This window comes from Streptomyces sp. NPDC085524 (genome assembly GCF_044541755.1).
Lineage (GTDB): Bacteria > Actinomycetota > Actinomycetes > Streptomycetales > Streptomycetaceae > Streptomyces.
The window spans coordinates 285,282-333,969 of record NZ_JBITTH010000009.1; the positions used below are offsets into that span (position 1 = coordinate 285,282).

Sequence of the window (48,688 nt, forward strand, 5' to 3'; positions counted from 1 at the left end):
CCTCGAGCAGCTCGTCCTCCCGCTCGCCGAACGCCTGCAGCTCGGCGCCGGGTTCATGCCCGGGCAGCCCGGAGCACAGCAGCATCATGGCGGAGACCCGTTCCGGACGCCGTGCGGCGATCTCCACGGCGACGCGTCCGCCGTACGAGGAGCCGACCAGCACCGCCTGCTCGACGCCGAGGGAGTCCAGCAGGTCCAGTACGTCCTCTGCGTCGTTGTGGCGCCGGTCCTGCAGGGGGGACTCGCCGAAGCCGCGGAAGTCGGGGCGCACCACGCGGTATCCGGCCCCGGCGAGCGCGGACCACTGCGGATCCCACATCCTGCGGTCGCAGGCGGCGGAGTGCAGCAGTACCAGGGTGGGGCCGTCACCGGTCGTGTCATAAGCGAGAGTCATGCAGCCGACTCTAGGCGGCGGGTGATCACCGGACACTACCGGGGAGTACGGGAGACGGTCCGGCCCGACCTGACCATCCCTCACCTGACACGCAACTCCTACCATTGGGTAACCGCCCGACCGATCAGGCACCGCAGCACTCCCACGAACGGCACCACACCCCAAAGGGAGCGATCAGTACATGACCAACGACCACGACGTCGTCATCAGCGGAGCCAGCCTCGCCGGCTGCACCGCCGCCATCCTGCTCGCCCGGCGCGGTGTCCGCGTCGCGCTGCTGGAGCGCCGCTCGGACCCCGGCGCGTACAAGGTGCTGTGCACCCACTCGATCACGGCCAACGCCCACCCGGTGCTCGACGAACTCGGCCTGATACCCGCCCTGGAGAAGGCCGGAGCCCTCCACAACGACGCCCGCTGGTACACCCGCTGGGGATGGATCGAGCCGAGGTCCGCCCCGGAGGGCCCCGAGCTGCCGTACGGGTACAACGTCCGGCGCAGCACCCTCGACCCCCTGATCAGGGCCCGCGCGGCGGAAACCCCCGGCGTCGACCTGCTCCTCGGCCACCGGGTGACGGGGCTGGTCCGGGAAGCCGGGCGGGCCGTCGGGGTGCATGCCTCGACGCCGCAGGGGGACCGTGAGATCCGGGCCCGCCTGGTGGTCGGCGCCGACGGCAAGGACTCGGCGGTGGCCAAGTTCGCCGAGGTGCCCACCACGCTGCACGAGAACACGCGCTTCGGCTACCTCGCGCACTTCCGCAACCTGCCGCTGCAGGGCGGGATCGGTCAGACCTGGTTCCTCGAGCCCGACATGGCGTACGCCTTCCCGAACGACGACGGGGTGACGGTCCTCGCAGTGCTCCCGGACAAGAAGCGGCTGCCGGCCTTCAAGGAGGACCTGGAGGGCAGCTTCCTGGAGTTCGTCCGCGCCCTGCCCGAGGCGCCGCCCATCGACTCCGCCGAGCGCATCAGCAAGATCATCGGCACCGTCGACTACCCCCTCGTCACGCGCGAACCGACCGCGCCGGGCCTCGCGCTCATCGGCGACGCCGCCCTGACCGGCGACCCCCTGTGGGGCGTGGGATGCGGATGGGCGCTGCAGTCCGCGCACTGGCTCGCGGAAGCGGCGGCCACGGCCGCGGCCGGCCGGGGCGACCTCGACCGCTCGCTCGCGGTGTACGCGCGCACGCACCGGCGCAGGCTGCGCGGCCACCAGTCCGTGGCGGTCGACTTCGCCAAGGCCCGTCCGTTCAACCCCGGGGAGCGGCTGGTGTTTTCGGCGGCCGCGCGGGACGAGTCGATGGCGCGGCACATGTACATGTTCGCGGCCCGGCTGATCGGTCCGCTGCGCTTCCTGAACCCCGCAGCCCTGGCCAAGGCCGCGGCCGTCAACATCAGGCACCGCAGTGCGGGGGTGTCACCGGCCCGCTGAGCCGCTGAGCCGCAACGTGGTCTTCGGGGACCGGTCGCTCGCGCCGAGCGGGGTTGCGCACGCAGGGCCGGCAGCCGGGCACATTCCCCGGCCTCGGCCAGGCCTTCGCCGAGGGCGAGGAGCGACAGGAGCTGCACAGGCCGGCCGGCCGTGGCCGCGGCCTCCAGCTTGTGGTGGCCGTCGAGGAGGAAGTGGGTCGGACCCCAGTGCCGGTAGTGGTCGGCCGGCTCGCCGGAGGCGGGCTCGCACACGTCCAGCGTCGACACCGCCACGGCCGTGGGAACCGCGCCCCGGCCCATGAGTCCGGCGTACTTCTCGGCGCGCTCCCTCGCGAGCCACGTCGGGGGAACCATGGGCACGATGAACTCTTGAAGTGCTCTCCCGCCTGAAGCTGGGAGATTCCTGCTTACCTTGCGGTAGCGGGCTTGACGCGCTTGGCGCGCCTGACGACTGCCCTTCCGGCAGCCGGGATGAGCGCGAGGCCCATCCGGTACAGGTGCAAGACGTTGCGGGCCGCGTTGTGGTCGGCGTTGCCCGACCAGCCGCAGTCCGGGTTCTTGCACACGAACACGGCCTGGGACTCCCGGCTGCCGGGCATGGTGTGGCCGCAGGCGGAACAGCGTCGGGAGGTGCCGGGGGCGGGGACCTTGACCAGGATGCCGCCGTGCCGGGCGGTCTTGTACGCCAGCATGGTTACCGTCCGACCCCACGCCTGTCCGCTGATGGAGCGGTTCAGCCCGGATTTCTGGGCGACGTTCTTCCCTGGCTCCTCGATGGTTCCCCTGGCGGACTTGACCATGTTCGTGATGGTGAGTGCTTCGACCACGACGGTGCCGTAGGTGCGGGCGATGGTGGTGGTCGTCTTGTGCTGCCAGTCCAGGGCCCGGCGCTTGGCTTTCGCGCGCAGTCCTGCGATCCGGTCGTAGGTGTGGTGCAGCCGGCGACTGGTCGGCTCGCCGGGTTGGCGTTGGCGCTTACGCTGCGCGGCGCGCTGCTCCAAGCGCCGGAGCCTGGCCTTCTCCTTGGCGGTCAGCCACTCGCCGTGCTCGTACGTCTGCCCGTCCGACAGTGCGATGGGGACGGTGACGCCCACGTCGATTCCGACTTCCAGTCCCTGGTGGGCCTCGGGCCCGGCCTCCAGGGTCTGGACACGGAAGGCGATGTGCCAGCCCAGCGTGTCCTTGACCAGCCGGGCCCCGGTGATCCGGCTCTCCGCACCGGCAAGCTTGCCCACGGGCAGGTCCTTGGTCCACCGGAAACGGACCCGGCCCACCTTGGGGATATTGACCATGCCCCAGCGGCGGTGCACCCGGAGGATGTTCAGGTCCCGGCCCTGCGGGATGTCCACGGACATCACCGTGCGCAGCCGGCCCTTGAAGGTGGGGGCGTCGGCGCGGCCGTCCCAGCAGTTCTTCCACGCCTGGAAGTACGTCTTGAGGACCGCTTGCGCGGCCTGCGCGGGCAGGGCGGCGAGAAAGCCGATGTCCTCGCGGGCCTGCCGGATCGCGGCGTCCGCGTTCGCCAGGGTTCGCTTGTCTTTCGGCATCATCTGCCACCAGGCGTGCAGCAGGTTCCACATGGTGCGAGCCGCGTGCGCCTGGGCATCACTCTTCAACACCTCGTCGTGCGACAGCGCAAGCCGGGCACGATGCCCGAACTGCCGTTTGAACACGGTGTCTTGACTCACAGTCGAGAACCTAGCATTGGTTCATGTCACCGCGCTGGAACCCTAACCCCGATGTCAGAACGGGTCGCCATGTTGTCCACAACCTGCACGTTCACTTGGTCTTCGTCACCAAGTACCGGCGAAAAGCGTTCACCAACGCCATGCTGACCCGCACCGAAGAGATCATGCGGGAGGTCTGCGCCGACTTCGAGGCCGAGCTGAAGCAGTTCAACGGCGAACAGGACCACGTGCACCTGCTCGTGCACTACCCGCCGAAAGTCCAGCTCTCCAAGCTGGTCAACTCCCTCAAGGGCGTCAGCTCCCGCCTCCTGCGCCAGGAGTACGACAGTCATGTCCGGCGGTACCTGTGGGGCGGACACTTCTGGTCCGGCTCCTACTTCGCCGGATCCTGCGGCGGGGCACCCCTGACCATCGTCAAGCAGTACATCGAGAACCAACAGCGCCCCCTCTGACCGTCACCACGGAGGCGCAGAGCCCTCCGGCGCTCCGCGCCTCCGGCCCGAGGGTGGCCTTCACCCCCGCCCTGAAGGGCGGAGCACTGGCCAAGGGGGTGTGCGGGTACGGGGGCAGGCCCCAGAACGCGTCGAGCCCCCAGGTGGCCACCTGCTCACCGCTGAAGTGGTCGCCCTCCCCGCCGGGGTGATCAGCCGGGGCTCCACGCGGAGCAGCACTCGCCCTCTGGCAGCAGCGCACCGAACGCGTCGATCACGCCGCCGTGGCCGTGGCCGTGGCCAGGGGGCCGGCCGTCGCGGCGGGAAAACCACGTGCTCCGGAGGCCGGGCCCGCGCTACCCTCACCGGTATGAACGTCAACGGCCCCAGCACCACCGCGACCGCGCGAGCGACCAGCTCGCCGGTTGCCGCCGCCTGACTTCCCCTCTCCCCGGCGACCGGAAACGGTCCGTCGGTTGTGCCGTGGCGCTCCAGCCCCCGGCCGGAGACTGAACGGTCCCGTTCTCCGGTGCCTCCCCCGCAGTGACGCGAAGGAGTCATCCCATGCACACGGACCAGCTGGCCAAGACGTTCGTCGAGTACTTCGAAGAGCGCGGCCACCGCCGGATCACCGGCTCCACCCTGATGCCGCCACCCGGCGACCCCGTGCTCTTCACCACCTCCGGCATGCACCCGCTCACCCCGTACCTGGAGGGCCGCCCCCATCCGCTGGGCAGGCGGCTGGTCAACGTACAGCGGTGCCTGCGCACCACGGACCTGGAAGAAGTCGGTGACGCCACTCACCTGACGGTCTTCGAGATGCTCGGCACCTGGTCGCTGGGCGACTACGAAGGCCCGCTCAGCCTCGACTGGGGGTACGGGCTGCTCACCGAGGGACTGGGCATCGACCCCGCCCTCCTCCACACCACCGTCTACGCCGGGGACGGCCGGACGGAGCCGGACACCGAATCCCTCCGGCTGTGGCAGGAGCGGGGCGTCCCCGTCGAACTCACCGTGGAGGACAACTGGTGGTCGAACGGACCCGTCGGACCGTGCGGTCCCGACTCCGAGATCTTCCTGTGGAGCGGTGACGGCCCGCCGCAGTCGACACCCACCCGGGACGACCGCTGGGTGGAGGTGTGGAACCACGTGACGATGAGCCACCGCCGGCTCGCCGACGGCTCGCTCGTACCGCTTCCCCAGCGCAACGTCGACACCGGGCTCGGCCTGGAGCGGCTGTCCTCCCTGCTGCAGGGCAAGCCGTCCGTGTTCGAGTGCGACGTCTTCGACCCCTGGCGCCGTCTCGTTCCGCCCCTGTGGTCCCTGGACGAACGCTCGCTGCGCCTGGTCTGCGACCACCTGCGCTCGGCCGTCGTCGTACTAGGCGACGGCGTGCGCCCGGCCAACACGGGACAGGGCTACGTCCTGCGCCGCCTGCTGCGACGGGTGCTCACGGTCCTGTGGCGGGACGACCCGTCGCGCGGTCTCGAGGCCCTCCCGGAGGAACTGGTCCGGCACACCCTGGACCGCTTCCGGCAGGACGTGCACCCGGGCGACGTCCTGCGCGTGCTGCGCGAGGAGGAGCACCGGTTCCGCGGACTCCTGCAACGCGGCCGCCAGGTGCTCACCCGGCCCCGGTTCCAGGGACGCCTGACCGAGGAGGACCTCCACTACCTCCACGACACCCACGGCCTCCCCCGCGACCTGGTCACGAGCCTGCGGGAGGAGTGAAGCCGCACCCCGGCCGCACGCGTCCCCCGCGCTTCTATCTCCAATCCATGTTGTTCCTAGAATGGGCGGATGAAGGACATCGATGTGATCGCGGTGTTGCAGGATCCGGTACGGCGCCGTCTGTACGAGTACGTGGCCGCCCAGGGGCGTGAAGTGGGCCGGAACGAGGCTGCCGAGGCGGCCGGGGTGGCGCGCACGCTCGCCGCGCACCATCTGGACAAGCTGACCGAGGCCGGGCTGCTGGAGAGCGGCAGTCGCCGCCTGACGGGCCGCACGGGGCCGGGAGCGGGCCGTCCCGCCAAGGTGTACACGCGGGCGCGGACCGAGCGGGCGGTGTCGCTGCCGGCCCGCGACTACCGCACCGCCGCCGAGCTGCTCGCCGAGGCCGCCGAGCAGGCCGGACTGGACGCCGGGCTCAGTACCGCAGCGCGTCGGCGGGGTGAAGCCCTGCGCGGCTCGGCGACGCCCTGCTCCGGCCTCGAAGAGGCCATGGGGGTGCTGGCGGCGCGCGGCTACGAGCCGTACCTGGAAGGTGCGGAGGGGGCCGAGGGGGCCGAGGGGGAGGTGGAGGGGTCCGCGCCCGTCGTGCGCATGCGCAACTGCCCTTTCCACGCCGTCGCCGAACGCTTTCCTCCGCTCGTCTGCGGCATGAACCTCGCACTGCTGGAGGGGCTGCTCGGCTCCGACGGTCCCGTTCGAGCCCGGATGGACCCCAGGCCGGGGGAGTGCTGCGTCGTGGTGGAGGAGTCTAAAAACAACGCACATTGACATAGAAACTGGGGTCGTGGTGGGATGAGGCCATGACCCCATCCGCGCATGCCGCCGCCCACCTCGCCCAGCTCAACGTCGCCGCTCTCCGCCACCCCCTCGACGACCCGCGCATCGCGCCGTTCGTCGACATGCTCGACCCGGTCAACGCCGCCGCGGACGGCGCGCCCGGCTTCGTGTGGCGGCTCGTGGAGGAGGGGGCGGCCGACGCCACCGGCATGCGCCCGGCGGGCGAGAACGTGATCGTCAACCTGTCGGTGTGGGAGAACCAGGAGGCGCTCTGGGACTTCGCCTACCGCAGCGGGCACCTGGAAGTGATGCGGCGACGCCGCGAATGGTTCGAACGGCACGTCGAGGCGCACCTGGTGCTCTGGTGGGTCCCCGCCGGTCACCTCCCGACCGTCGGCGAAGCCCTCGAGCGGCTGGCGGACCTGCGGGCGCACGGACCGTCCCCGCGCGCGTTCACCTTCGTGTCCTCGTACACGGCCGACGAGGCCGCGGCCCACCTCGAGGCCCTGCCGCCGGTGCAGCCCGAGGGCTCCCCGGCGGTGTGACCGCCGCCTGCGGTGGCCGCATCAGGAGCGGCACCGGATCGCACGCACGCCCGCGCCCCTTCACGGGGCGAGTTCCCGCAGCCCTCCCGCCCCGCCCCCGGTGCCCAGACGGGTGAAGTACTCCGTCGCGGTGATCGACTCCCGTACTCGGGCAGGCAGCCGGGCGAGGATGCCGGGCAGGGGCCGCTCCCGCGCCGCCTCGCTGCGGTGGGCCGGGATCGCGGCCCACTTCTGCTCCAGCCGGTCGGTCGCATCGACCGTCGCGGTGACGTGCCCGTCCGTGGAACGGACGGCGGTAGGACGACCCGCGCTATGAGCCCGGGCGACGCATCTCAGGCGGTACCGCCCAGGAGCCTGCTGCCGACGGAGTTGTCGGTGGTGTCGAGGAGGTAGTCCATCCAGCCCGTCCGGAACTCCTCGCGGGTGATGTGTCCGTCGCCGTCGATGTCCATGTCCGCGCACACCGCCTCGGCCTCGCCCGCAGGGACGCCGAGGACCTCCAGGTAGCGGACCATGTGTGCGGCCGGGACCTGGTCGTCGTCGTCCGTGTCGATGACGGAGAACGAGGCGTCCATGGCGGGAAGGTAGTGCTTCTCCAGCAGCCCGCGCTCGCTGAAGCGGGCCTGCAGGGCCTGGTGGAACTCTTCGCGGGTGACCTGGCCGTCACCGTCGTCGAAGGCCGACACCGCCGTCCAGCAGTCGTGGAAGGTCCGGCGCAGGTCATTCCCCTTGGGGCTGTCGGCTTCAACGCCACCCACCCGCAGGACGGCCTCCGCCAGCAGGGCGAAGTCCTTCTCCTCGATGACGCCGTTGCCGTCTACGTCGAAGAGGCGGAACGTTCGGTCGTACTTGCGGGTGATGGTGGAGGTGCTGCTCACATCGACTCCCTGTCGGTATTCGTGATGGTGATGGTGATCGTTATCGGGCGGCCAGACTGGCCAAGATCGCTGCCGTGGTGTGAGCTGAGGGACCGCGGTTCACCCGTTGGGCGCAGTGCTGTCACCGCGTGGGGTGAGGCCCGTCCGCGTGATGACGGCACGGGGCGGAGGGGTCAGCCCTGGAGTTCGTAGAGGTGGAAGTCCATGTTCGCGCCGTGGGGAAGGCAGGGGGCCGGCGTGATGGTGGCCAGGTGGCGGGCGCCTGAGAAGGAGCGGGCCAGGGAGTCGTGGGCGATCTGGTCGTTGGCCTTGATCGCGACGTGACAGGGCAGGCCGCCTCGGGAGCGGCGGATGTCGGCGAGGATCTCCGGCACGGGCGGTGAGGTGCGGGTCAGGTCGAGGCCGGCGGCGCTGAAGGCGGGGCCCCACGGCGGCTCGACGACGTAGGTGTCGTGGGTGCTGCGCGCGGGGAGTTCGCGCAGCAGGTCGCGGTAGTCCGTCAGGGTCAGGGTGATCGTGGAGCCGATGCGGTCGAGGTTGTTGCGGGCCGTGCCGAAGACGGCGGGGTCGAGTTCGGCTGCGTGGACGGGGCGGGTCAGGCGTCGGCCGAGGTGGTACCCGAAGTTCCCTGAGCCGCAGAAGAGGTCAGCGATCAGTGGGTTGTCGGCGTCGGGCCCCTGCGGCGGGGTCGCGGCCTGGAGTTCGGCGAGCGCGTCGGCGACCGGGGCGGTGTATGCGTCGATCGAGCACTCGATGACGGTGCGCCCGAGCAGGGCGATGCCCTTCGCCACCATGTCGGTGGCGGGGATGCCATAGAGGGACAGGCCGTCGGCGTGGCCGTAGATCAGCCGGCCGGCTTCACACAGCTGCTGGGACGACAGGACGGTGGTGCGCAACGGGCCGAGGAGCTGGTCGCGGAAGGTGAAGTAGGCGGTGTGGTCACGCGGTTGGGTGTTCACGGGGAATCGGGTCTCCGAGACGGTACGGGGGGCGCACGCTGGCGCACACATGGAGTGAAAGAGTGTGTACGGAGTGTAATCTCTAGAGTGATCAATTCCGCAAATCGTGAAGGGGCCCTGAAACCATGGCCGTTGAGACCGTCTCCACGCCCTTGCCCGCCGATCCCGCCGGCTCGACGCGGGCGCACGGGTCACCGGAGGCCGCGGCCCGCCCGTTCGACGTCCTCGGCAAGACCTACGAGGACACGTACGCGCACCTGCCCGAGCAGCAGCAGGCGATCGACTGGCTGCTGGCCCGCCTCCCCGCCGCGGCCAGGGTCATGGACATCGGCTCCGGCACGGGCCGGCCGACCGCCGACCGCCTGGCCGCCGCCGGCCACGACGTGACCGGTTTCGACGTGTCCACCACCATGGTGGAACTGGCGCGGACCCAAGTTCCCGCCGCCCGCTTCGAACTGGCAGACGTGCGGACCTTGCCCCACGCTCCCGGCTCCTGGGACGCCATCACGGCGTTCTTCCCCCTTCTGCAGATGCCGCGCGCGGACCTCGGCGCCACCCTCACCCGGATCGCCGACTGGCTCGCCTCCGGCGGGCTGTTCGTCTTCGCCACGGTCCCGTTCGACGCGGAGGACGAGGAGATCCAGTGGATGGGCCAGACCATCCGAGCCACCAGCTACCCGGCGGAGGTGTACCCCCGCCTGCTCCGGGAGGCCGGACTGGAGGTCGTCCACGAGGAACTCAGCGTCTTCCACCCCGATTTCCCCGGTATGGGGCCCGAGGAGCACCTTTTCCTGTACGCGGTCAAGCCCGGCGGCCCCGCCGTACCGGCCCACGCGCTGGCCGGCCCTTACCCGCTGCCTGCGACCTACCGGGGTCCGCACGAGCTGAGCGAGCAGGGGTGGCTCGGCATGGAGGCCCGCTTCGAGCGCCACGACATCGCCCCGGTCCTCGACGCCCTCGCCGGCAACACCCGGATCCTGGACGTCGGCGGTGGCAGCGGCGCTGTCGTACGTGCTCTTGCGGCCCGGCCGTGCCATGTGACCACTGTGGAGCCCCACGCCGCCCGCGAGGAGAGCATGCGTCCTCTGGCCGCCGACGGAGTCACGGTCCTGTCCGGCTGCGCCGAGCAGCTTCCGGTCCGGGACGGCGCCTTCGACGCGGCCGTCGCGACTTGGGTGCTGCACTACACCGACGACCCGGACGCGGCCGTCACCGAGATGGCCCGGGCAGTGGACCGCACCCACCCCGAGGCCCGGATCGTCCTGGTCCAGGGTGCCCCCGACAACCAGTTGATCGCGCTCTGGAACCGGACCTGCGCCGAGCTGACCGGTGAACCCCACGACCACCAGGGCCTGCTCCTCACCCGCGCCGCCCACGTCCTCGCCGCACACGGCTTCACGGACATCGCCTTCACACGCGCCCGCGTCGACGTTGTCTTCCCCGAGGAGGGTGCGGAGGCGAAGGCCGAGGCCGCCGCCGACGTGCTCGCCGAGTTCTGGAACACCGGACACCCCCGCCTCGCCGAGCTGCACCAGGCGCTGCTGCCCGCCCTGCGCGCCCACTTCGCCACCGGCATCGACCGCTTCAACGACGACGCCGTCCTCCTCACCGCCCGCCCCCGCCGCACGCGCTGACCCCAGCTCCCCTGCGCACGCACCGGAAGGATCCGCCGCCGTGGCCCTGACCGAGCCGATGACCTCCCGCACCTGCACCGGGCTGCCGCGCTGCCCGGCCACCACCCCCGGCGCGATCGCCGCGCACGGGGCCGGCGAGCCGGGCAGCCTGTACGCGCATCTGCGCCGTGAGCACCCCGTCTTCCACGATCCGGAACTCGACGTGTGGGTCGTCGCCCGGCACCGTGACATCGACACGGTCCTGCGGGACGCAAGCGGCACCTTCTCCACCGCCCTGGGGTACGTCCCCCTCCAGCGGCTCTGCCCGCAGGCGCGGGCGATCCTGGAGGCCGGCGGCGCGCTGCCGGTCCTGTCCTCCCTGGACCCTCCGCACCACGCCCGCTTCCGCCGTCAGATGACCGCCGTCTTCCCCACCACTGACCGCCGCGTGGGCCACCTGGACGGCCTGCTACGAGAGGAAACGGCCCGAGCGGCCCGCGAACTGGCCGGGCGCCCCGACTGCACCGCCGACCTCGTCGAGGACTGGGCCCGCCCCCTCGCCACCGCCGTCCTCGGCCGTCTCGCCGGCATCCCGGCACCGGACCAGCCCGCCGTCCGGGACTGGGCCGCCGGCCTCTCCGACCTCGTCTGGGGACACGTCGACGCCGCCGCGCAGGTCGCCGCCGCGCAGGCCCTGGACGACCTCTACGCCTACTGCCTCGCCCTCATCGAGCAACGCTCCCGTACCCCCGGGAACGACTTCGTCTCCGGCTGGCTCACCCACCAGGACCCCGGCGGGCAACCCTTCAGCACCCGCGAGGTCGCCTCGACCCTGATGGAAGTGCTCATCACCAACGCGGAGATCGTCCCCCGCCTGCTGATCAACACCCTCTACCGCCTCCTGACCACCCACACCTTCGAGGAAGCCCACCGGGCCGGCCGCTTGCCCGAAGCCGTCGAGGAGACCCTGCGTCACGACCCGCCGCTCGCCGGGTGGCTGCGCAACACCACGCGCGAGGTCCACCTGTCCGGCACACCGATCCCGGCAGGAGCGCGCCTGCTGCTCCTGCTCGCCTCCGCCGGCCGCGACGAGCACCACCAGCTGACCAACCCCGACACGTACGACGCCTGGCGCAGCCCGCAGCCGCCGTCGGTCGCCTTCGGCGCGGGAATCCACTACTGCCCAGGCGCCTCCTACACCCGCCGTCTCGCCCACCACGCCTTGGCCACTCTGGCCGAAGCCTGCCCCCGCCTCACCCTCACCCACCCGGACCGCTGCCACCCCGACACCTGGCCGCCCAACACGGCCCTAAGGGCCCCTACCCCCCTTCTCGCCGACTGGTAGGACGCGGCACAAAGGGTCCCTGGGGACGAGTGTCACGATCCTGGCCGTCTGGCCATGAGGTGGCCGGCCGTCATGAGGTCTGGCCGTGAACGCTGACCGCGTCGTGAGAGAACCTGCGCCTGGGCCCAGGCGCGTGATCAATCTCAGCGTCAACGGCATTCTCGCCCGTACGCGTCTTGGGGACCACGATCCGGGGCCGAACGGCGCGGTGGGGTCATGGAGGCACGCACCTTCCTGTCGGACGCGACACCGGCGTTGACCACGACAGGTGAACTCACGCCCACCGCAACGCTGCACATTCCCACCGCGGACGGCCCCGGCGTCCTCCGGCCCTGGTCCGCCGAGGGCCCGGCCCCGACCGGTTTCCGTAGCAGAACGTCCGGATTTCGATCCTTCCGATGGGAACGAAAGGCGTCTTCCCATCAGTTCACCGAAAGGAATCGCGGCGGCCTCCGGCCGCCTCGTCCTTGACCGGAAGACCTTTGGCAAGGAGACACCGTGCGCATACTCTTCACCGGACCGGCCGCGGCCGGTCACCTCTTCCCGATGATCCCGACCGCGCAGGCCCTGCGCGCCGCCGGCCACGAGGTGCTGTTCGCGAGCGCCCAGCCGCTGGACCGGCTCCGCGAGGCCGGTTTCCCGATCGTCGAGATAGGCGACGGCCGCACCATCCGGGAGGTGTTCGAGCAGTCCAGCGGTGATGGGGTCCGCTATGTGAACCCCGACATGACCACGGACCAGATCCTCGACATGGCCGCCCGCGTCTTCGCGCGCGTCTCCCGCTCCACGGTGGACGGCCTGCTGGAGGCGGCCGGCGGCTGGGGCGCGGACTTACTGGTCTACGACTCGTTCCAGGCGTCGGCCCCGCTGGTCGCGGCCAAGCTCAAGATCCCGTCGGTGCTCCAGAACTTCGGCGTCACCTCCGGCCTCGAGATGGTGCGCCGGTTCGCCGCCAACTTCACCGAAGCGTACGAGACGTACGGCGTGGCGGGCCCCGCCGAGCCCACCGCACTCAACATAGTCCCCGCCTCGCTCGGCGGTGACCCGGGCGGGCTGCGCATGCGCTACCTCCCCTACAACGGCGGCGGCATCGTCCCCGCCGAACTGCTCCACCGCGGCACCCGCCCCCGCGTCGTCGTCACGCTGGGCACGGTGCTCACCGAGCTGGACGGCGTCCGGGCCATCGGCCGCCTGATCGAGGCCGCGGCCTCGGCGGACGCCGAGTTCCTGCTCGCGGTCGGCGATGCGGACCTCGCCCCGCTCGGCACCCTGCCGGACAACGTCCGCCCGCTGCCCTGGGTCCCGCTGGCCGAGCTGCTGACCGTCTCCGACGCACTGGTCCACCACGGCGGCTCCGGCACGATGCTCACCGCCCTGCAGGCAGGCCTGCCCCAGCTCCTGCTTCCCCAGGGCGCCGACCACTTCGCCAACGCCGACGCCCTCACCGCGACCGGCGCCGCCCTGCGCTCCGCCTCCGACGACGTGGACTCCGCGCTCCTCACCCGCCTCGTCACCGACCCGGAGCTGAGCCGGGCCGCCACCACCCTGCGGGCTGAGAACGAGGCCCTGCCGACCCCGGCTGAAACCGTCCCCGCCCTGGAGGCCCTGGTCGCTTCCCCGGCGATGGCGTAGGAGGCAGAACCCCGGGGTGCGGGATGTGAGGGGGCGGGCACCGCGGCGAGCCTGAGCTCGAGCCGCGTGGAGGTCGCGGCCGCCGTCTCCCGCCGCCTCGCCCGGGCCGGTCACCCCCGGTCGGCCCCGGTCGGCCCCGCGGCGCGGTGGCCGTCACGGGAGGGCAGCCGCAGGCCCGGGAGACCGACCGGATCCTGGCTGCCCACGGGGCGGGCCGGGAGCTCCGACTGCCGCTCACCGACGCGCGGGCGGTCCGGGGCGAGCTGCGGCACGTGATGGCGCGCGGCACGCAGGCCGTGGCCGCGTGGGCGTCCGACGCCCTCTTCCTCGCCCTCTCGCTGACCGCCCGCTCCGGAGCCCGGAGCGATCCCCCGACCCCGCTGGTCTGCATGCCCCCGGCGGTCTGCGGCAGGTGGTTCACCCCCCAGGCCGAGCCCCTCGACGCGGACGGCGCCGGAGATGCGGCCACCGTCCTCCAGGGGGCGGCGGGGGACCTCGTCATGCCGTCGTTCTGCGCCTGGTACGGGCTCACTCCCCGGGAACGCGCCGTCGTCGGTCCGACCGCGCCCCGGGAATACATCAGGGGCACCCTCGGTTCCGGGGTATAGTTGAATTCTAAACAACCTCGGGAAGGGGAGCCATGCAGTTCGGGATCTTCACCGTCGGAGACGTCACGCCCGATCCGACGACCGGACGCGCGCCGAGCGAGCACGAGCGGATCAAGGCGATGCTCGCCATCGCGCAGAAGGCCGAGGAGGTCGGCCTCGACGTCTTCGCCACCGGCGAGCACCACAACCCGCCGTTCGTCCCCTCCTCGCCGACGACGATGCTCGGCTACATCGCCGCGCGCACCGAGAAGCTGATCCTGTCCACGTCGACGACGCTGATCACCACGAACGACCCCGTGAAGATCGCCGAGGACTTCGCGATGCTCCAGCACGTCGCGGACGGCCGCGTCGACGTGATGATGGGCCGCGGCAACACCGGCCCGGTCTACCCCTGGTTCGGCAAGGACATCCGCGACGGCATAGACCTCGCCATCGAGAACTACGCCCTGCTGCGCCGCCTCTGGGACGAGGACGTCGTCACCTGGAAGGGCAAGTTCCGCACCCCGCTGCAGTCCTTCACCTCGACCCCCCGCCCGCTGGACGGCGTCGCCCCCTTCGTGTGGCACGGCTCCATCCGTTCTCCGGAGATCGCCGAGCAGGCCGCTTACTACGGCGACGGCTTCTTCCACAACAACATCTTCTGGCCCGCCTCCCACACCAAGCAGATGGTGAACCTCTACCGGGAGCGCTACGCCCACTACGGCCACGGCACCCCCGAGCAGGCCGTCGTCGGCCTCGGCGGCCAGGTGTTCATGCGCAGGAACTCCCAGGACGCCGTCCGCGAGTTCCGTCCGTACTTCGACAACGCGCCCGTGTACGGCCACGGCCCCTCCCTGGAGGAGTTCACCTCCCAGACCCCGCTCACCGTCGGCTCGCCGCAGCAGGTCATCGAGCGGACCCTGTCCTTCCGCGACTACGCCGGCGACTACCAGCGCCAGCTGTTCCTGATGGACCACGCGGGCCTGCCCCTCAAGACGGTCCTGGAACAGCTCGACCTCCTCGGCGAAGAGGTCGTACCGGTCCTGCGCAAGGAGTTCGCGGCCCTCCGCCCGGCGGGCGTACCGGACGCGCCGACCCACGCGGCCCGCGTGGCGCAGGCGGCCGAGCAGGCGTCCCAGGCCCAGGAGACCCCGAAGGAGGAGACGCGCGCATGAAGCTCGTCGTCGTATCGGCCGGACTCGGCTCGCCGTCCTCGACGCGCCTGCTCGCCGACCGCCTCGCGGCCGAGACGCTGCGCCACGCGGAAGCCGAACCCCAGGTGATCGAACTGCGGGACCTGGCAACGGAGATCGCCCAGCACTTCGTGACCGGGTTCCCGCCCGCCCGGCTGGCCGCCGCGCTCGACGCGGTGGCGGCCGCGGACGGCCTGATCGCCGTGACGCCGGTGTTCGCCGGCTCGTACAGCGGCCTGTTCAAGTCCTTCTTCGACCTCATCGACAAGGACGCCCTCACCGGCAAGCCCGTACTCATCGGCGCGACGGGCGGAACCGCCCGCCACTCACTGGTCACCGAGCACGCACTGCGACCGTTGTTCACCTACCTGCGCGCCCTCGTCCTGCCGACCGCCGTGTACGCGGCCTCGGAGGACTGGGGCGACGAGGGGCTGGCGCAGCGGATCGCCCGTGCGGGCGGGGAGCTGGCGCGCTTCATGGCGCCCGCCGCGCGGGACGCCGGGGCGGACACCGCCCCGGACGTCGACACCGCCGCCGCCATCGCACCGCGTTCCCTGACGGGCGCGATCACGTCGGTGAACGCGACCCACGGCTTCCAGGTGGTGCCGTTCGAACAGCGGCTGGCCGCGCTGGCGGCCGAGTAGCCGCAGAGCCCGCACGCATGCCCCGGGGCCTGACGCCCCGGGGCACCCCCGGGTGCCCGCGAGGCCCTCTGGTGGGGGTGCGCAGGGCTGGGGCACCATCTTCCTGCTCGACCCGTCCCGGTCATCAGCAGGAGGAAATCCCCCGATGAAGATCCGCTCGGTCCTCAGCGCTCTCGTCCTCTTACTGGGTGTGCTCTTCACCCCCGGCATCGGCATCCTCGGCGGGGCCACGGAGGCCCACGCCGCCACCAAGATCAGCCACGCGACGGCGACGTCGATGTTCCGCGGCTCCGGCATCACCTGGTCCTCGTCCGGTGGCTGTTCCGACCGCTACAACTCCACCTGCACCTCCTTCGAGCAGCTCAACCTCGCCACCGCGCAGGGCGCCCAGACCCTCAAGAGCGCCAGCGGCTGCGCGCTGAACATCACCGGGGGCACCGAGACGGGGCACGCCGGCGGCACGTACTCGCACTGGAACGGCTACAAGCTCGACTTCGCCAAGTACGCCTGTCTCGGCACCTACATCAAGAACACCTTCACCTACATCGGGCTGCGCGGCGACGGCGCTCCGCAGTGGAAGTCCGGCGCCGGCAACGTCTACGCCGACGAGGGCAACCACTGGGACGTGACCTACTACAACTGCGGCGGCTGCTGATCCGGCGGGACCTCCCGGCCGGCTAGCCGGCGGCGCGGAGGCGGTTGGCGGCCGCCTCCGCCTCCCGTACGACGCGGTCCGTGTCGACGTCGACCAGACGGCCGCCGAGCTTCAGCGCCCGCCCGTCGACGAACACCGCATCGATGTTCTCGGGGCGCCCGTTGAAGACGATCTGCCCGACCCAGTCGAAGCGCGGTGCGAAGTTCAGGGCGGCCGGGTCGATGACCACGAGGTCGGCCCGCTTGCCGGGCGTCAGGGAGCCCACCCGGTCGGCGATGCCGAGCACTTCGGCGCCGCCCAGCGTGGCCATCCGCAGGACGTCGTCGACCTGTGGGAAGACCCCGGCCTCGGTCGTACGGGCGCGCTGCAGGCCGATGGCCGTCTTCATCAGGGCGTGGAAGTCGGAGCTGTCGTTCGTCCCGCCGTCGAGGCCGAGCCCGACCTTCACGCCCCGCCGCCCGAGCTCGGACAGCCGCATGATGCCGGAGGCCAGCCGCATGTTGCTGAGCGGGCAGTGCGCCGCGCGTACGTCGTGCTCGGCGACGGCGGCGATCTCGGCGTCCGTCAGGTGGATCGCGTGGTTGACCAGGAGCCGCGGACCCAGCGCCCCGATGTCGGTGAGGACCCCGATGGGGTCGTCGGCACGCTGCTCGGGGCGTTCCAGGACATGGGAGTTGAGCATGACCCCCAGCTCCTGGGCCACCTCCCAGTGGGCGCGGTTGTGGTCCTGGACCGAGCGCGCCGCATGGGTCGCGACCTGGAAGGAACCGAGCGGCACCGGGTCGACGAACTGCTTCTTCACCTTGCCGACCAGCACCCCGTCGGGCGCGGGCGGGTACATCGCGTAGGTGAACCGCACCCCGGTGTCGGCGAGAGCCCGTACGTAGCTCTCGATGAGGTCGTAGGAGAAGATGTCCACCCAGTCCACCAGCGTCGTCACGCCGGACTGGACCGCGTCGAGGGCGGCGAGCCGTACGAAGCTGTGCAGGGCAGCGGGCGTCAGGCGCGCGCGCTGCGGGTCGGTACATCGCTGGAACCAGCCGAACAGGTCCCGGTCGGTGCACCCGCCGCGGATCACCGCCTGCCAGAGGTGGTTGTGGGTGTCGACGAACCCCGGCATGACCACCTTGCCCGAGGCGTCCACCACCCGGGCGCCGGGCGGCGTGCCCAGTGCCGTGCCGACGGCGGCGATGGCGCCGTTCCGCATCAGGACGTCGGCGTTCCCGACGGCGCCGAGGGGGCCGGTGCCGATGGCGGGGTCCATGGTGAGCACCAGCGAGGCCCCGCGTAACAGGACCGTGCCGCCGCCCGGGGCGGGCCGGCGGGAGGAGCGGTCGCGGAGTGCGGGACCGGAGGTGGCACCGAGGACGAGGGGGGCGGCGGCGGCCAGGCCGAGGCCGGCGAGGAGGTTCCGGCGGCTGGGCGCCGAAGGCGGAGTGGGGAGTTCGTACATGGCGTGTTACCTCCCGAAGGCTGAGAACGGAAGGCCCGCCCGGGCGGAACGCTGGGACGGAGCGTGGCGCGGGGCGGGGGACTACACGCAGCATTCCCAGCGAACGGCCGGTCGATAGACGGTTGCGGAAAACTCTTTCCATTCCCGTGGCGATCCGGTCACGTCGAGGTCGGCCGACCGTCGTTCCGCGGACACCCGTCCCCGGCCGGAGCCCGGACACCGCCGGCTCCCTCTCCTGCCCGGGGGCCGGGAGGCCATCGGGCTCCGCCGGTGGCATTAGAATCGCTGGTCATGGCGGATACGCAGTATGAAGACCTGTTGAAGATGGTGCTCACCTCCGGGACGGCGAAGGCCGACCGCACGGGCACCGGCACCCGGAGCGTCTTCGGACACCAGCTCCGCTACGACCTGTCGCAGGGCTTCCCGCTGATCACCACCAAGAAGGTGCACCTCAAGTCCGTCGTGTACGAACTGCTGTGGTTCCTGCGCGGCGACTCCAACGTCGGCTGGCTCCAGGAGCACGGGGTCAGCATCTGGGACGAATGGGCGGACGAGAAGGGCGACCTCGGCCCGGTCTACGGCGTGCAGTGGCGCTCCTGGCCCACGCCGGACGGCAGCCACGTCGACCAGATCAGCCAGATCCTCGACACCCTGCGCCGCGACCCCGATTCCCGCCGCATGATCGTCTCGGCCTGGAACGTCGCGGAGCTGGACCGGATGGCCCTCGCACCCTGCCACGCGCTCTTCCAGTTCTACGTCGCCGACGGACGGCTGTCCTGCCAGCTGTACCAGCGCAGCGCCGACCTGTTCCTCGGCGTCCCCTTCAACATCGCCAGCTACGCCCTGCTCACCCACATGGTGGCGCAGCAGGCCGGGCTCGAGCCGGGCGACTTCATCTGGACCGGCGGCGACTGCCACATCTACGACAACCACGTCTCGCAGGTGACGGAGCAGCTCTCGCGCACACCGTTCTCGTTCCCCGAGCTGCGCCTGCACAAGGCCGACTCGCTGTTCGAGTACGCCTACGACGACATCGAGATCGTGGACTACCGTCACCACCCCGCGATCAAGGCCCCGGTGGCGGTATGAGCACAGGACTCACCGGACCGACCGGACTGATCTGGGCGCAGACCCTCGACGGTGTGATCGGCGCGGACAACACGATTCCGTGGCGGCTGCCCGAGGACATGGCGCACTTCAAGGCGGCCACCCTCGGCCATCCCGTGATCATGGGGCGCAAGACCTGGGACTCGCTGCCCGCGCGGTTCCGTCCGCTGCCCGGCAGGCGCAACATCGTGGTGACCCGCGATCCGCAGTGGAGCGCCGAAGGCGCCGACCGCGCCGGGTCCATCGCCGAGGCCCTCGACATCGCAGGCACGGCACCGTCCCCGACCGGCCCTGCGCGGGCCTGGGTGATGGGGGGCGGCGAGATCTACCGCGCCGCTCTGCCGTACGCCACGGAGCTCTCGGTGACCGAGGTCGACACCGAGGTCAAGGGCGACACCTACGCGCCGGAGGTGGATCAGGCGTGGAAGACCGTCGAGGACACCGGCTGGCAGACCTCCACCGCCGGTCCGCGCTACCGCATCCGCCGGTACGTCCGGCCCTGACGCCCTGACGCCCTGACGCCCTGACGCCCTGACGCCCCCGGAGCCCGAAGCCGCCCGGGCCGCCAGGGCGCCTGCGGTGCCCAATGACGGGCCGACGGGCTCCGCCGTGGCAGCATGGGCCTCGGCGCGGAGTGCCTGGTCAGGGGATGGACGGGGGACCCCGTGCCCGCACGGCTCACGTCCTCCACACCCCGGGGTGCCCATGCCGGAAGCTGCCAGGGCCGGCAGGGCGGCCCGGGCCGGCCTGACGCCGACCGACGTCACCTTCATGGTGGTCGGCATCGTCCTCGGCATCGGCATCTTCAAGACGCCTTCGCTGGTGGCCAGGCACGCGAGCGACGACACCGCGTACGTACTGCTCTGGCTGCTGGGCGGGCTGATCACGCTGATCGGTGCGCTCTGCTACGCCGAGCTGGGCAGCGCCCGTCCCGGCGCAGGCGGCGAGTACGCCTTCCTCCGCGAGGCCTACGGCCGGCACGTGGCGCTGATGTTCGCCTGGGCACGGTGCGCGGTGATCCAGCCCGGGGCCATCGCCGCCGCGGCCTTCGTGATGGGCGACTACGCGAACGTGGCCGTGCCGCTCGGACCGTACGGCCCGGGGATCCACGCCCTCGCCGCGCTCACCCTGTTCACCGCCGTCAACCACGCGGGCACCACGCCGGGCAAGGTCACGCAGAACGTCGTCGAGACCGTCACCGTGCTCTGCATCCTCGGGTTCGTCGTCGCCGCGTTCGCCACGACGGCGCCCGGGCCCCGTGCCGGAACCCCGCAGGCCCTCTCCTGGGACGGCACCGGCCTCGCGATGATGTTCATCCTGCTGACCTACGGCGGCTGGAACGAGGCCGCGTACCTCTCCGGCGAGCTCAAGGACGCCCGGCGGACCATGGCCCGGGCGCTCGTCGCCGGAGTCCTGGTCGTCGTCGGGGTGTCCCTGGCCGTCAACTTCGCCTACCTGCGCGTGCTGGGGCTCGACGGCATCCGCGGGAGCAGCGCCGTCGGCGCCGACATGATGCGCGCCGTCGCGGGGGAGACCGGGGCGAGGGTCACGGGCGTCGTGGTCGTGCTCTCCACCCTGACGACGCTCAACGGCCTGATCGTCACCGGGTCCCGCTCGTACTACGCGCTCGGCCGCGACGTGGCCGTGCTCCGCTCCATCGGCACGTGGAAGGAGCGCGGTTCGACCCCCGGCAACGCGCTCCTCCTGCAAGGCGCGGTGACGGCCGCTCTGGTCGTCTTCGGAACCGTCACGAGGGTCGGGTTCCGGACGATGGTCGCCTACACCTCGCCCGTGTTCTGGTTCTTCATGCTCCTGGTCACCCTCTCGCTCTTCGTCTTCCGCCGCCGGGAGGCCGCTGACGCGCCGCGTGTGCACTACCGCACGCCCCTCTATCCGGTGACCCCGGCCGTTTTCGCCCTCAGCTGCCTGTGGGTGCTCTGGTCCAGCCTGCTCTACGCCGGGCCGGGGGCGGTGATCGGCGTCGTGGTGCTGCTCGCCGGCACACCGCTGCTGTTCCTCAGGCCCGCCCGCCCGTGAAGTGCCGGACGGCCCCGCCGGTGTGGCGGAAGGCAGCCCGGTAGGCGCTCGGGCGGTGGCCGGTGTGGCGGGCGAAGAGGGCGGCGAAGGTGCCGGGGTCCCGGTATCCGACGGCCGCGGCGACGGCGGCGACGGTGCGGTCGGTGGTCTCCAGGAGGTGGCGGGCGCGGCGGACCCGCGAAGCCTGCAGATGGGCCAGCGGACTGCTTCCGGTCTCCTCGGCGAAGCGGCGCAGCAGCGTACGGGTGCTGACCCGGAACGCGTTCGCGAGCGCGGCGAGGTCGTACCGCTCGGCGAGGTTCTGGTCGAGCCGCCGCATGACCCGCTGGGAGAACGCCCGGCCGGGCTGCGGGAGGAGGCGCGGGTCGACGTACGGGGTCTGGGAGGCCCGCGCGTCGTCCACGAGCGCCACCCGGGCGGTGGTGCGGGCCACCCGGGCGCCGTCGTGCCGGCGGATCAGGTCCAGTGCGAAGTCGTACATGGCGCTGAAGGCGGCCGTGGTCGTCACTCCGGAGTCGGTGACGACCAGGTGCTCGGGCCGTACGTCGGCATCCGGGCAGCGCCTGGCCAGTTCCCCGGCGTGCAGCCAGGAGGTGGTGGCCCGGCGCCCGTCGAGGAGCCCGGCCTCGGCGAGCAGGAACGCGCCGACGCAGAGGGAGACGACGGCGGTGCCGGCGGCGGCCTGCGCGCGGACCGCAGCGATCTCGGGGGAGAGGTGGGCCAGCCGGGCGTCGAGGTCGGTGCCCGGGACCAGTTCGAAGCCGGGGACCACGAGGACGTCCACCTCGTGCAGCGGGCGTACGTCCAGGCTCGCGCCGCCCGAAGCGGTGACCCGCCGGCGGGGCGAGACCACCGACACCCGGTAGCCGGGCGCCTCCGGGCCGGCCACGTGCCCGGCGATCGTCAACAGGTCCGGGACGCCGAACACTTCGGACGCGAAGCAGCCCGGATACGCCAGGACCCCGATCCGCAGCGCCCCCGGCCCGCCGCCCGCACCCCGGCCGTCCTGCGTCTGCCGGGCCGCCGCCTCCGCCATTGCCCTTGCCCCCCGTGTCCCCGGCCGCGTACCGGCCGCCGCCGCCCTCGCGCGTGGCGAGATTACCCCCGTCTCCGGCGATCCCGCCCCTCCTCCGGCAGCCGGTCCCGGGACCAGGCTGGCCCCATGAGCGAAGACGATCCGATCACCGACTTCACCCGCCGCAGCGTGGCCGTGGAGGGGGTGGAGAAGACGGTGTACGTGGCTGGCACCGGGCCCGCGGTCGTGGTGCTGCCCGAGATGCCGGGCATCAGCCCCGACGTCCTGCGGCTCGCCCGCCGGGTGCGCGACGCGGGCTTCACCGTCCACGTGCCCTCCCTCTTCGGGACCGACGGCGCGTTCCCCACGGCGGAGGGCGGCCGGGAAGTGGTCCGACGGGCCTGTGTCAGCGCCGAGTTCCGCGCCTTCGCCGGGGGCGGCACCAGCCCCGTCACGGTCTGGCTGCGCGGGCTGGCCCGCCAGGCCCACGCCGAGTGCGGAGGGCCGGGGGTGGGGGCGATCGGCCTGTGCTTCACCGGCAACTTCGCCCTCACCATGGCCCTGGAGCCGGCGGTGATCGCCCCGGTGGTCAACCACCCGTCGCTGCCGCTCGACGACCCCGGCGGCCTCGAACTCGACGAGGCGGACGCGCACGCCGTGCGCGACCGGCTCCACCGCGACGGACTCACCGTCCTCGCCTACCGCTTCGAGGGCGACCGCTGGTGCACGGGGCGGCGTTTCGCCGCCTATCGCGCACTGCTCGGCGACGCCTTCGACGGGCGCGTCCTCCCGGACGCCGCCGCCAACCCCGCGCCGCCGCCCTTCTTCGCCGACCTGGTCGGCACCCCGCACAGCGTCGTCACCGCCCACCTCGTCGACGAGGCGGGCCACCCCACCGTCCGGGCCCGCGAGGAGATCCTGGCCTTCCTCACGGCCCGCTTGCACGGGTGATCCCGTTCCCGTGCTGACCGCGGTCGTCGTCGCGGGCGGGCGGCCCCGCACCGCATGGGCAGGGCCGAGCCGGCCGAGTGGCGGGCCGGGCCCGGGCGGGCGGGGCGCCCGTTCCGTACCCTGGGCGGCATGCGCGTGCGCCCCACTCTGACCTGGACCCCGCCCGAGGGCCTGCCGCCGGGCACCACGGACCTGGAGCCGGTGGTCGACGCCCTCGGCGGCGGCGGTGTGCTGGTGCTCAGCGGGGCCGGCCTCTCCACGGAGTCGGGGATCCCCGACTACCGGGGAGAGGGCGGGAGCCTGAGCCGGCACACCCCGATGACGTACCAGGACTTCACCGCCAGCGCCCAGGCCCGGCGCCGGTACTGGGCGCGCAGCCACCTGGGCTGGCGCACGTTCGGCCGTGCCCGGCCCAATGCGGGACACCGGGCCGTGGCGGCGTTCGGACGGCACGGCCTGCTGGCGGGGGTGATCACCCAGAACGTCGACGGCCTGCACCAGGCGGCGGGCAGCGAGGGCGTGGTGGAACTCCACGGAGGGCTGGACCGGGTCGTCTGCCTCTCCTGCGGGGCAGCCAGCCCGCGCCGCGACCTCGCCCGGCGGCTGGAGGAGGCCAATGCGGGGTTCGAGCCGACGGCCGCCGCACTCAACCCGGACGGCGACGCCGACCTCACCGACGAACAGGTCGGGGACTTCCGTGTGGTGCCGTGTTCGCGGTGCGGCGGCATCCTCAAACCGGACGTGGTGTTCTTCGGCGAGAACGTTCCGCAGGCGAGGGTCGACCACTGCCGCGAGCTGGTCGCCGGAGCGGCCTCGCTGCTGATCCTGGGCTCCTCGCTGACGGTGATGTCCGGCCTGCGGTTCGTCCGCCTTGCCGCCGAGGCCGGGAAGCCGGTGCTGATCGTCAACCGCGACGCGACCCGGGGTGACCGGCACGCCGTCGCCCGGGTCGAGCTGCCGCTGGGGAGCGCCCTCACCACGGTGGCCGACCGCCTGGGGATCCCCCTCGACCGCCCCGAGACGGCCTGACCGTGTCGTAGGGCCGCCTTCCCGTTGCGACGCGCGACGGAGGCTCCCGCGGCGGCGGCCGGTGGCGCACGGCGGGGCCGCACGGGTGCGACCCGCTCCTACGCCCCCGCCGGCCGGATCACGCGTCGTACGGACTCGACCACGGCCTCGCGGTGCCGGGCCAGCCGCTCCTCGGGCCACGCGGCCTCCGGGACGCCCGCGGCCGGGCCGCCGACGGCGCCGGTCCAGGCCTGGGCCAGGCCCATGACCAGGGTGAGGAGGTCGGCCGGATCGAGCGCCGGGTCGATCAGTCCGGCCCGCTGGGCACGCTCCACCGCGGCGATCTTGCCCCGGTAGGACTCCGCCTCGGCCTCGGCGCTGCCGGGCCGCTCCAGCTGCTTCCACTGCACCAGCCGCATGAGGTCGGGCCGGGCCACGAGGTGGTCGAAGACGGCGCCCACGTACCGGGGGAGGTCCTCCGCGTCGAACGGCACCGACTCCGAGCCGGTCTCCAGTGCACGCTGCAGCACGGCGTCGAAGAGCTGCTCCTTGTTACCGTAATAGACGTAGATGAGCCGCTTGTTCGCCTGGGCGGCCACCGCGATGCGGTCGACGCGAGCCCCGGCGATGCCGTACGCGGCGAACTCGGCGAACGCCGCGTCGAGCAGCCTCGCCTTCGTTGCGCTGGAATCCCGTGCCATGCCGGCCAGCCTAGCAAGTAACTATCTGGTTATTGACATGCCGGCGCTCCGTGCCCCATCCTCAAACTATCCAGTTAGTTACTTTCACCCTTCCGGGAGAACACCATGGAGATCCGCGCACTCGGCACGCAGGGCCTGGAGGTCGGCGCCGAAGGCCTCGGCCTGATGGGCATGAGCGCCCACTACGGAGCCACCGACGAGACCGAGTCCCTCGCCACCATCGACCGCGCCCTGGAGCTGGGCGTGACCCTGCTCGACACCGCCGAGGCCTACGGCCCCTTCATCAACGAACAGCTCCTCGGCAAGGCCCTCGCCGGCCGCCGCGACGCCGCGGTCGTCGCCACCAAGACCGGCGTCGAATTCACCGACGACGGCACCCTCCGGGGGTTCAACGGCACCCCCGAGTACATCCGCCGCGCCGCGGACCGCTCCCTGCGCCACCTCGGCACCGATCGCATCGACCTGTACTACCTCCACCGGGTCGACCCGAACGTGCCGATCGAGGAGAGCGTCGGCGCCATGGCCGAGCTGGTCGCGGCCGGCAAGGTCGGCCACATCGGCATCAGCGAGGCGTCCGCGGCCACGATCGCCCGCGCCCACGCGGTCCACCCGCTGGCGGCCGTGCAGACCGAGTACAGCCTCTTCGAACGCGGGATCGAGCACGACGGCGTCCTGGACACCCTCCGCGAGCTCGGGATCGGGCTCGTGGCCTACTCGCCGCTCGGCCGGGGATTCCTCTCCGGTGCCATCACCAGCCCGGACGACTTCGCCGCCGACGACTTCCGGCGTACCGACCCCCGCTTCCAGGGGGAGAACTTCGCCCGCAACCTGGCCGTCGTGGAACGCGTCCGCCACCTCGCCGAGGAGAAGGGCGTCACCCCCTCGCAGCTCGCGCTGGCCTGGACCCTGCGCATGGGCGCCGTCCCGATTCCGGGCACCAAGCGCCGCCGCTACCTGGAGGAGAACGTCGCCGCGACCGCCGTCACCCTCACCGACGCCGACCTGGCCTCCATCGAGGCCGTCGCTCCGCACGGCGTGGTCACGGGCGACCGCTACGCCCCCGAGCTCATGAAGTCGCTGAACGGCTGACCCGCCGACCTGACCCGCCGACCTGACCGGTGGCGGGCACCCGCCCCTGATCAGTCAGAGCGCTATGCCCTCTGTATGTCGATATTCTGTGAAGTGTGATCGAGTCCGGACGGCCGCGGCTCCGCCGGCGCCCCGGCCCGGGAAGACTTGTGCGGCTGTCGCCGGTCATCCTGACCGTCGTCATCGCCGGGCTGGCGTACAACACTCCGCCGGAAATGGCCTTCAGCCGCCTCCTGCCCGCCGCGCCGGCCCTGGCCGCCGCCATGTGGCCGGTGCTCCCCACCGTTCTGCTCGGCACCGTCTGCCTCTTCCTGATGATCGGCCTCAGCCTCGTCTTCCCGGACCTCGGGACGTGGTGGACGGCCGCCGGCATCATCGCCGTCACCGTGGCCGCCGCCTACGGAAGCCATCTCCGGCTCCAGCGGGAGCGCACCCTCTTCCAGGTACGGCTCGTGGCCGACGCGGCACAGCAAGTGGTGCTGAGCCCCATGCCGCGCCGCTTCGGCGACATCGAGATCGAGGCCCTGTACCTCGCGGCCGCCGCGGAAGCCCGCATCGGCGGGGACTTCTACGAGGTCGCCGACACCCCGTTCGGGGTGCGGCTGCTCATCGGCGACGTACGGGGCAAGGGCCTGCCCGCGGTGGGGGCGGCCGCGGCGATCGTCAACGCCTTCAGGGAGGCGGCCTACGACGAGCGGGACATGGTCGAGATCGCCCGCAGGCTGGACGTCAGCAGCACCCGGTACAACGCCGCCTTTCCCCCCGAGGGGCCGACGGAGCGCTTCGCCACCGCCCTCCTCGTCGAGATCCCGCACGAGGGCGGACGCATCGGCATCCTCAACTGCGGACATCCCCCGCCACTGCTCCTGAACGGGGGGAAACTCCGTGTCCTGGAGTCCGTCGACCCCTCGCCCCTGCTCAGCCTCGCGGAGCTGATCGGCGACCACTACAGCGTCGACCGCTTCGACTGCGCCCCCGGCGACCTGCTGCTCCTCTACACCGACGGGATCGCCGAGGCCCGCGCACGCGACGGCGAGTTCTTCCCGCTGACGGCCTGGATGAGCCGGCAGCCCCCCACCCCTCCCGGCGAACTCCTCGCGACCCTCCACCGCGACCTGCTCCGCTACAGCCGGGGACGCCTCGACGACGACATCGCCGCCCTCGCCGTCCGCCTGCACGAACCGGAGGAACCCGGGGACACGGAGCCCGCGTGACGAAACCGGTTTCCGGCGCGGCGATGAGTTCGGGGACGCCCGCAGGTCTATTCCTTGACGGAGACGACCGACGCACCGGGAGCAAGCCATGGGCCTCATCCACATCGAGATGTTCGCGACCCTCGACCTCGTCGGGCAGGCGCCCGGCGGACCCGACGAGGATCCGGTCGGCTTCCCGTTCGGCGGCTGGCAGGCACCCCTGATCGACGAGACCGCCGGAGCCCAGATCGGTGCCGCGTACGAAGGCACGGACGCACTCCTGCTCGGCCGGCGGACGTACGACATCTTCGCCGCCTACTGGCCCCACCAGCAGGGCGGCGAGGACAACGAGATCGCGACGCTCTTCAACAGCGTCCCGAAGTACGTGGCCTCCCGCGGCCGGCCCGACCTCTCCTGGGCCGGGTCCGAGCACCTCGGCCCGGACCTGGCCGAGGCCGTGCGCGAGATCCGTGACCGCCACGAGAACGTGAAGGTCGTCGGGAGCCTGAACCTCGTCCAGAGCCTCCTGCGCGAGAAGCTCTTCGACCGCCTCGACCTCTGGGTGCACCCGATCGTGCTCGGCGTCGGGAAGAAGGTGTTCGACGAGGGCGCGGTGCCCACCAACCTCACGCTCCTCGCACCCCCGGAAACCAGCCCGAAGGGAACCGTGTACCTGCGCTACGGGCTCGCCGACGGCACCCCCGCCACGGGCGACATGAGCGCACCCGGCCGCGGCCTCGGCACCGGCTGAGGGCCCCTCGCGGCCGGCGGCTGCCGGGCACGGGACCGGTCCGGCCCGGCACAGTGCGTGCCGGGCCGGACCGGCGTTCAGAAGTCCCAGCTCTGGCTGCGCGCACCGTTGCAGCTCCAGCTGACCAGCAGCTGGCCGTTCTCGGCCCGGCCGGCCAGGATGTCGAGGCACTTCCCGTTCACCCGGTTGCGGATCTCGCCGCCGTTGCGGAACCACTTCTGGTGGGCGCCGCCGTTGCAGTCCCACATGGCCACCGATCCCTGGTCGCCCAGGTGGGGACCGTAGATCTCCAGGCACTTCCCGTTCATGCCCGAACGGATCTGCTCCCCGTCCCACCGCCACTGCTGGTTGGTGTTGCCGGTGCAGTCCCAGGTCACGGTGGAGGCGCCGTTCTCCTGGTGGAACATGAAGATGTCGACGCACCTTCCGTTCAGGTCGGACTTCAGGAGCGGCGCCGCGGCGAACGCGGGCGCGCCCGTCAGTGTGGCCCCGGCCAGCAGCCCGGTGGTCGCCGCCAGCAGCATCAGTCGTCGTACGGACCTCATGGTTCTCCTTCGCATGGCCGTTGCGCGGTTGCGCTGGCACATGTCTAGCCGCGGGCCGTTGTCCGGTGCCGGAACGAGGATTCCGGACATCAAGAGCTGGACAATCACCTCCCATCAGCCCTGCGGAAAGGCACGGAGAGGTAGGCAATGCCACGCCCCGAACGCCCGCTCGACCTGGACACCGGCCCGCTCACACGGTTCGCGGCCGACCTTCGGAAACTGCGCGAGGCGGCGGGACGACCGCCCTACCGCGCACTGGCCAAGCGGGCGCACTATTCGTCCACGACGCTGTCGGACGCCGCCGGCGGGCACCGGTTCCCGAGCCTTGCCGTCGCACTCGCGTACGTCGAGGCGTGCCAGGGCGACCGCCGGGCATGGGAGACCCGGTGGCACGCGGTAGCCGCCGAGATCGCCGCGAGCGCCCGGGGCGACGAGCCCCCGGAAGCGGACCGGCAGGGCACTCCGTACGCCGGACTGTCGGCGTTCCAGCCCGAGGACGCCGACCGCTTCTTCGGGCGCGAGCGGCTGACCGGCGAGCTGCTCGCGAAGGTGCGCGACCACCGCTTCCTGACGGCCTTCGGACCGTCCGGAGCCGGCAAGTCCTCACTGCTGCGGGCCGGGCTCGTGGCCCGCGCCAGGGCATCGCAGTGGCCGGTGATGCTGTTCACGCCGGGTCCGCATCCCGTCGAGGAGTGCGCGGTCCAGCTCGCCGCGGCGACGGGAGAGGCACCCGGCGCGCTCGTCGCCGAACTGCTCGACGATCCCGCGGCGCTCCACCTGCGGATCCGGCAGCTCGTGGTCGACCGCGCACCGGACGTCGACGCGCTGATCGTGGTCGACCAGTTCGAGGAGGTCTTCACCCTCTGCGCGGACCGGGAGGAACGGGACGCGTTCGTGACCCTGCTGGTCGCGGCCACCACGGCGGCGACCAGCCGGACCCGGGTGGTGCTCGGCGTGCGCGCCGACTTCTACGGCCACTGCGTCCAGGACCCCCGGCTGGTCGAGGCGATGCGCGACGCGCAGATCGCGGTCGGCCCGATGAGCAGCCAGGAGCTGCGCGAGGCCGTCACCCGGCCGGCCGGGCTCGCCGACTGCACGGTGACGGGCCCGCTGCTCGCGGCCGTGGTCGCGGACGCGACGGGGCAGCCGGGTGCGCTGCCGCTGGTCTCGCACGCGATGGCCGAGACCTGGCGCCGCCGCAGTGGCAACCGCCTGACCCTGGACGGCTATCTGGCGGTCGGCGGCATCCAGCACGCGCTCGCACACACCGCCGAAGCCGCCTACCTGGCGCTGTCCCCGGTGCAGCAGGACCTCGCCAGATCGCTGTTCCTGCGGCTGACCGCGCTGGGCGACGGTACGGAGGACACCAAGCGCCGGATCACCCGCGACGAGCTGGACCCGAACCCCGACACCGCCCTCGTCCTCGAATCCCTCGCCCGGCGACGGCTCGTGACGCTGGACAAGGAGTGCGTCGAGATCACCCACGAGGCGATCATCCGGTGCTGGCCGAGGCTGCGCAGCTGGCTCACCGAGGACCGGGACCGGCTGCACCTCCACCGGCAGCTCACCGACGCGACCGCTGCCTGGGAATCACAGGACCGTGACCCGCACGCCCTGTACCGGGGTGCCCGCCTGGCAGCGGCGCTGGACCTGGCCGCCGCGGACGACAGCCGGCTGACCTCCAAGGAGCAGCGCTTCCTCGACGCGAGCCGGGAAGCCCAGGCAGGGGAGACTGCGGCCGTCAGGCGGCGGGCGGTCCGCCTGCGTCAGCTGGTGACCCTGCTGACCGTGCTCACGGTCATCGCGGCGACGGCGGGCGGGCTGGCCGTCGACTCGCGCGACTCCGCCATCCGGCAGCGCAACGTGGCCATCGCGCGCAAGGCCGCCGCCGACGCGGCCGAGGTGCGGCAGCAGAACCCGTCGCTCGCCGCGCAGCTGAACCTGGCCGCGTACCGGCTGGCACCCGCCGGTGACGTACGCGACCAGCTGATGAGCGCGTTCGCGACGCCGTACACGAGCCGGCTGACCGGGCACACCTCCGACGTGGTCTCGATCTCCCTCGCACCGAAGGGCACGGTCCTGGCCACCGCGAGCTGGGACCGCACGGTCCGGCTGTGGGACACGGCGGACGCCCACCGCCCGGTGCAGTTGGCCGTCCTGAACGAGCCGGGGCGGATGCGGTCGGTGGCCTTCGACGGGGGCGGCCGCGTGCTGGCCGCGGCGAGCGACCGCGCGGTGCGGCTGTGGGACGTGGCGAACCGGCGTGCGCCCGTCGAGCTGGGCACCCTGCCCGATCAGCGGTCCGCGCCGACGTGGGTGGCGTACGGGCACGGCGGCGTCATCGCCACGGGCCACGGCGACGGCGCGGCCCGGCTGTGGAACGCGGACGATCCCCGCCACCCGCGGCTGCTGGCCGTCCTGCCGGGCCACTCGGACGCCGTCACCTCGGTGGCGTTCAGCGCGGACGGCCGCACCCTGGCGACCACCGGCGACACCACCGCCCGGCTGTGGGACGTCGAAGACCCGGCGCATCCGATCGCCCTCGACGTCCTGCGCGGCCACACCGACACGGTGACCTCGGCCGCGTTCGGCCCCGACGGCCGTACCGTGGCGACCGGGAGCTGGGACCACTCCGTACGGGTCTGGGACATCGGCAGCAGCCCGCGGACGCAGCCGCCGGCCGTCCTGCTCGGCCATCCGGCGATCGTCTGGTCGGTCGCGTTCGGTCCGGACGGCAGCACGCTCGTCTCCGTGGGCGGATCCACCCTGTTCTGGGACGTCACCGTCCCGGCGGAGCCGAAGCGGACCAACACGGTGCAGGGCGGCGCCTACCAGGCCGTGTTCAGCGCGGACGGCCGCATCCTCGTCAACTCCGACCGGCTCCTGGACCTGCGGGACCTGTCGCTCGGGACCCACGACGACGTGGTCACCTCCCTGGCCTTCGCCCCCGGCGGCCGCGTGCTCGCCAGCGCCAGCTGGGACGGCACCGCACGGCTGTGGCAGGTCACCGGCGGCCGGGCCCTGTGGCCGCTGTCGGTCCTGCGCGGGCACACCAAGTTCGTCCGGTCCGTGGCGTTCAGCCGCGACGGGCGCACCCTCGTCACCGCCGCCGAGGACGCCACCGTCCGCGTCTGGGACGTCGCCGATCCACGGCGCCCGCGGCAGGTCTCGGTCCTCACCCCCGGCGCAGGCGAAGTCGGCGGGGCCGGCTTCTCCCCGGACGGCCGCCTGCTGGCCGTCTGGGCACAACGCACGGCCGGGCTGTGGGACCTGACCGATCCCGCCGACCCCCGGCCGCTCGGCCGGATCGCCGAGGGCGGGCCGGACGTCACGACGGCCTCGTTCCGGCCGGACGGCCGCACGCTGGTGACGAGCACCGGCGAGTCCGGTTCGCTGCGGTTCTGGAACATCACCGATCCGCGCAGCCCCCGGGAACTGCCGTCCCCGTTCCGGTCCGACCCCCTGACCGGCGGAGTGTTCAGCCCCGACAACCGCACACTGGCCGCCTTCCACCGGACGGACCGGACGGTCTGGCTGATCGACGTAGGCGACATCGGCCACCCGTCGAAGACGGTGCAGCTGCCGGCGTCCGGCTCCTGGGTCTACACACTGACCTTCGACGCCGCCGGCCGCCGGCTGGCCGCCGGCGCCGCGGACAGCAGGGCCCTGCTCTGGGACGTGAGCGGCGCGGCCGCTCCCGCCGTCCTCACCGGCCACGCGAACCCGGTACCGGCCGTGGCCTTCGGCCCGGACGGCACCACGCTGGCCACCGGCGGCAACGACTTCACGATCCGGCTGTGGGACACCGGCCTGGACAGGGTCGCCGCACGCATCTGCGCCGGCGCGTACCCCCGGATCACCCGGGCCCAGTGGACCGAGCACTTCCCGACGATCGACTTCGACCCGCCCCGCCCCGCCCCGTGACGTCCCCCCCCCGGTACGGGCCGGCGTTCACGTCCCACGGCTGCGACCGCCGCGGGACGTGAACGCGACGGGCCGCTCAGCCCTGGCGCGAAGGCTCCGGCAGACGGGCCGCCGCGGCCGGGGCCGCCTTGCGGGCGTGCAGGACGCTCGCGCCCAGCGGCAGCGGTGAGTGCCCGACGAGCCGCAGGCCCGCACCGTCGAGCAGCGCCGCGTAGTGGTCGGCCCGCCGCTCGCGGCCGCCGACGTTGCACATCATGTGGAGGTCCCAGGCCGTCGCGAGCGACGGCGAGCCGTCCGGCGGCAGCAGCCGCTCCACGATGAGCAGGTCGGCGTGGGCCGGCATCGCCCGGGCGCAGTGGCCCAGGATCTCGCGGCAGCGGTCGTCGTCCCAGTCGTGCAGCACCCGGGACAGGACGTACACGTCCCCGCTCGCGGGCACGTCGGCGAAGTCGCCCACCCGGTAGCTGCAGCGGGCGCCGACGCCGGCCGCGTCGAGGTGCCGCCGGGCGGCCTCGACGACGTGCGCGCGTTCCAGCAGGACGCCGTGTAGGGCCGGGCGCGCGGCCAGGATCCGGCCGAGCAGTTCGCCGGTGCCGCCCGCGACGTCGACCACCGTCCGGCGGCCGGGCACGGCGCCGGCCGCGGCGATGACCGGGTGCGAGGGGAGCGGATCGAACATGCGCGCGCTCGCGGCCATGGACTGGTCGAAGCGCTCGGCGAGCGCGGGCTGGCGGGCGAAGTAGTCGAAGTGGTTCTCGCCGAAGAGCTGCTCGAAGCCGGTCTGTCCGGTCCGTACGGCACTCGCGAGCAGCGCGAACGACTGGTAGAACGCCCCGCCGTACATCAGCGCCAGCGAGCGCATCGACCCCGGGGAGTCCGTGCGCAGCAGCTCCCCGAGCCCGGTGAGCCGGAAGCCGCCCGGCTCCGCCGAGACCACGCCCAGCATGGCGAGGTAGCGCAACAGGGTGGCGAGGTTCTCCGGGTCGGCGTCGACGGCCCGGGCCAGCGCGTCCACGCCGATGACGGCACGGGGACCGCCGTCGTTGCGGGCGTCCATCGCCTCAGGCAGCCGCAACTGCGCGCACGCCGCGAGGGCCTGGGTCGTCCACGCACCGGTCATCAGGCGCAGGAGCGTTTCCGCGGGCTGCCGGGCCTGGTACGCGGCGAGGTGGGGGGTGAGCACGCTGCGGTGGTCGCCGCTCGCGTAGAGCTCGACCCGCCGGTACCCGGCCTTCGAGTCGGCGGGTGCGGTGAAGTAGAACACCGTGCCGTCCTCGTGCGGGTTGTAGCCGCCGCCGTCGGCGACCGCGCCGTGCTGCGCGAAGGTCTCGCACAGGCCGCGCAGCACCAGCGGGTCCGGCCGCCCGACCTCGAAGGCGATGTGCGCCTCGTGGTCCCCGGCGCGCTCGTGCACGGCGACGTCCGCCAGCTCCGAGCCGGGCGGGACGGCCAGGGTGAACATCTCGACCACCCGGCGCTCGCCGTCGGTGCAGCGCACCTCGGGCCGCAGAATCCTTACGTCCAGAGCCGCCGCCTCGCGCCGGTGTCGCAGGGCCAGCCGCTCCCGGACGACGACGCTCGGCTGCGCCACCGCGTCCGCGTCGAGCCCGCAGGCCGTCAACTGCCGCCGCAGGGACGGCCCGTCGGCGGGGAAGACGAGCAGCGCCGCGTGTGCGAACCGGCAGCGGTCGGCCAGCGCCCGCAATTCCAGGCCGTCGAGCCCGGGCAGCAGGAGGCGGAGCAGGGTGGCGGTGTCCTGGTTGCGGACGAAGTCGACCGCGGCGCTCAGCCGGGCGGTGTCGTCGGGGGCTTCCGCGGGCGGTGCTTCGGGTCCGTGTGCGGGTGTTGCGGTCGGTGTCGTCATGGGGAGGACATCCTTGGTTTCCGGTCCGTTTCGGTGCTCGGGAGGCCGCGGGGGCGCCTCGGTGGGGGTAGCAGGACGGCTCGCGGACGCGAGGGAGTTGCTTCGGGGCGGGGCAGGGCACGGCGAAAGAGAAGAAGGGGACGTCTGCGGGATGCCGGGGGGAGGGGGCAGACGCACGGACACACGCCTCAGAGACCGACGTAGTTCTCCGCGAACCAGTCCTGCTGCGTGCGCGAGGTGCGCAGCATCTCGATGCGGGAGTGACGCAGCCGGTCCTGGAACAGCGAATCGGAGCCCGAGCCCGCCGGGTCCGCGTGCAGCAGCCGGATCATCCAGTGCGAGAACTCCTGCGCACGCCAGATGTACGCCAGACACTGCGCCGAGTAGCGGTCGAGCGGCGCCGGGTCCGCGTGCCGGAGGGCGGCGGTGAGACCGCCGGCGAGGAGCTCCGCCTCCAGCACCGCCAGGTTGGCGCCCTTCGCGGCCGACGGGCTGATCAGGCTGGCTGCGTCACCGGCGAGGAAGAGCGAGCCGTGCCGCAGCGGCTCCAGTACGTCGGACTCCAGGTCCACGACGGTGCGCCGGGAGATCGGGCCGCGCTCGAGCGGGCCGTGGTCGGCGGCCCGCAGGCGCAGCGCGAGCTCGTCCCAGATCCGGTCCTCGGACCAGGCGTCGGGCGCGGTCCCGCGGGCGACCTGGAGGTAGTACCGCGTGACCTCGGGGGAGCGGGCCATGTGCCCGGCGAAGCCCCGCGGGTGGATCGCGTAGCCCACGGCGTCGAGGCTCGGCGGCGCCTCGGCGAGGAGGCCGAGCCAGGTCACTCCGTGGTCGCGGTGGTGGCGGCGGACCGCCCCGTCCGGGATCGAGCGCCGGGCGGCGCCGTGGCGTCCGTCGCACCCGGCGACGTACCGGGCGGCCCAGCGGCTCGGGCGGCCGTCCGCGTCGCGCACGTCGACCACGGGCTGCGTGCCGTCGGCATCGCGGACGGCCACCGCCCCGGTCTCGAAGCGGATCCGGCCGCCGCCGGCCAGGTACTGCGCCAGCAGGTCCGTGACCAGCTCGTGCTGCGGGTAGACGGTGTGCTGCTCGCCCCTGCCGAGGAGGCGGTAGTCGAGTCGGAAGCGGTCGCTCTCCGTGCGGAACTCGCAGACGCCGTGCTCCTGTCCGCGTCGGCGCAGCCCCCCGGCCAGGCCGTGCCGGTCGAGGAGGCGCACGGTGTGCTCGGCGAGGTAGCCGGCGCGCGCCCGGGTCTGCACGTGCTCGCGCGCGGCGCGTTCGAGGATCGCGCAGTCGATTCCGGCTGCGAGTAAGAGGTTCCCGAGGACCAGCCCCGCGGGCCCGGCTCCGAGGATGACCACGTCGGCCGAGTCCTGGGCCGTTCGGGCCTTCTGACTTTCTGTCATGAAGGTGGATCATAGGCAGTGGGAACGTCGTGGATTGACGAAAATAACCCGAATGCCACAGTGACGGATGGGGTTGCTGAGGTTTAAGGGACAGTCCTGATGTCAGGGACTTACGGGACTGGTGGGGCCGATGCTCCGCGAGTGCCGGGAGCGAGGTCGACGGCGCACTCCGCAGGAGCGGGTGCTTCCGTACAGGCCAGGACCCCCGGCCGGGCGGCTGTCAGTGCCCCAGTGCGCGCTTCAGCTCGGCCTTGTCCATCTGCGAGCGCCCCTTGATGTTGCGCTGCTTGGCCTCGTTGTAGAGCTGGTCCTTGGTCGGGCCCTGGGAACCGCTGTGGGAGCGTTGGCCGCCGCGCTTCGACGCGGGCATGTCCTCGATGGACGACCGGCTCGCGGTCTTGGACTCCCCGGCCTGCGCGCGTTCCTTGTTCACGGTCCGGGCGGCGATCTCCTTGGCACGCTCCTCGGACTCGCCGCGCTGTTCGGCGGACTCCTTGATGTGTTCGTACTGGCGTTCCCGCTTCGGGGAGGATCCACGTGGCATGGCGAACTCCTTTCGCTCGACGGTCGCCTACCCGCATTCGCCGGGGCCAAGGCTGCGGACACCGGAAAGTCCGACACCAGGCCCCCGCCGCCCCGGTGGCACCGGCCCCTACGCGGGCCAAGTCCCCGTCAGGCGGCGGACACCGGTGGCCCCGGCCCGGTCCACGGCCGCTTTGACCGTGGCGAAGACCGCCCCCTGCAGGGCTGCGGCGATCAGGACCTCGGACCAGGCGCGATCCTCGTCCAGGGCGTCGGGCGCATCGCCCGCGCCGCCCACCGTCTTCCACACCTGCTTGAACACCGTTCCGGCGATCAACCCGCCGGCGGCACCGAGCACCAGTCCGATCGGCCGGTAGGCGAGCTTGGCCTTGTGCATGCCGGTTCTCCGTACGTCGCTTTCCGCGCGGTCCGTCCTCCCCCGCATCTGCCCGCTCCCGGGACGGCAACACACGCGCACGACTGCCGTTTCAGGCACCCGAGTCCGGGCACGCGGCATACATGGACCGGTCGCAGGCACCCGCTCTCGACGCCCGCGCCGCCCACCACGACAGCGGTCGGCTGCCCTTGGCCCCCCGGGGGCAGCGGGGCCGCGGTGCGGCGCCACGGGCGACTGCGGCCGCCGGCGACGGTGTCTCCCGCTCCGGCCCGCCGGCCACCGCAGCACGGGACGGACCTGCTGCCGGCCCGTTCGACGTTGCCCGGGGAGTGCGCAGCGCACCCGCGGGGAGGCCGGCACGGTGTCGTCCCGCTCCTCGGGCGACCCGACCCGGAGGTGGGTCTTGACCGGCCGCGGTGACCTCGCGGGCGGTGCCGCCGCGGAGCCCGCGGACACCGCCCTGCTGGACGGTGCGCTGGCCGAGACGGTCCGTCGTACCGGAGCCACCGGCGGCGCCGTGTACCTGTGGGAGCAGCCGGGGCGCAGCCTCGCACTGGCGGTACTGTGCGGCATCCCCGTGGAAGTGGCCCGTCCCTGGCAGCGGATCCCGCTGGACGACCCCACCCCGGTCGCCGACGCGGTCCGCGAGGACCGGCTCGTATGGGTCGGCTCCCAGGCGGACCTCGCGCACGTCTACCCGAGGACCGCCGTGCCCCTGCCCTACCGGTTCGCGCTCGTCGCCGTCCCCCTGCCGGGCCGCAGGGGTCCGAAGGGAGCCTTGTTGCTGCTGTGGCCCGCCAGCCATCCTGCCGACGCCACCCGCCGCGAACTGGAGCACATCACCGCCGAAGCCCGCCGCCTCGCACGCACGTGGGACGAGGCCGGAGCCGACGCGGTGTCCGCCGCCCCGGCACGGCCCCGCGTCGTCCCGCCCGCACGGCCGCACCCGTACGGCGGCCACGGTCCCCAGCCCGCCGCGGACTGGGCCGAGCGGCTGCCCGAGGGCGCCCTGGCGCTGGACCTCGAGGGGCGGATCGTCTTCGTCGACGGCACCGCCGCCGAGCTGCTCGGCCGCAGCGCCGCCCAGCTCGTCGGCACACGGCCCTGGCAGTCCCTGCCCTGGCTCGACGTCCCGCTGGTCGAGGACCGCTACCGGACGGCCGTGATCAGCCGGGACCCGGTCGAGTTCACCGCCCGCAAACCCCCCGACGGCCGACTGCGCTTCGAGCTGTACCCGGACGCCAGCGGCATCAGCATCCGCATCACCGACCCCGGCGGCGCCACGACCCCGGCGGCGAGGGCGGTGACGGCAGGGACGGTGGAGACGACGAGGACGGCAGAGACGGCAGGGACAGTGGCAGGGACGGCAGGGACGGAGCAGCCCCTCCCGGCCCCCGGCCCGCCCCGGCAAGCACCCGCCGGGCCGGGCGGCGCCGACGCGGGACGCGTCTACCAGCTCCTGCACCTGTCGGCCGCCCTCACCGAGACCGTCGCCGTCCGTGACGTCGTCGAACTCGTCGCCCACCAGATCCTCCCCGCCTTCGGAGCAGACGCCCTCGTACTCTCCGCGGCCGACTCCGGCCGGCTGAAGATCACCGGCCATCACGGATACGACCGGGCCGTCATCGACCGCCTCGACGCCCTGCCCCTGGACACGGCACTTACCCCGGCGGGCCAGGTGCTCGCCACCGGCGCCCCGGCCTTCTTCGGCAGCCCGCAGGAGTTGGCCGACGCCTATCCCCGCGCCCCCTGGATCAGCGGCAAGCAGGCCTGGGCCTTCCTGCCGCTGATGATCTCCGCCCGGCCCGTCGGCTGCTGCATCCTCTCGTACGACCGGCCGCACGCCTTCACCGCCGACGAGCGCGCCGTCCTCACCTCGCTGGCCGGCCTGATCGCCCAGGCGCTGGACCGGGCCCGCCTCTACGACACCGCCCACGACCTCGCGCACGGCCTCCAGCAGGCACTCCTCCCGCACCGCCTGCCCACCGTGCCCGGACTCGAGATCGCCGGGCGCTACCTGCCGGCCGGACGCGGGATGGAGATCGGCGGCGACTTCTACGACGTCATCGTCCTGGACACCACCACCACCGTCGCCGCCGTCATCGGAGACGTGCAGGGCCACAATGTCGCCGCGGCGGCCCTCATGGGGCAGCTGCGCACCGCCGTCCGCGCCACCGCCGGCGCCCCGCCCGACGAGGTCCTCACCCGCACGGCCCGCCTCCTGGAGGGCCTGGACACCGACCTCCTCGCCTCCTGCCTGTACGCGCACATCGACCTCGCGGCCGGGCTGGCGACCCTGGGCAGCGCGGGACATCCGCCGCCGCTGGTGCACGTCCCGGGGGAGCCGCCACGCCGGGTGGAGCTCGATCCGGCCCCGCTGCTCGGAGTCGGGGCCGACGAGCCCTGCCCCGTCACCCGCCTGGAGCTGCCGCCGGGCACGCTCCTCGCGTTCTACACGGACGGCCTGGTCGAGAAGCCCACCGCCGCCGGTGTCGACGCGGACCGGGGCACGGACCTGCTCGCCTCGGTCCTCGCGGAGCACACCGGGTGCGGCCTCGACGACCTGGTCGAGGCCGTCCTGGGTGCCTCCGGCCCCGCCGCCCGCAACACCGACGACATCGCGCTCCTCCTCCTGCGCACCCGAGCGGCGGCGGGCGGCACGGCCGGGGCCGCGAGTGCAGCGGGGTTGAGCGGGGGGATCGCGGGCAGGCGCCGTGAGCCGTCCGACCGGCCTGGGTGGAGGTGAGCCGTGGAGACCTCGGTGGACCGGATCGCGGACCCGTGGGGAGCCCGCACTCCGTACGCTCCCGGCACGGACGGGCCGCAGCGGACGGACACGTACCGGGAACCGGGACCCCGCCCTGCGTCAGCGGCCTCCGACAGTGCGGCCCAGTGCCGACTGCTGCTGGTGCGGCACGCCGAGGCCGTGCCGAAGGACCGGCCGATCGACGACTTCGACCGGCCTCTGAGCGAGCGCGGACGGGCCGACGCTCCCCGGACGGGCCGCTGGCTCGCGGACTCCGGATTCCCGCTCGGCCTGGTGCTGTGCTCCCCGGCCCGCAGGACGCGGCAGACCTGGCAGCTCGCGGTCCCGGCCCTGAGGGACCCGCCGCCCGCCGTGTACGACGATCGGCTCTACAACGCAGCCCCGAGCATGCTGGTATCCGTACTGGCGGAGCGCGGGCGGGGCCTCGGCTCCCTGGTTCTGGTCGGCCACAACGCGGGCATCCACGAGCTGGCCGTCGGCCTGTGCGGGAGCGGCCCTGCGGACCTGCTGGAGCGGATGAGGGCGGGATTCCCGACCTCGGGGGTCGTGGTGGTGGACGTGCCGGGCGGCTGGGAGCTGCTGCCGGGGAGCGGGACCCTGGCGGCCCTCTGGTCACCGGCCGGCTGACCTCGCCGGCCGGTCCGTCCGCAAGCCTTCAGAGGGGATCCGCCACCGCGGGGCCGAGAGGGAACAGGTCGGCCGATCCGGTGAGCTCGAGCAGTCTGATCATCTGGTGGCTGGGTGCCGCAAGCCGGATACGGTGCCCCGCGACCTGGGCCTGCAGCCTGGCCGCGAGCAATGCATTGAGCCCGGCGGAGTCGCAGAACGACGAGTGCCGCAGGTCGACGACGATGTCCGAGCCTTCCGGGGCCTCGGAGAGAGCGGTCATGAGCGAGCTCCGGAGCTCTTCCGCGTGATCGAGGTCCATGTCACCGCTCACGCGGAGCACGTACCGGTCCTGCTCCTGGGGCGTGGTCCGCTGATCGGTATGACCCTTGCCGCTAACCATGGTGTGCCTCCTGATACGCCAGGCTCCTGCCCTTCGCGAGGCGCCACATGCATATGCCGCGCCCGAAGCGCAGCGAGAGCCGCCCCGGCCCCGGGACGGAGTGGTTCAGCCGGCCAGGGCGACCAGCCTGCGATGGGCGAGGTGTTCCGAGGAGCGGGCCGTGAGGTGTACGCGTACCTCGGGAAGGAGGTCTTTGAGGGTCGAGTACGCGGCGGTGTAGACGTCCTCCTGGGCACTGGTGCCCGGGGGTGCCCAGAAGATGAGCAGCTGCTCGTGCCTGCGGGCGCCGTCGGGCGCGGCGAAGGACAGCTCGTGGAGGAGCAGCCGCGGCTCGGTCCTGGGCAGGTGCTGGATCACTTCTTCGTGGGTCCAGTTGGCTTCGGCCTCCGGTACCAGGACGCCGGCCGTGAGACGGAAGACCGCGGTGTTGATCTCCCGCTTCTCCTTCATGTGGTGGGCTGCCTCCAGGCAGCCCTCCGATACGCGGTCGGGGCTGTTCACCGGGTTTCCCTTCTCGGGTGCTGGCGGCTCGCTCGACTGCCGGCCCTGGTCACCACGACCTCCTCTCCCGTCGGGCCTGCGACGGCCACGGTACGGCCTGCCGGGGGCGGCCGAGCGGCACACCACGGGGGTGGCGGGAGTCCGGCGGCCGGGCGGGTGACTGCCGCCCCGCGGACGGCGGACGGGACCACCGGAGCGGTCCGTGCCGTCCGCACCGGCTCCATCCGGCCCCTTTCCGCAGGACAGGGGCCAAAACCAGGAGGGCCCGCCCAGGACGGCCGGGCCGCCACGCGCCACCCCTCACGCCACCGGAGGCCCACCTCCTGCAAGGTCTGGCTGACACGGCCGCCACCGCGTTCGGCCCCGGAGGTCCCAGCGGCCCGAGCGGCAGCGGTCGGCACCACGGGTGGTGCTCCTCTCGTGCTCCGGGGCCGGCATCGCAGCAGGCACCCGGCTCCGTGCCGGGGCGGCGCTGGGTGCCGGTGACCGGTGTCGCACCACGGCGGGGTACGCGTGCGGCGGCAGGTGCACAGGGCGACGACGAACCGGTCGGACACGACGGTGGTGCCGTCGTCGAGGACCACCTCCACCGGGCCTTCCAGCAGCACGGGGCCCGCCGGATCGACGCGGCCGCGGTGGGGCGGCCGCGCCAGGTGGGGCGGCGGGCCCGGACGGTTTTCGGCCGTCGCGCGGGGAAGTTCGGGATCAGATGTCCTCCTGGGGGCGGTAGTCCCCGGGCAGGCGCACCAACCGCTCCTGCACCTCCGGCAGGCGGCGTGCCGTGCCGAGCAGGTCCATGCCCACCTCCGCGATCTCCGGGGGCCACGCCCCATGCCTGAGCTGCGGCTACCCAGGCCCGGTCGTTCCATCCCCGCTGGTGTCGGCGCCGGTGGTGCTGACGGATCTGCAGGAGCGCTCGTACTCGATCTGGACGAGCGGGTTGCCGTCGCCGAAGTCGAAGGTGCGCTCCCCGCCCGACTCGGAGAAGCCGGCCTTGGTGTAGAAGCGGCGGGACCGAGGGGTGTCGCGCAGCGTCCAGAGGTGGACCCGGGTGAAGCCGGCCGCGCGCAGGTGGCGAAGGGTCTCGGTCATCAGGACGGCGGCGGCGCCGCTGCCCCAGCCGTCGGGGTGGCTGTAACAGCTGTAGACCTCCGCCAGGCCCGGCCGGCTCTCCGACGGACCGCAGAAGGACAGGGCGAGGGGGCGCCCGTCGCGGACGGCGAGGAGAACCGTTTCCCGGCCGTGCTCACCGGTGATGCGCGCGTGCCATCGTCCCCGCCTGTCCCGCACGGCTTGCGCGGCGAACCCCGGTGCGAAGAAGGGGGCGTACGCAGCCTCCCAGGCCGCGGCGTGGATCTCGCCGAGCACGTCCCCGTCGCCGGGCACCGCGGGACGAACGTCGATCATCAGGTCACTCCTCGCCACTGGTCCGCTCGGGTCGCCGCAACTCTACGTACCGGCCCGCATGCGCGGCGTCCGAATTTTTCAGGGTCGGGAGACAGTGTCGATCGGGACCAAAGTCCATGGCCGGGTGTCTCCGCAAGGGCACTGAGCCGCGGCCGGCTGATCGGCATCGTGCGCGGCCGTGATCCCGAGGCGGCGCTCACGCTCGTCGAGCACGGACTCGGTGGGCGGGCCGTCGTACCTGAGGTCCCTGCGCTCGGAGTCCCCCCCGGCTCTGCCTGGTGCCGGTGGGCCCGGCGACGGCGGCGGGAAGCGGCCGCGTTCCTGGCGGCCGGAGCCTGCGCGGTCGGCGCCGGCCATGTCCTGGCCGGGGACGCCGCCGACGGGGGCGACCTGCATGCGCTGCCCACACAGGTCGCGCGGTTCCGGGCGCAGTGCGCACCGTGAGCGGGTTCCGGTTCCGACCTGCCGGGCCCCAGGGCGCATGCCCCCGCCCTCCGCGGAAGAACCCGGGGGCGCGGTGAGTGCCGTGGACCAGGGCGGGTAGTCGCGGCACAGGACCGGACGCGGTGGAAAGCCGTGCAGCCGGGCCGCCGGAGCCGTGGCCCGGGTAGCGCGCCGCCGACTTCCCGGCCGTCCCCACCCGAAGGAGGCCGTCCGTGAACCGCGCCGCGCTGTTCGACGTCGACGGAACCCTCGCCGACACCAATCACCTGCACGTCACGTCCTGGTGGGAGGCCCTGCGGCAAGCCGGGCACGACGTGTCGATGCACGCCATCCACCGCGCGATCGGGCTGCCGGGCGAGGACCTCCTCGCCCACCTGCTCGGCGACGGGCGTGACAGGAGCGAGGACGCGGACCTCACCACCGCGCACGACACCCTGTACGGCACCTTCTTCGACCGGCTGCCCCGGATCGACTCGGCGGACGAACTGCTGCGCGCGCTCGACCGGCGCGGCTGGCGCGTCGTCCTGGTCACCTCGGCGGCGAGCACGGAGCTCGGCGCGCTGAGGCGGGCCATCGGAGCCGATGACGCCATCACCGCCACCGCGAGCGCCGACGACGTGGACGAGGGAAAGCCGGCGCCGGACCCCGTGCACCACGCCCTCGAACTCGCCGACGCGCCCGCCCGCGGAGCCGTCTTCGTCGGCGACACCGTGTGGGACATGAAGGCCGCCGCCCGGGCCGGTGTCACCGGCGTGGGCCTGCTCTGCGGCGGGATACCCCGTCACGACCTTGAAGAAGCCGGGGCCCGTGCCGTGTACGACGGGCCGGCCGACCTGCTCGGCCGACTGGACCGCAGTCCCTTCGCCGACGACGCGCCGCAGGGCGCCGGTCGGTGACCCCCTTCCTGGAAGGCGATGTCCGATGATGCACCTCCCCCTTTCCGGGCTCGGCTCGGACGGCCCGGGTCCCCGTGCAGGCAGCCGCATCGTGGTCGTGGGCGCCACGGGCAACGTGGGCACCAGCGTGGTCCGGGCACTGGCCGCCGACCCCTCCGTCGGCTCCGTCCTGGGCCTGGCCCGCAGGCTCCCGGCCTGGCGGCCGGCCAAGACCGGCTGGCACGCCGTGGACATCGAGCCCGGCGGAGGCGATCTCGCGGAGCAATTCGCCGGGGCCGACGCCGTGATCCACCTCGCCTGGAAGTTCCAGCCGACGCACGATCCCGCCGAGACCTGGCGGACCAACGTCCTCGGGAGCATCCGCGTCTTCGACGCCGTCGCCGCCGCAGGCGTGCCCGCCCTCGTCCAGGCCTCCTCGGTCGGCGCGTACTCGCCCGGCCCCAAGGACCGTACGGTCGACGAGTCCTGGCCCACCCACGGGTGGCCGCAGGCCGCGTACTGCCGGGAGAAGGCGTACGTCGAACGGCTCCTCGACGGCTTCGAGACGGCCCACCCCGGCATCCGGGTGGTGCGGATGCGCCCCGGATTCCTGTTCAAGCGGGAGGCCGCCTCCGAGCAGCGCCGCATCTTCGCCGGCTCGCTGCTCCCGGGCCGACTCGTCCGGCCCGGCCTGATCCCCGCCGTGCCCGACCTGCCGGGACTGCGCTTCCAGGCCCTCCACACCGACGATGCCGCAGCCGCCTACGTGGCGGCGGCCGCCCGCCCCGTCCACGGCGCCTTCAACCTCGCCGCGGATCCGCCGCTGGACGCACGGGTCCTTGCGGGCATCCTCGCGTCGCGGCCCGTGCGCATGCCCGAGGCGGCGGTACGGGCGGCGCTCGCGGCGGCCTGGCGCCTGCACTTCGTACCGGCGTCCCCGGACCTCTTCGACGCCGTGCTGAGGCTGCCGCTGATGGACTCCTCCCGGGCCCGGGAGGTGCTCGGCTGGCAGCCCCGGTACACCGCCGTGGAAGCGGTCGAGGAGTTCCTCACCGGCCTGCGCGAGAAGGCCGGAATGGCCACGGCCCCCTTGGCTGCGTGAACCCGCCGCCTCGTGCGTGGGGTGGCGGGGCGGGGGTAGGCGCAGTGGGTCCCCTTCCCGGCGACCGAAGGAGGAGAGCGGCCATGCGCACGTCCTCGGAACACGACGCCCAGCACCTGCTCGGTCTCTACCTCAACGACCACCTGGCGGGATCCAGCGCCGGGGTCGACCTTCTGAAACGGGCGGCGAAGAGCCACAGCGGCAGGCCGTTCGGTCCTCAGCTCGCGCACCTGGCACAGGAGGTCGCAGAGGACCGCGAATCCCTGAAGGAGATCATGCGGAGCCTGGACGTGCCCGAACGCCGCTCCCGGGCGGCTCTGGGGTGGCTGGGGGAGAAGGCGGGCCGCCTCAAGCTCAACGGACGCCTCTTCTCCCGGTCCCCGCTCAGCGACGTCATCGAGCTCGAGGCCATGCGGCTGGGCGTCCAGGGCAAGCGTTCCTGCTGGCTGACCCTGCGGTCGCTGGCGAAGAGCGACGGCCGCATCGACGCGGCGCGGCTCGCCCGGCTCCTGGAACGGGCAGAAGAACAGGCCGAGGTGCTCGAGGACCTGCGCACGCGGTGTGCCGTACGGGCCTTCGTCCCGGGCCGCGTCGGCTCCGCGCGGGCCCGGCCCGCCAAGCCGCATTCCCTGCCCCGAGGCGCCTTCTGACCCCCGTTCAGCCGTTGCCCTGGTCGGTGTGGTTCGGTTCGGCGAGGAGTGCGAGGAGGCCGGCGATCTCGTGCCCGGCTTCTGCGGGGTGGCGGAAGGGCGCGCCGGGCACGATCGCGTAGTGGTTGCGGCGGCCGTCCTCGGCCCGGCGCCGGGTGAGGTACCCGGCCTGTTCGAGGTCGGCGACGACTGCCTGTGCGGTCCGTTCGGTCACGCCGCAGATCAGAGCGACATCGCGGAGGCGTACGCCGGGATCCCGGGAGATCGCGAGCAGGACGCGAGCATGGGTGGTCAGGAACGTCCACTCCGAGCGGTGATCACGCAGCTCTGGCATGGATTCCATTTTGCCCCTACTCGCCCACGCATGCGATTACATGTGATGATTTTCGTGTAATCGTTGATGTATGAGCAGGCGCGGTCGACAATGTGTTCCAACCACCCGATCAGGTCGTGGAGGGCTCATGAACCCCATCCCCCGATCCCCCCGGCCGACGGCTCCGCCGCACGCGGGCGGTGAAATCGATCTGCACAGCGCCGCGCGCCCTTTCGGGGGTGTTCCGTGATCGCCGCCGCCGTCCCCCGGCCCGAACCCGAAGAATGCGGCCTGTGCAGGACGTCTTTCACCCCGGGATCGGGGCAGTACGCACGCGTCCCCGACTCCTCCTACATCGACCCGGCGGACCCCGCCCACGACGGCAACCGGCCCGTCACCGCCTGCGGGCCCGACCACCTGAGCCAGCTCACCGCCATCCTGCGCGGGAGGCCCTTCACGTACGCGGAACTGTGGGCCGGACGCCTCGCCCAGGTTCACGCCGCGCACCCCGGAGGCATCGGGCTGAAGGAGCTCGCCCGCCGGTCCGGGCTCACGGAGGCCCAGCTGGAAGAAGCGGCCCTGTGGGCGGGCCGGGGCTCGATGCCCCGGCCCTGACGTCCCATGGCAGGCGACCGTCGGCGCGGACCAGCGGGCGGAGAACGCGAACGAGGCGGTCAGCGGTCCTGGGAGAGCTCCAGGAGCTCCGCGAAGGTCCCGCCGGCGTGGACGAGGTCCTCGTACCGGCCCTGCTCCGTGATCCGCCCGTGCTCCATCACCACGATGTGGTCGGCGATCTTCGTGTTCTCCAGGCGGTGCGTGACCACGATGGTGATGCGGTCGGCGGCGATGGCCTTGATCTGCTCGAACATCAGATGCTCGCCGCGCGGGTCCATCTGGGAGGTGGGCTCGTCCAGGATCAGCAGCGCCGGGCGGCGGTACAGCGCGCGGGAACACGCCACCCGCTGCCACTGCCCGCCGGAGATCTCCGAACCGCCGAAGACGTCCCGGGCGAGGAGCGTGTCCAGGCCCGCGGGAAGGTCCTCGACGGCCTCACGCAGGCCGACCGCGTCGATGGCCTCCCACACCGGGGCGTCGTCGTGGGTGCGGGGCTGGCCGAGGGTGATGTTCTCGCGGACCCGCAGGGGCCACTGCGCGAAGATCTGCGGCACCAGCCCCGTGTTCGCCCACACCGTGCCGGGATCCACCTCGGCGAGGTCGGTGCCGTTCCACGTGGCCTTGCCCTTGTCGGGCAGGTAGATCCCGGTCAGCAGCCGGGTCAGCGTGGACTTCCCCGAGCCGTTCGCCCCGACGATCGCGAGGATCTGTCCGCGTTCCAGGGCGAGGGACACACCGTCGATGGCGGGCTTGTCCTTGCCCGGGTACTGGTAGACGACCTCCTCGAGCCGGATCTCCGCGACCGGCGCGGTGAGCCGGCGCAGGCCGCGCTTCGGCGCGCGGCCGGCGGCCTCGTCGAGGAAGGCCTGCATGTCGCCCAGGTAGAGGCTGGTGTGGAAGACCGCGGCGCCGTTGACGACGACCTGGGACAGCGCGGCGAGCGTGGTCTGGACGGCGATCACGGCCGTCGCGGCGACCGCGAGGTCGACCCGGCCGGACACCGCCAGCCACGCGAGGGCGCCCCAGGTGGCGACGAGGAACACCCCGCCCGCCAGCGCGGACAGCAGGGCGATCCGCAGGGTCCGCGGCGCGGCGGCCAGGGTGCGCCGGTCGCAGCGGTCCGACAGGGCCCGCTGCCAGTAGACGAGGTAGTCGGTCATCGAGTTGGCGCGGACCTCGTCGCCGTACTTCGACTCGGTCGCCCACCAGCGCATCATCCCGCGCACGTTGCGGTCGGCGACGTTCGCGTAGTGGATCTCGTAGTCGACCCGGGCGGTCAGGACGGCTCCGACGCCGGCCGGCAGCACGGCGAGCAGGAGCAGCGGAAGCATCAGCGGATTCAGCACCGACAGCACACCGCCGGCGGTGACCATGCGGATCAGCGCGGCCACGAAGCGCTGGGCATCGGTGACCATCACATGGCTGCGGATCACGCCCATCTCCGCGGCTTCACGCCGGTCGGAGAAGCCGCTCTCCGCGTACGCCGCGGCCTCCACCCGGCACACCGCCTCCACGAGCGCGGCGTCCACCTCCGTCGTCAGCCGCGGAGTGATCCGCCGCTCGGCGTACGAGGCCACCGCACCCGCCGCACGGCCGAGCGCGGCGGCGAGCGCCACCACGAGCAGCGCCGGCAGCGCGTCGCGCAGCCGGTCACCGGCGGACCCGTCCCCGAGCACGGGGCGCATGGCCCGGGCGGTGGCGGCCAGCAGCACGGCGGCCGAAACGCCCGTGACGGCCTGGCAGCCGACCAGGAGCCGTACGGCCCGCCGGTCGGTCCGCCAGGACAGCAGGGCGATCCGGCCAAGGACGGCCGGGAGCTGCGCGCACATCTGCCGGAAGGAGACTTCGGCGAGCGGATTGACGGAGTACTGCCCGCTGTAGGTGATCTCTGCGGGCGGAGGTGGGGGCGGTGGGGCCGGGATCTGCGGGCTGCGGGTGTCGGCTGAGGTCAACTGGTCCTCCTGGCCGGTCAATTGGGTGGCGTTGTCGAGGTAAACGACGGCTGCCGGGTGTCGAACACACGTATTTCAGTCGGGATGGAATCCGTGCGGCAGCAGGCGACGCGGAGCGTGCCCGGTGCACCGACCCGTGGCGCGCTGGGCTTCCGTCCGCGGGCCGCTTGGCCGAATCGCCGAGCCCCCGGATCCGCGGGTCGGACCGGGGACGCTCCCGTGTCCGTCCGGGGATCGGCCGGCTACCGTCGGTGAGATTCGGGGGCCCTGCCGGTGAGGCGCCCCACAGGACCCAGGTCACATACGAGCCGGGCTAGTAGTCCCTGAGCGTGCCGCACGGCCTTCCCCTCACCGGCCCGCTGCGGGGTCGTCGGGCCCGTCCTGCGAGGGCGGCTAGTAATCGGGGTCGTTGCCAGGCGCTGGGGGCGTCGGTAGAACTGGATGAGTCGCCGGGCGGCACGGGGTTGTTTCACCCGCCGCCCACGAACCCCTCTCCTCCGCGTGAGTGGCTCACGCATGTCTCCGGCATGCCGCGACCGTCCTTGTTCCCGTCGGAAGGTTCGTCCGTGTCCAACGCCGTCATCCGCCGCATC

The 48,688-nt window shown here is 72.7% G+C and carries 45 protein-coding genes (1 of these 45 running past the window's edge); 27 read left to right on the plus strand and 18 right to left on the minus strand.

Annotated elements, in window-relative coordinates:
• Positions 1-394, minus strand: partial view of an alpha/beta fold hydrolase gene (locus ACIGFK_RS16695; RefSeq protein WP_386473679.1) — the 5' portion only. The gene continues 371 nt to the left of window position 1, outside the view; only the first 394 of its 765 coding nucleotides appear in the window; it begins with the start codon at positions 392-394; its stop codon lies beyond the left edge, outside the window.
• Positions 395-575: 181 nt separating this feature from the next.
• Here ACIGFK_RS16695 and ACIGFK_RS16700 point away from each other — a divergent pair, with 181 nt between their 5' ends.
• Complete coding sequence (locus ACIGFK_RS16700; RefSeq protein ID WP_386473682.1) at positions 576-1,823, plus strand: NAD(P)/FAD-dependent oxidoreductase; 1,248 nt, start codon at positions 576-578, stop codon at positions 1,821-1,823.
• Between the two features lie 406 nt (positions 1,824-2,229).
• On the opposite strand, the gene ACIGFK_RS16705 is transcribed toward ACIGFK_RS16700, so the two are convergent.
• Complete coding sequence (locus tag ACIGFK_RS16705; protein WP_400052331.1) at positions 2,230-3,510, minus strand: RNA-guided endonuclease InsQ/TnpB family protein; 1,281 nt, start codon at positions 3,508-3,510, stop codon at positions 2,230-2,232.
• A gap of 23 nt (positions 3,511-3,533) precedes the next feature.
• Between ACIGFK_RS16705 and tnpA the strand changes: the two genes are divergently transcribed.
• The 4 genes from tnpA to ACIGFK_RS16725 all read left to right on the plus strand — a co-directional run bounded on the left by tnpA (position 3,534) and on the right by ACIGFK_RS16725 (position 6,994).
• Positions 3,534-3,962, plus strand: coding sequence for an IS200/IS605 family transposase (gene tnpA / locus ACIGFK_RS16710; RefSeq protein WP_400052332.1), 429 nt, complete (start codon positions 3,534-3,536; stop codon positions 3,960-3,962).
• 543 nt (positions 3,963-4,505) lie between these two features.
• The gene (locus ACIGFK_RS16715; protein ID WP_386471564.1) at positions 4,506-5,672 is read left to right on the plus strand and encodes an alanine--tRNA ligase-related protein; all 1,167 of its coding nucleotides are present in this window, start codon (positions 4,506-4,508) and stop codon (positions 5,670-5,672) included.
• A gap of 69 nt (positions 5,673-5,741) precedes the next feature.
• Positions 5,742-6,440 carry a helix-turn-helix transcriptional regulator gene (locus ACIGFK_RS16720; protein WP_386471567.1) on the plus strand — a complete coding sequence of 233 codons (699 nt, stop codon included), beginning with the start codon at positions 5,742-5,744 and terminating at the stop codon, positions 6,438-6,440.
• A gap of 32 nt (positions 6,441-6,472) precedes the next feature.
• Positions 6,473-6,994 (plus strand): DUF3291 domain-containing protein, encoded by a 522-nt coding sequence (locus ACIGFK_RS16725; RefSeq protein WP_400052335.1) that lies wholly within the window; start codon positions 6,473-6,475, stop codon positions 6,992-6,994.
• 332 nt (positions 6,995-7,326) lie between these two features.
• Here ACIGFK_RS16725 and ACIGFK_RS16730 read toward each other — a convergent pair whose 3' ends face one another.
• Complete coding sequence (locus ACIGFK_RS16730) at positions 7,327-7,872, minus strand: EF-hand domain-containing protein (RefSeq protein WP_376657371.1); 546 nt, start codon at positions 7,870-7,872, stop codon at positions 7,327-7,329.
• A gap of 173 nt (positions 7,873-8,045) precedes the next feature.
• Positions 8,046-8,831 carry a hypothetical protein gene (locus ACIGFK_RS16735; RefSeq protein WP_400052337.1) on the minus strand — a complete coding sequence of 262 codons (786 nt, stop codon included), beginning with the start codon at positions 8,829-8,831 and terminating at the stop codon, positions 8,046-8,048.
• A 125-nt stretch (positions 8,832-8,956) separates the two neighbouring features.
• Here ACIGFK_RS16735 and ACIGFK_RS16740 point away from each other — a divergent pair, with 125 nt between their 5' ends.
• The 7 genes from ACIGFK_RS16740 (at position 8,957) to ACIGFK_RS16770 (ending at position 16,500) form a co-directional block, all read left to right on the plus strand.
• Complete coding sequence (locus ACIGFK_RS16740; protein WP_400052339.1) at positions 8,957-10,465, plus strand: methyltransferase domain-containing protein; 1,509 nt, start codon at positions 8,957-8,959, stop codon at positions 10,463-10,465.
• Between the two features lie 40 nt (positions 10,466-10,505).
• Positions 10,506-11,789, plus strand: coding sequence for a cytochrome P450 (locus tag ACIGFK_RS16745; protein ID WP_400052342.1), 1,284 nt, complete (start codon positions 10,506-10,508; stop codon positions 11,787-11,789).
• Positions 11,790-12,287: 498 nt separating this feature from the next.
• On the plus strand, positions 12,288-13,421 hold the full coding sequence (locus ACIGFK_RS16750; protein ID WP_400052344.1) for a nucleotide disphospho-sugar-binding domain-containing protein: 1,134 nt from the start codon (positions 12,288-12,290) through the stop codon (positions 13,419-13,421).
• A gap of 146 nt (positions 13,422-13,567) precedes the next feature.
• Positions 13,568-14,029: a hypothetical protein gene (locus ACIGFK_RS16755; protein WP_400052346.1), complete on the plus strand. Its 462-nt coding sequence runs from the start codon at positions 13,568-13,570 to the stop codon at positions 14,027-14,029.
• A gap of 32 nt (positions 14,030-14,061) precedes the next feature.
• Positions 14,062-15,183 (plus strand): LLM class flavin-dependent oxidoreductase, encoded by a 1,122-nt coding sequence (locus ACIGFK_RS16760; RefSeq protein ID WP_376657365.1) that lies wholly within the window; start codon positions 14,062-14,064, stop codon positions 15,181-15,183.
• On the plus strand, positions 15,180-15,845 hold the full coding sequence (locus ACIGFK_RS16765) for a CE1759 family FMN reductase (RefSeq protein WP_400052348.1): 666 nt from the start codon (positions 15,180-15,182) through the stop codon (positions 15,843-15,845). Before ACIGFK_RS16760 ends, ACIGFK_RS16765 begins: the two co-directional genes overlap by 4 nt.
• Positions 15,846-15,990: 145 nt before the next feature.
• Complete coding sequence (locus tag ACIGFK_RS16770) at positions 15,991-16,500, plus strand: hypothetical protein (protein WP_376657363.1); 510 nt, start codon at positions 15,991-15,993, stop codon at positions 16,498-16,500.
• A gap of 22 nt (positions 16,501-16,522) precedes the next feature.
• On the opposite strand, the gene ACIGFK_RS16775 is transcribed toward ACIGFK_RS16770, so the two are convergent.
• On the minus strand, positions 16,523-17,953 hold the full coding sequence (locus ACIGFK_RS16775; protein ID WP_386471594.1) for an amidohydrolase family protein: 1,431 nt from the start codon (positions 17,951-17,953) through the stop codon (positions 16,523-16,525).
• A gap of 291 nt (positions 17,954-18,244) precedes the next feature.
• On the opposite strand from ACIGFK_RS16775, the gene ACIGFK_RS16780 reads away from it, so the two are divergent.
• The 3 genes from ACIGFK_RS16780 (at position 18,245) to ACIGFK_RS16790 (ending at position 21,097) form a co-directional block, all read left to right on the plus strand.
• Positions 18,245-19,042, plus strand: coding sequence for a thymidylate synthase (locus tag ACIGFK_RS16780; RefSeq protein WP_376657361.1), 798 nt, complete (start codon positions 18,245-18,247; stop codon positions 19,040-19,042).
• Entirely contained in the window at positions 19,039-19,563 is a 525-nt protein-coding gene (locus ACIGFK_RS16785; RefSeq protein WP_400052351.1) for a dihydrofolate reductase, read from the plus strand. The genes ACIGFK_RS16780 and ACIGFK_RS16785 overlap by 4 nt, the downstream gene beginning before the upstream one ends.
• Positions 19,564-19,765: 202 nt before the next feature.
• On the plus strand, positions 19,766-21,097 hold the full coding sequence (locus ACIGFK_RS16790) for an APC family permease (protein WP_386471600.1): 1,332 nt from the start codon (positions 19,766-19,768) through the stop codon (positions 21,095-21,097).
• On the opposite strand, the gene ACIGFK_RS16795 is transcribed toward ACIGFK_RS16790, so the two are convergent.
• Entirely contained in the window at positions 21,078-22,133 is a 1,056-nt protein-coding gene (locus tag ACIGFK_RS16795) for a GlxA family transcriptional regulator (protein WP_400052354.1), read from the minus strand. The genes ACIGFK_RS16790 and ACIGFK_RS16795 overlap by 20 nt on opposite strands.
• A 126-nt stretch (positions 22,134-22,259) precedes the next feature.
• Here ACIGFK_RS16795 and ACIGFK_RS16800 point away from each other — a divergent pair, with 126 nt between their 5' ends.
• Positions 22,260-23,063 carry a dienelactone hydrolase family protein gene (locus tag ACIGFK_RS16800; RefSeq protein WP_386471604.1) on the plus strand — a complete coding sequence of 268 codons (804 nt, stop codon included), beginning with the start codon at positions 22,260-22,262 and terminating at the stop codon, positions 23,061-23,063.
• A 129-nt stretch (positions 23,064-23,192) separates the two neighbouring features.
• Entirely contained in the window at positions 23,193-24,092 is a 900-nt protein-coding gene (locus tag ACIGFK_RS16805) for an NAD-dependent protein deacetylase (RefSeq protein ID WP_376657356.1), read from the plus strand.
• A 98-nt stretch (positions 24,093-24,190) separates the two neighbouring features.
• Here the strand turns inward: ACIGFK_RS16805 and ACIGFK_RS16810 are convergent, their stop codons facing one another.
• Complete coding sequence (locus ACIGFK_RS16810; protein WP_376657355.1) at positions 24,191-24,772, minus strand: TetR family transcriptional regulator; 582 nt, start codon at positions 24,770-24,772, stop codon at positions 24,191-24,193.
• A 105-nt stretch (positions 24,773-24,877) separates the two neighbouring features.
• Here ACIGFK_RS16810 and ACIGFK_RS16815 point away from each other — a divergent pair, with 105 nt between their 5' ends.
• From ACIGFK_RS16815 to ACIGFK_RS16825, 3 genes are all read left to right on the plus strand, one after another.
• Entirely contained in the window at positions 24,878-25,861 is a 984-nt protein-coding gene (locus ACIGFK_RS16815; protein ID WP_376657354.1) for an aldo/keto reductase, read from the plus strand.
• A gap of 149 nt (positions 25,862-26,010) precedes the next feature.
• Positions 26,011-27,075: a PP2C family protein-serine/threonine phosphatase gene (locus ACIGFK_RS16820; RefSeq protein ID WP_376657353.1), complete on the plus strand. Its 1,065-nt coding sequence runs from the start codon at positions 26,011-26,013 to the stop codon at positions 27,073-27,075.
• An 88-nt stretch (positions 27,076-27,163) separates the two neighbouring features.
• Positions 27,164-27,805 (plus strand): dihydrofolate reductase family protein, encoded by a 642-nt coding sequence (locus ACIGFK_RS16825; protein WP_400052357.1) that lies wholly within the window; start codon positions 27,164-27,166, stop codon positions 27,803-27,805.
• A gap of 77 nt (positions 27,806-27,882) precedes the next feature.
• On the opposite strand, the gene ACIGFK_RS16830 is transcribed toward ACIGFK_RS16825, so the two are convergent.
• Positions 27,883-28,350, minus strand: a complete 468-nt coding sequence (locus tag ACIGFK_RS16830) for an RICIN domain-containing protein (protein WP_376657351.1) — start codon at positions 28,348-28,350, stop codon at positions 27,883-27,885.
• A gap of 147 nt (positions 28,351-28,497) precedes the next feature.
• On the opposite strand from ACIGFK_RS16830, the gene ACIGFK_RS16835 reads away from it, so the two are divergent.
• Positions 28,498-32,274 (plus strand): hypothetical protein, encoded by a 3,777-nt coding sequence (locus ACIGFK_RS16835; RefSeq protein ID WP_400052360.1) that lies wholly within the window; start codon positions 28,498-28,500, stop codon positions 32,272-32,274.
• A gap of 76 nt (positions 32,275-32,350) precedes the next feature.
• On the opposite strand, the gene ACIGFK_RS16840 is transcribed toward ACIGFK_RS16835, so the two are convergent.
• From ACIGFK_RS16840 to ACIGFK_RS16855, 4 genes are all read right to left on the minus strand, one after another.
• A complete protein-coding gene (locus ACIGFK_RS16840; protein ID WP_400052362.1) occupies positions 32,351-34,138 on the minus strand; it encodes a methyltransferase in 1,788 nt (595 codons plus the stop codon).
• A gap of 188 nt (positions 34,139-34,326) precedes the next feature.
• Complete coding sequence (locus ACIGFK_RS16845) at positions 34,327-35,541, minus strand: 4-hydroxybenzoate 3-monooxygenase (RefSeq protein ID WP_400052364.1); 1,215 nt, start codon at positions 35,539-35,541, stop codon at positions 34,327-34,329.
• 220 nt (positions 35,542-35,761) lie between these two features.
• Complete coding sequence (locus ACIGFK_RS16850; protein WP_376657347.1) at positions 35,762-36,085, minus strand: plasmid stabilization protein; 324 nt, start codon at positions 36,083-36,085, stop codon at positions 35,762-35,764.
• Between the two features lie 108 nt (positions 36,086-36,193).
• Positions 36,194-36,460, minus strand: coding sequence for a DUF4235 domain-containing protein (locus ACIGFK_RS16855; RefSeq protein WP_376657346.1), 267 nt, complete (start codon positions 36,458-36,460; stop codon positions 36,194-36,196).
• Between the two features lie 403 nt (positions 36,461-36,863).
• Between ACIGFK_RS16855 and ACIGFK_RS16860 the strand changes: the two genes are divergently transcribed.
• Together ACIGFK_RS16860 and ACIGFK_RS16865 are read left to right on the plus strand one after the other, a co-directional pair.
• Complete coding sequence (locus tag ACIGFK_RS16860) at positions 36,864-39,206, plus strand: SpoIIE family protein phosphatase (protein ID WP_400052366.1); 2,343 nt, start codon at positions 36,864-36,866, stop codon at positions 39,204-39,206.
• 3 nt (positions 39,207-39,209) lie between these two features.
• Positions 39,210-39,854, plus strand: a complete 645-nt coding sequence (locus ACIGFK_RS16865) for a histidine phosphatase family protein (protein WP_376657344.1) — start codon at positions 39,210-39,212, stop codon at positions 39,852-39,854.
• Between the two features lie 28 nt (positions 39,855-39,882).
• Here the strand turns inward: ACIGFK_RS16865 and ACIGFK_RS16870 are convergent, their stop codons facing one another.
• The 4 genes from ACIGFK_RS16870 to ACIGFK_RS16885 all read right to left on the minus strand — a co-directional run bounded on the left by ACIGFK_RS16870 (position 39,883) and on the right by ACIGFK_RS16885 (position 42,144).
• A complete protein-coding gene (locus tag ACIGFK_RS16870) occupies positions 39,883-40,236 on the minus strand; it encodes an STAS domain-containing protein (protein WP_376657343.1) in 354 nt (117 codons plus the stop codon).
• 105 nt (positions 40,237-40,341) lie between these two features.
• Positions 40,342-40,737, minus strand: coding sequence for a hypothetical protein (locus tag ACIGFK_RS16875; RefSeq protein WP_376657342.1), 396 nt, complete (start codon positions 40,735-40,737; stop codon positions 40,342-40,344).
• Complete coding sequence (locus ACIGFK_RS16880; protein ID WP_386471623.1) at positions 40,734-41,345, minus strand: CDGSH iron-sulfur domain-containing protein; 612 nt, start codon at positions 41,343-41,345, stop codon at positions 40,734-40,736. The genes ACIGFK_RS16875 and ACIGFK_RS16880 overlap by 4 nt, the downstream gene beginning before the upstream one ends.
• A 238-nt stretch (positions 41,346-41,583) precedes the next feature.
• The gene (locus ACIGFK_RS16885; protein ID WP_376657340.1) at positions 41,584-42,144 is read right to left on the minus strand and encodes a GNAT family N-acetyltransferase; all 561 of its coding nucleotides are present in this window, start codon (positions 42,142-42,144) and stop codon (positions 41,584-41,586) included.
• Positions 42,145-42,800: 656 nt separating this feature from the next.
• Between ACIGFK_RS16885 and ACIGFK_RS16890 the strand changes: the two genes are divergently transcribed.
• The 3 genes from ACIGFK_RS16890 to ACIGFK_RS16900 all read left to right on the plus strand — a co-directional run bounded on the left by ACIGFK_RS16890 (position 42,801) and on the right by ACIGFK_RS16900 (position 45,215).
• Positions 42,801-43,484, plus strand: coding sequence for an HAD family hydrolase (locus ACIGFK_RS16890; RefSeq protein WP_376657339.1), 684 nt, complete (start codon positions 42,801-42,803; stop codon positions 43,482-43,484).
• Between the two features lie 25 nt (positions 43,485-43,509).
• A complete protein-coding gene (locus tag ACIGFK_RS16895) occupies positions 43,510-44,565 on the plus strand; it encodes an NAD-dependent epimerase/dehydratase family protein (protein ID WP_400052370.1) in 1,056 nt (351 codons plus the stop codon).
• Positions 44,566-44,648: 83 nt separating this feature from the next.
• A complete protein-coding gene (locus ACIGFK_RS16900) occupies positions 44,649-45,215 on the plus strand; it encodes a hypothetical protein (RefSeq protein WP_400052372.1) in 567 nt (188 codons plus the stop codon).
• 7 nt (positions 45,216-45,222) lie between these two features.
• Here the strand turns inward: ACIGFK_RS16900 and ACIGFK_RS16905 are convergent, their stop codons facing one another.
• Complete coding sequence (locus ACIGFK_RS16905; protein ID WP_400052374.1) at positions 45,223-45,549, minus strand: MarR family transcriptional regulator; 327 nt, start codon at positions 45,547-45,549, stop codon at positions 45,223-45,225.
• A gap of 225 nt (positions 45,550-45,774) precedes the next feature.
• Between ACIGFK_RS16905 and ACIGFK_RS16910 the strand changes: the two genes are divergently transcribed.
• Positions 45,775-46,143 carry a hypothetical protein gene (locus tag ACIGFK_RS16910; RefSeq protein WP_376657335.1) on the plus strand — a complete coding sequence of 123 codons (369 nt, stop codon included), beginning with the start codon at positions 45,775-45,777 and terminating at the stop codon, positions 46,141-46,143.
• Between the two features lie 59 nt (positions 46,144-46,202).
• Here the strand turns inward: ACIGFK_RS16910 and ACIGFK_RS16915 are convergent, their stop codons facing one another.
• Positions 46,203-48,095 (minus strand): ATP-binding cassette domain-containing protein, encoded by a 1,893-nt coding sequence (locus ACIGFK_RS16915; RefSeq protein WP_400052377.1) that lies wholly within the window; start codon positions 48,093-48,095, stop codon positions 46,203-46,205.
• Between the last annotated feature and the right edge of the window lie 593 nt (positions 48,096-48,688).

Bases quoted from the DNA above. Each gene is read 5' to 3' on its own strand.
- ACIGFK_RS16700 (WP_386473682.1), top strand. From the start codon at position 576: ATGACCAACGACCACGACGTCGTCATCAGCGGAGCCAGCCTCGCCGGC.
- tnpA (WP_400052332.1), top strand. From the start codon at position 3,534: ATGTCACCGCGCTGGAACCCTAACCCCGATGTCAGAACGGGTCGCCAT.
- ACIGFK_RS16715 (WP_386471564.1), top strand. From the start codon at position 4,506: ATGCACACGGACCAGCTGGCCAAGACGTTCGTCGAGTACTTCGAAGAG.
- ACIGFK_RS16720 (WP_386471567.1), top strand. From the start codon at position 5,742: ATGAAGGACATCGATGTGATCGCGGTGTTGCAGGATCCGGTACGGCGC.
- ACIGFK_RS16725 (WP_400052335.1), top strand. From the start codon at position 6,473: ATGACCCCATCCGCGCATGCCGCCGCCCACCTCGCCCAGCTCAACGTC.
- ACIGFK_RS16740 (WP_400052339.1), top strand. From the start codon at position 8,957: ATGGCCGTTGAGACCGTCTCCACGCCCTTGCCCGCCGATCCCGCCGGC.
- ACIGFK_RS16760 (WP_376657365.1), top strand. From the start codon at position 14,062: ATGCAGTTCGGGATCTTCACCGTCGGAGACGTCACGCCCGATCCGACG.
- ACIGFK_RS16765 (WP_400052348.1), top strand. From the start codon at position 15,180: ATGAAGCTCGTCGTCGTATCGGCCGGACTCGGCTCGCCGTCCTCGACG.
- ACIGFK_RS16770 (WP_376657363.1), top strand. From the start codon at position 15,991: ATGAAGATCCGCTCGGTCCTCAGCGCTCTCGTCCTCTTACTGGGTGTG.
- ACIGFK_RS16775 (WP_386471594.1), bottom strand. From the start codon at position 17,953: ATGTACGAACTCCCCACTCCGCCTTCGGCGCCCAGCCGCCGGAACCTC.
- ACIGFK_RS16780 (WP_376657361.1), top strand. From the start codon at position 18,245: ATGGCGGATACGCAGTATGAAGACCTGTTGAAGATGGTGCTCACCTCC.
- ACIGFK_RS16785 (WP_400052351.1), top strand. From the start codon at position 19,039: ATGAGCACAGGACTCACCGGACCGACCGGACTGATCTGGGCGCAGACC.
- ACIGFK_RS16790 (WP_386471600.1), top strand. From the start codon at position 19,766: ATGCCGGAAGCTGCCAGGGCCGGCAGGGCGGCCCGGGCCGGCCTGACG.
- ACIGFK_RS16795 (WP_400052354.1), bottom strand. From the start codon at position 22,133: ATGGCGGAGGCGGCGGCCCGGCAGACGCAGGACGGCCGGGGTGCGGGC.
- ACIGFK_RS16800 (WP_386471604.1), top strand. From the start codon at position 22,260: ATGAGCGAAGACGATCCGATCACCGACTTCACCCGCCGCAGCGTGGCC.
- ACIGFK_RS16805 (WP_376657356.1), top strand. From the start codon at position 23,193: ATGCGCGTGCGCCCCACTCTGACCTGGACCCCGCCCGAGGGCCTGCCG.
- ACIGFK_RS16810 (WP_376657355.1), bottom strand. From the start codon at position 24,772: ATGGCACGGGATTCCAGCGCAACGAAGGCGAGGCTGCTCGACGCGGCG.
- ACIGFK_RS16815 (WP_376657354.1), top strand. From the start codon at position 24,878: ATGGAGATCCGCGCACTCGGCACGCAGGGCCTGGAGGTCGGCGCCGAA.
- ACIGFK_RS16825 (WP_400052357.1), top strand. From the start codon at position 27,164: ATGGGCCTCATCCACATCGAGATGTTCGCGACCCTCGACCTCGTCGGG.
- ACIGFK_RS16830 (WP_376657351.1), bottom strand. From the start codon at position 28,350: ATGAGGTCCGTACGACGACTGATGCTGCTGGCGGCGACCACCGGGCTG.
- ACIGFK_RS16835 (WP_400052360.1), top strand. From the start codon at position 28,498: ATGCCACGCCCCGAACGCCCGCTCGACCTGGACACCGGCCCGCTCACA.
- ACIGFK_RS16840 (WP_400052362.1), bottom strand. From the start codon at position 34,138: ATGACGACACCGACCGCAACACCCGCACACGGACCCGAAGCACCGCCC.
- ACIGFK_RS16845 (WP_400052364.1), bottom strand. From the start codon at position 35,541: ATGACAGAAAGTCAGAAGGCCCGAACGGCCCAGGACTCGGCCGACGTG.
- ACIGFK_RS16850 (WP_376657347.1), bottom strand. From the start codon at position 36,085: ATGCCACGTGGATCCTCCCCGAAGCGGGAACGCCAGTACGAACACATC.
- ACIGFK_RS16855 (WP_376657346.1), bottom strand. From the start codon at position 36,460: ATGCACAAGGCCAAGCTCGCCTACCGGCCGATCGGACTGGTGCTCGGT.
- ACIGFK_RS16870 (WP_376657343.1), bottom strand. From the start codon at position 40,236: ATGGTTAGCGGCAAGGGTCATACCGATCAGCGGACCACGCCCCAGGAG.
- ACIGFK_RS16885 (WP_376657340.1), bottom strand. From the start codon at position 42,144: ATGATCGACGTTCGTCCCGCGGTGCCCGGCGACGGGGACGTGCTCGGC.
- ACIGFK_RS16895 (WP_400052370.1), top strand. From the start codon at position 43,510: ATGATGCACCTCCCCCTTTCCGGGCTCGGCTCGGACGGCCCGGGTCCC.
- ACIGFK_RS16900 (WP_400052372.1), top strand. From the start codon at position 44,649: ATGCGCACGTCCTCGGAACACGACGCCCAGCACCTGCTCGGTCTCTAC.
- ACIGFK_RS16905 (WP_400052374.1), bottom strand. From the start codon at position 45,549: ATGCCAGAGCTGCGTGATCACCGCTCGGAGTGGACGTTCCTGACCACC.